Here is a 57,426-nt window from a genome sequence, read left to right as displayed (position 1 = left end):
TAATCTGCTCGATCACTACAAAACCTACAAAGATCCGGAAACGGGCAAAGCCCCGACCAACGAGAAAGAATTTGCGCTCTATTCCCTTAAATATGCCACCCAGAATCTGTGGGATCCGGCCAAATACAAAGGGGGTGACAAATTCAACGGCTGGGAGGATTTTCTCAAAGCCGGCGTCTGGAATTCTAATCCCTATCCGTATCGCAAGCGCTGGAGCAACATGAAAACCAAAACCAAAAAGTTTGAATTTTACAGTGAAACGTTGAAGGCTGCTCTGGAGAAGCATGCGGAAAAGCATAACACCACCGTCGACCATGTTCTGGAAGTTTGCAACTATCTGGCGCGGGGTGAAATGGCGTTTGTGCCGCATTATGAAGAAGCATTTATTGCCGGAGATGAAAAAGATTTTCCATTCATCCATGTGGATTACAAATCTAGGCTCAACCGCGAGGGCCGTTCGGCCAACTGCACCTGGTATTATGATTTTAAGGATCTAGATCCCGGTGATGTGCCCTGGGAAGATGTGGCCAAGATCAACCCCAGAGACGCCAAGCCGCTTGGCATCAAAAATGGCGATAAAGTCAAGCTGACATCTCCAACCGGAAGCCTGACCTGTACGGCAAGTTTATGGGAAGGCGTCCGGCCCGGAACGATTGCCAAGTGTTACGGCCAGGGCCACTGGGCCTATGGGCGGGTGGCGTCCAAAGTATTCGGCAAAGTGCCCCGGGGTGGCAGCAGCAACGACCTCATCCCGGCTCAATACGATCGCTTGAGTGGGAGCACGGCGTTTTATGCGACCACACGAATTAAAATCGAAAAAGTTTAGGAGGTGAACAATGCCTAAATATGCAATGGTAATAGATTTACAGCGATGTGTCGGGTGCGGGGCCTGCAGCATCGCCTGTCGAAATGAGAACAATGTGTCGGAGGGCATCTACTGGTCCAGCAAAATAACTGAGACTTCCGGCACGTTTCCGAATGTACGGTTTCACTATCTGCCAACGCTTTGCAACCACTGTTCAAACGCCCCGTGCGTAACGGGTTGCCCGACAACGGCCATGCACAAATTGGATAACGGCATCACCGTGCATGATCCCGACAAATGCATCGGTTGTCGGTACTGCATGTACAATTGCCCCTATGAGGTCATTTATTTCAACTGGCAGGCCCCCCACAAATTCTGGCGGGATCCCAAGCCGGTCATTGAAGGCGGCACCAGCTCCCCGAAAGAAATGGCCCAGAAGGTCAACAACGGAAACGGAACGCCCTATAGCAATCCGGCCAGGGGAAAAACCCTTCCAGAGAACAGACCCAAGGGCGTGGTTGAAAAGTGCACCTTTTGCGACCACCTAATCAAGGTGGGCGAAATTCCTTACTGTGTGGAGGCCTGTCCCGCCGATGCCCGGATATTTGGCGATCTGGAAAAGCCGGACAGCAAGGTGAACCGGCTGTTGGGGAAATATAAACCGTACCGTCGCAAAGAGCGGCTCGGCACCGAGCCGAACGTCTATTATATTCGCAGCTTTAATCCTGCACACTATCAGAGAACGAAAGGGGGGGTATAGATGAAAACCATTAAAATCCAATTGTGGTATGGCCTGCTTTTGCTGGGAATCCTGCTGGGTCTGCTCACAGCCTACAGAGTGTTAATTGGCACCGGTTTTGTCCTGTACGCCAAGACAGATATACTGGTTTGGACCATGCCCATCGCAGCCTATGTGTTTTTTTCGCTGACTAGCACCGGGCTGGCCTTTGTCTCGTCCATTCCCGTCGTATTTGGTATCAAACGCTACCAGCCCCTTGAAAAACGCACGGCATTTCTGGAAATTGCCGTGTTGATGGCTTCTTTTACCTGTTTGTTTTTACATCTCGGATCGCCGTGGAACGCTGTCTATTATTTAATTTCGCCAAACTTTGCCTCACCCCTCTGGTGGCTGGGTATGCTCTACGGGCTTTATTTGGTTGTGCTGCTCTTATCATTTAGCAAAATGCATAAAGCCGGTGTCAGCAAAGGGCTTGGTGTATTCACCTTCATCGTCGCAATTGCCACCTCCACTGCACTGGGCTGGCTCTTTGGGCTTCCGGATGCAAGGCCGGCGTACAACGCAAACTTTTTGGCCATGTATCTTCCGCTGACCGGATTCGCCAGCGCACTGGCAGCCGTGCTGTTATTCAGCCTGGCCTACCATCATTTTGCGAAAATCCCCTTGAGCGAAGGAGACAAAAACCTTTACGATGACCTTAGCAAGCTCTTTGGCGTTGTTACGATTTTGACGTTAGTCTTTTTCATCTGGCGAACAATCGTTGGCGGCGCGTCAGCCACAGCAGTCGAGTTTGCAGGTTTTCGCCATATGTTGAGCTCGGGTTGGTACCACCTGGCATTATGGGTTGGATTGGTCATCCCGCTTGTGCTGATTGCCATGCCGGCAGTGCGACAAGCCACCTGGGGAAAAGTTACTGCCGCTGTTTTGTTTCTAGTCGGTATGTTTGCCGGCCGACTGGAAATGGTGCTCAGCGGCCTGGTGATGCCCACGGGTCCCAAGGCCGAAGGACAACCCCCGTTTGCCAGTTACTGGCCCACGATCTGGGAGGTGTTTGTTTTTGTGTCGGCACTGGCCGTTTTGCTGTTCGTATACACCCTGGGAGAACGCAACCTGAAATTGTCAGACGTACCGGAGTAGCTTAAAAACACCACAAATGCGATGCCGGCTGCTGTCGGGCCGGCATCGCCAAAATTCAACCGCTTTGAACCTGAATCTTGCACGATTCGGAGGTTTCCATAGGCAAGGCACTTCAGGGTTAAGCGATAGTGAACTATGCTTCGCCCTGAATAACGCAGCATATGGGAGGCTCCGGTTCGCCGCATTGTTCCAAGGGTGAAAATAGATGAGAAATAAAAATGACCATCATCCGATTTATATATGAAATGAAAGGCCCTTTACAGCATTGTTGATGAGATCTGCTGCATTATGATAATTAAAAGGTTCTCATCTATTTTCATGCAAATTCAGGTTTTTGATATTAAGGACAGTTATGAAAACGAAAAACATGTTGAACCAGGAAGCGTCGAGGATGAAAGCGTTTAGGCTGTTGAGTGACTGTTATTTTATTCCTGAGCCGGGCCTATCTGAAAAATTGGAAAATCTTGAATCCAGTATGGCCGAAGTATGTGAAACTGCGGTTCAATCAGTCCAAAATATGCGAAAAGAATTTAAAACCGGTGATCGTCTCGAGTCGATAAGGGTTGATTTTGCTAAACTGTTTGTAGGCCCATATAAGCTGTTGGCTGCGCCTTACGGATCGGTGTATTTAGACACCGAAAGAAAAATGATGGGCGACTCGACACTGGATGTCAGAAGCAGATACCGCGACGCTGGATTGGACACGTCCAAAAATTTTAAAGATGCCCCCGACCACATCTCGGCTGAACTTGAATTCATGTATTATTTAATTTTTAAGGAAATCGAAGCCTTCGCCGACTCAGACACCGAAACAGCAATGGGTTTCATTCAGCAGCAGAAATCATTTCTGGAAGACCACCTCATGGCCTGGGTACCGGAATTTGCTGAAAACATTATCGAAAATGCTGAAAATCCGTTTTACCCGAATCTGGCAAAAGCAACCCAATCGTTTTTACAGGTAAATTATCAGGTGGTATGTTGAATGCTGGATTCCGAACTGCTTGATTAAAAAAACACATTGAAATAAATTCGCTCCAGGTGTAAAGGGGATGCTGATATCACCTCAATATTACACGCAAAATAATGAGCAAAGGAGCGATCATGTATCTTCCCAAAATTTACGAAAAGTTCTCGACTAAATTTCCGGAAGTTTTCAAAGAATTTCAACAGTTGGGCAAGACCTGCCGCGAGTCCGGGCCGCTGGAGAAAAAATATCAGGATCTTGCCAATCTGGGTATTGCCATTGGCGCCAATTCCCGGGGGGCGGTGATGTCGCAGACCCGCAAGGCGCTGGAATCGGGTGCCAGCCAGGACGAAATCGCCCATGTGGTGCTATTGTCATTGACCACCATTGGTTTTCCAAACATGATTGCGGCCATGGGGTGGGTTAATGAAGTCTTAGAAGGCGCCTGATTACCAAAAAGCAATTTTTCAACATCATCAGTAATTTTGATTTAGATCAATGACTCTACTTAAAATGAGCATTAGATTATATTTTGGTGCTCTGTGAATTTTGCATTTTTTTTAACGTTTGTTATGTTAATTTTAACATAAGCATCCCCAGGTCCGGGGTTCCAGGTTCAAAGGTTCAGGGTTTTTGGCTGTTGATCACTTTTTGTTAGATCATGGTCACTGGGTTTAGTCGATTCGTTAATTGGTCGAGTGGTTGATTCGTTAAAATGGATTAGATCCTCTGACAAATTAACCATTCAACCAATCAACTATTTAACTTTAGCCTTTAACCCCTATCATCTGTTAACTGGCACCAAGATGAGAAAGGACGAGACCAACATGGAGCCTTTTGAGGTATTGCTAGAAAGCTCCGCCGACACTCACGGGCACCTCTGCCCGGGGCAGGTGGTCGGTGTGCGATTGGCCATGCTGGGCTGTCGGTTGATCGGCCTCACTGAGCCCAGACGCCGGGATCAGATTAAGAAACTGATCATCTATGTGGAGATGGACCGCTGCACCGCTGATGCGGTGGCGCATGTCACCGGTGTTAAATTGGGGCGGCGTTCACTGAAATTTATGGACTACGGTATTATGGCGGCCACTTTTGTCAACCTGGAAACCGGCAAAGCCTTTCGGGTGGTCTCCACCGAAGAAGCCCGCGACCTGGCCGCTGCCTACGCACCTGAGATCTCGGAAAAATACCTGCAGCAGCTGGCAGCCTACAAACGGATGCCGGATGGCGTACTTTTTCGCGTCCAGCAGGTCAAGGTGAAAATAGATGACTGTGACTTGCCCGGGCCTACTCGCTTCAAGGCTTCCTGCAGCCGCTGCGGCCAGGTTGTGCGCGATCAGCGCGAGGTCATTGAAAATGACCAGGTGCTTTGCAAACCTTGTGCACAGAAATGTTATTTTACAGATGCCCGGGAGATCACCTGGCCGGATATGAATTGGAAACCGGAAAGCGACGTTACACAAATCCGCAAAACTGCGATGACGACCAAAACGATTTCGGGCGGGGATAAACCCCGCCCCTACCTTGGTCAAAATCACGAAATGTAGGGGCGGGATTTATTCCCGCCCGCGCAATTACCATTTGCGTAAATTTGATGCGACCCGATCCATAGGAGCTCAACAATGCTGAAAAAAGTTAAACTAAAAGATGCAATAGGGAGCAAACTGGCTCACGATATGACCGAAATTCGCCCGGGTGAATTCAAAGGCGCTGCCTTTCATAAAGGGCATACGGTCTGCAACGAGGATTTGTGCCGGCTTCAAAAAATGGGCAAAAATCATCTCTATGTCATTGATTTGGAGGATGACGAAATCCATGAGGACCAGGCCGCCGCCATTTTGGCTGATGCCCTGGCAGGTGACGGCATTGTCTGGAAGGACGAGCCGCGGGAGGGCAAGATAAAACTGCTGGCCGAAAAAGACGGTCTATTTAGCGTTGATACGGCTGCTCTGGCGGCCTTTAATATGGTTGATGAGGTGATGTGCGCCACCCTCCACAATCACACCCTGGTCACAAAGGGGCAACAGGTCGCAGCCACCCGCGCCATTCCGCTGATCATGAAAAAAGCGCCCATCGAACGGGCGGCCACCATTGCCCGCCAGAATGGGGCTGTGCTGACCGTCAAGTCTCTACGCAAGGGCAAAGTTGGCCTGGTGATTACCGGTAATGAGGTTTACAACGGCCTGATCGAAGACCGCTTTGAGCCGATACTGGCTGAAAAGGTCAAGGGCCTGGGATCAGAGGTGGCTGCAGTGGCTTTTGCACCGGATGATGCCGACCTGATCCGTGATGCCATTCGCTCCCATCTGGACCGGGGCTGTGATGTGCTGCTGCTCAGCGGTGGCATGAGCGTTGATCCGGATGATGTCACCCGTCTGGGAATCCGTTCCGCCGGAGCTGGTGAGATGCACTATGGCGCTGCAGTGCTGCCCGGTGCCATGTTTTTGGTGGCTTATGTGGGAGATGTGCCGCTACTGGGAGTGCCGGCCTGCGGCCTGTTTCACCGTATCACCGTGCTGGATTTGGTGCTGCCGCGCATTTTGGCCGGTGAGAAAATCGGCAAAAAAGAGCTGGCGTTTCTGGGCCACGGAGGATTATGTCGTGATTGTACTGAATGCACTTATCCCCATTGCCCATTTGGCAAATGAAAGCGGCTTCAAAACCTCATCTCGCGTCCGAATGACTGCGTTACCAGCCGATTTGAAATGCTCGAATACTTCCGTGTATGCTCCACTTTCAAATCGGCTCGCGCCTTGTCCTCGAACCCGAGCCAAGGCTTTCAAACCGCTTTTACCAGGGTGTATTTAAATAATTTACAAATCGAACCGCGGCTTTTGAACATTCGAATTTATGGTTTTTGAATTTGTTTCGGATTTCGAACTTCGTATTTCGGATTTGTTGCACGCTCTAAGAGGATAAGCAGAAATGAAATTAGTGGATGGATACGGACGAAAAATTGACTACCTGCGCATATCGATTACCGATCACTGTAACTTGAAATGCACCTACTGCACACCGTTTTCGGGCCGCGATCATCTGGAGCGCTCAGAAATTTTAACCTACGAGGAGATGCTTAAGGTGGCCCGGGCGGCAACCGCTGCCGGTATAACCAAAATCCGTATCACCGGTGGTGAGCCGCTGGTCCGCAAAGGCGTGGTTGCATTTTGTCGAATGCTATCCCGTCTGGAAGGTTTAAAAAGCCTGGCCCTGACGACCAACGGAGTGTATCTGGCAGAAATGGCCGAACCTTTGTTTAAAGCCGGTGTGCGCAGAATCAACATCAGCCTGGATACCCTTAGGCCGGAACGCTTTGAAAAAATTACCGGATACGACTGGTTGCCCCGTGTGCTGGCCGGTATCGAACGTGCCCAACAAATCGGGATGGACCCCATCAAAATCAATACCGTGGTTATGCGCGGCATCAATGATGATGAAATTGAAGATCTGGCTGCCTTAACCTTGAGCAAACCTTACCATGTGCGCTTTATTGAGCTAATGCCCACCAACAGCACGGCCTACGGCGACTATGAATCACTGTTCGTTCCAGTTGAAAAATTTATGAAAAGGATCCATCAAATTGACTGCGTTCAAATCGAACCGGCCACTGATTCGTACGGGCCGGCTCGGCTTTGCAAGCTTCCGGGGGCAATCGGCAAAGTCGGTTTTATTGCACCCATCAGTTGGCATTTTTGCGGTTCATGTAACCGCCTGCGACTGACCGCGGATGGTAAAATCAAAACCTGTCTGTTTTCGCAAGAGGAAATCGATATTAAAGCGACACTGAGAACCGGGGCCACCCAGAAGGATATCGTCGGCATATTCCGACAATCTGTGGCCGATAAACCAATCGGTCACCACTTAAACACAAAAAACCATAAAAATACCTGCGGGCGGGCCATGCGCGCCATCGGCGGCTAGCCGGCGTCAGATTGCGTGTAGAAAAAAATCAAAACAATTTGCAAGCTTATTGTATATTTTTAACATTATGAAGGAATATTTTAACCACGAAGGGAAAAAGCACACGAAGATATCTTTTCTGTTTTAATTTTTTAACCTTTGTGCCCTTCGTGTTCTTCGTGGTTAAAGCACAGTTCCTTTAATCACAAGCAGGTTTATAATTATGTCAGAATTCAAATTAAGATCCAGCCAGTGGATTGTAGATGCCGACAACAATATCATTATTGGCGAAGGCCGCGCTAAGATATTAGAGCACATTGATCAGACGGGCTCAATGAATCAGACCGCCAAATTGATGAAAATGTCGTATAAAGCCGTCTGGAGCAAGATTAAAGCGACTGAGAAACACATGAATGCCTGCATCGTGCATACCGATCGCAAAGAGGGATCGCGCTTATCTCAGGATGGTAAAAACCTGCTAAAAAAGTACAAACAGTTAAAAGCGCAATGCATGTCGGCCGATGATGAAATTTTCAGCGGTATTTTCAGGCAAACAGGGAGATAACGATATGCGCAGAAAACTTATTCTTTTAATGATCGCCATATTCATGCTGATGGTTTGGCTGCCGGTATCGCTGGCAAAAACATCTTTACCGCCCCAGAAGCAGACCGTCCTCGGCCTTTACGCAACGGCCAAGGAAGCCTATCAAATGTGGCACGCCGGCCAGAACAAAATCAAAATTTTGGACGTCCGGACGCCGGAAGAATACGTTTTTGTCGGTCATCCCGCCATGGCATACAATATTCCCCTTCAATTGTTTAATTATCAGATGGCCGTGCAGAACAAAGGGCCGTTGATGATCGCCAATCAGAACTTTATGGCTGAAGTCAGCCAGAAATTCACAACCTCTGATACCATTCTGGTGATCTGCCGTTCCGGCAACCGCAGTGCCGCCGCCGTAAATCTTATGGCTGCGGCCGGTTTTAAGAAGGCCTATTCGGTGACCGATGGCTTCGAGGGCGATCGCGTTAAAGATCCTGCCAGCTCTATGCATGGCAAACGTTTGAAAAACGGCTGGAAAAATTCAGGCCTTCCCTGGACGGATCAGCTAAACGCTCAACTCATATGGATTCCCCAGCGTCCCTAAAACAGCGCATATAGCCTAAAATCAATTCGCATGGAATTTTTAACATTTACATTTCCGATTTCCGGAATTGAAACCTATATATTAATCCCACCGCTGGTGGCCTTCGGCATATCCTTTTTTACCTCCATGGGTGGCATCTCCGGGGCATTTTTGCTGCTGCCCTTTCAAATGAGTGTTCTGGGATTCACCTCTCCTTCGGTCACTTCCACCAACTTTTTGTTCAATGTCACTGGCACCCCTGGCGGCGTTTACCGTTACGCTCGCGAGTGCCGTTTTGTCTGGCCGCTGGCATTGTTGATTGTCGCCGGCATCATCCCCGGTGTTTTCATCGGCTATTACCTGCGCATCACCTATCTGCCGAACCCGATAATTTTCAAATTTTTCGTCGGCTGCGTGTTGCTGTTCATCGCTATAAAACTACTAAAAGAAGCATTTACCGGTGCAACTATTGCGACGGCCCAAAATTGCTCCATCACCGATCGGGTTAAAGCTGCATCGATTGAAATCAAAACCAGCCACTTTGATTTCAAGGGCACCACCTATTCATTTGCCACGACCAAACTGCTCGGTCTGGCCTTAGCAGTGGGCATCATCGGCGGGGTTTATGGTATCGGCGGCGGCTCGATTATTGCGCCGTTTTTAATTACGTTTTTTGGCCTGCCGGTGTATGCCATTGCCGGCGCAGTGTTGCTGGGAACCTTTGTTTCATCATTGGCCGGCGTAACCTTTTACAGCCTGATTCCCATCAATGGGGCGGTAGCGGCTCCAGACTGGTTGTTGGGGATTTTATTTGGTGTGGGCGGTTTACTGGGGATGTACCTGGGAGCCCGCTTACAAAAATATGTGCCTGCCCGCTGGATAAAGCTGCTGCTCGGAGGCGTGATTGCAGCTGTCGCCTTCAAATATATTCTACAGTTTTTAAATATCTAAGATGATTGTCGCGCTGATGCACCTGTAATGCATCGGATCAATACGATCACCACCTCGTATGTCTTTGAACGATCATCTCCTACACGCCCCGTCTAATTCATAGCGTTTTAGTATGAAATACTTGACTTAAGTCAATTTTTTTTCTGGGTGAGGCTGTTACAAATCGATAAAGCTCAGAAATAGGCTCTTTTTTCTCAATCTGCCATAACGCTCACATTATCATAAAACGATACAACTAACTGATATTAAATACTTTAATTTCAAATAAATAGTCGAATACGCGTTTAAAACACCCCTATGGGTGAATCGTTTTGTTGATCAATCCACCTGCCAGCATGAATCGGGTCTTGATGAAGACCCCCATCACACATTCTAATTAAGGAGCATGTATGCCGGTCTTCAGCTATCTGGCATATCCTGTATCGGGTTCGAAAGAACAACTGATCAAAGACCTTGCCGCCCTGGAATTCTGTGAAGTAACTCCGGCCGAAAATGAAGAGGTATTGATTCTGGTCACCGACACACCGGATGAAGACACCGAAAAAAAATTGCAGGAACAGCTTAAAACCATAAAATCGTTGGAATCCCTTGGCATGACCTTTGGTCATTCGGATCAATAGAGGACAACAAAAGGAGCAAGCAAATGGACATTACCAGAAGAGATTTCATAAAATCCGCCGCGTTGCAAAGCGCAGTCGCTTCTGCTGCGGTACTGTTTCCGGGAATCAGTTTCGGCGCCTGGAATACTGTGGGTTCGGGGGGAATTGAATGGAAAAAGACGCCTTGCCGGTTTTGCGGCACCGGGTGCGGCCTTCTGGTCGGTGTTTCCGGAGATCGCGCCGTAGCCGTCAAAGGTGATCCCAACTGTACGGTCAACAAGGGGCTTTGCTGTGTCAAAGGCTATCATTCCGTCCAGATCCTTTATGGCAATGATCGCATCACCAAGGCCCTGGTACGCAAAAACGGCCAGATGGTGGAAACACCCCTCAAAGAAGCCCTTGACCTGGTGGCCAGCAAAATGAAGGAAACCATCAAAGGCCACGGCAAAGATTCGGTGGCCATGTACGGTTCCGGGCAATGGTCGATTACCGACGGCTACGTCTCCGCCAAGCTGTTTAAAGGCTGTATCGGCACCAACAATTTGGAAGCCAATGCCCGTCTATGCATGGCCAGTGCTGTCACCGGATTTATCACCAGCTTCGGAATGGATGAGCCCATGGGCAGCTACGATGACATCGATCACGCCGATGTCTTCATCACCTGGGGCAACAATATGGCCGAGATGCATCCGGTGCTGTTTTCCAGAATGCTTGCCAATCGCAAGGCCAAAAACCACGTCAAGATTATCGATTTTGCCACCCGCACCACCCGCACCAGCCAGGCAGCGGACAAATCCATTCTTTTCAAGCCCCAGACCGATCTGGCGGTGGCCAACGCCATCTGTTATGAAATCGTCCGCAATGACTGGGTCAACTGGGATTTTGTCAACAAACATGTATCTTTTCATAAGGGTAAAACCAACATCGGTTACGGCACCCAGGACCATTTCAAGTTCAAGGACAAAGCCGAAACCGTCGACTGGGAAGCCTACAAAGCCTTCCTGGAAGACTATACACCGGAAAAAGTAGAACAAATATCAGGTGTGCCGGCCAAAGATATCAAATACCTGGCCTCCTTATTCGGAGACCCGGACAAAAAAATTGTTTCCTACTGGTGCATGGGCATGAACCAGCACACCCGGGGCACCTGGATTAACAACCTTGTTTACAACTGCCACTTGCTGGTGGGCAAAATCTCCCTACCGGGCAATGGCCCCTTTTCATTAACCGGGCAACCCAGCGCCTGCGGCACAGTACGTGAAGTCGGCACCCTGACTCATAAGCTGCCCAAGGGTGTGGTCATGAAAGAAGGCGCCCGCAAGCTGGCGGCCAAGATCTGGGATGTGCCGGTGGAAAATATCGATCCCAAGCCCACCTATCATACGGTTGAAATGTTCCGGGCGCTGGATCGCGGCGATATCCGCTTCATGTGGATCCAGGTGACCAACCCCATGGTGACCATGCCCAACCTAAACCGCTACCGGGACGGCGCTAAAAAAGACGAGCGCTTCATCGTGGTATCTGAAATTTATCCTACCCCCACATCCGATGTGGCCGATGTGATCCTGCCGGCCGCCCTGTGGATCGAGCGCGAAGGATTCTTCGGCAATTCAGAGCGGCGCACCCAGCACAACGAGCAGATCATTCCCATGCCAGGAGATTGCATGAGCAATACCTGGCAGATCATCGAGGTGGCCCGTCGCATGGGATTTGAAAAGCAGTTCCCATGGTCAGAAGAAACCTACATTGAAGACATCTGGAATGAATACATCCAGTTCCATGACAACCCCAAACACCGCATGGCGCCGTATAACGACCTTAAAGCCAAATCCGGGATCGTATGGCCGTATGTCAACGGAATCGAGACCAAATGGCGCTATAATGCCAAATACGACCCGGCGGCTGAAGGAGATTCTTTTGATTTTTACGGTAAACCGGATCGACGGGCCTGGATATGGCTCAGGCCATATGAGCCGCCGGCAGAGTCACCTGACAGTGAATACCCCTTCTGGCTTAATACCGGCCGCATCCTGGAGCACTGGCATACGGGCTCGATGACCCGGCGCGTGCCGCTCCTTCATCGAGCGGTCCCTGAGGCCTATGTGGAAATCAACCCCGATGATGCCGACCGCCTGGGGATCACCAACGGCAGCAACGTCAAGGTGTCCTCTCGCCGGGGATCGGTGACCATGAAAGCCAGCATCAATGGGCGCGGGCGTCCGCCCCGTGGAATGGTTTTTGTACCTTTCTTTGACGAAAGCTATTTAATCAACGAGGCCACTTTGGATGCATTTTGCCCCATATCCAAACAGCCGGATTATAAAAAATGTGCGGTTAAATTGGAGAGAGTATAATGGAAAACTCAGACCAGAAAGTGGGAAAGGTTTTTCTGATATTCGCCGGGATCTGCATCTTGGTATTACCGCTGATCGTATTTTCGGCCTTTTCTTCCGAGCCGAAAGGGACGCAAACCACGGTCGCGGAATCTCAGGACATGAACTTTGACGATAGTGGAAAAACCATCTTTGTAAACTACGATCAGGTATCCAAGGACTACTTGGAAGGCACATCCACCGGTCGCACGCTCGAGGAATACTACGCTCTCAGACAGTATCCCGGGTCACCGCCGCTGATTCCCCATAAGGTCGAAGAGCCGGATTTGGCCCCGGTCGAGTGCCTCACCTGCCACCTCCAAGGCGGCTGGACGGAAGAGCTCAAAAAGAATACGCCCGTTACGCCGCACCCCGAACAGGAGGCCTGCCGACAGTGCCATGTTACCGTTACCGAGGCCAATCTGTTTATTGAAACTGACTGGATGAGCGTGGCGCCACCCCGTTTGGGACGTGCGTCCCTTCCGGGTGCACCGCTGCCGATTCCGCATGATATTCAAAACCGAGGGAATTGTATCGCCTGTCATGTGGGACCGGGAACCGTTGCGACCATACGAGTGGAGCACCCGTCACGGGGCAATTGCCGGCAGTGTCACGTGCCGGAAACCAATGCGCCGCCGTGGCAAAGAAAACCGAAATCTTAACCGATCGGGTTTGATATGAAAACACCAACCTTAAATCATTGGCTCTGTTGGATATGGGTGGCGCTGCTAATCATGATCCCTGCGGGCGCTGCCTTCACTGCTGGCGGGGGCGTCGTTGAGACCTACAAAAATGCAACTGCGCCTTTTGATGAAAAGCAGGTCGATGCGGCGCTGTCACTTCCGATACCTTCTGTTCTGGTGACCGAACGGTACCAGGGCGGGCGTTTTTGGGTCGAAACCCGCAAGGACAAGATGCAGCGTTTCAAATGCAGCCAATGCCACAATAACAAACCGGTCAAGGTGACACGGGCCGCTGAAATCGCCCATGGTGAAATTATTCTCAAGCACGGCAGCGAATCGCGCCCCCTGGCCTGTTATACCTGTCATAAAAAAGATGAACGCGATTTTCTGGTGACCGAACAGGGCACAAAAATCGATATGGATCACAGCTACCAGATGTGCGGCCAGTGCCACTTCCGACAGAAAAAAGACTGGGTGGGTGGCGCCCATGGCAAGCGCATCTCCTACTGGGCCGGCCAACGGGTGGTCAAAAACTGCACCGGTTGTCATGACCCCCATTCACCGCGCTTTAAAAAGCGCTGGCCGGTTATCTATTCACCGCCGTTGAGCAAAAGCAAATAGGGAAACAGCATGAGTCCCCCAAATACTATCTGCCAGAAGACGGACAAACAAAACTGTCAACAGGCCAAACCGCGCAGCCGAAGAGATTTTCTGAAAGGCGCCGCCAAAGCTGCTGCTTTCGGTGGTGCGGCCATGCTGGCCGGATGCGGCGGCAGCAGCATGCTGGGCTCCAAAGAAGAGCTGTCATTGCGCTGGAAGGAATATTTTAAGAAGCACTACCAGCTCATGACCCAGGAGGAAAAAGATGAGACGGTCCGGCGTCTTGAACGCCTGGCCAAGATCCAAAGAGGGGTCAACATCCAGATGAGCTCCACAGCGCCGATTGACGGCGTTCTGTTCGGTTATGCCTTTAACGTCACCCGCTGTGAAGGGTATATGGAATGTGTGGCGGCCTGTGTGAAGGAGAACAACCTCGACCGTAAATCCAACATGCAATATATCCGCATTTTTGAGATGGAGCACGGTCAGATGAGCCCGGAGGCAGGTAATGGCCAATTCTATCACCAGGTGCCGGTCGAAGATCATTTCTACATGGGGGTGCAATGCTACCACTGTCAAAACGCCCCTTGTGTTAAAGCCTGCCCCACCAAGGCCACCTGGCAGGAACCAGATGGCATTGTGGTTGTCGATTATGACTGGTGTATCGGTTGCCGCTACTGCATTGCCGCCTGCCCTTATTACGGGCGGCGGTTCAACTGGAACGATCCGGTTGTGCCCAAGGAGGAAATGACCAAAAAGCAACACTATCTGGGCAACCGTGTGCGCGGCCGGGGGCAGATGGAAAAATGCACCTTTTGCGTGCAAAGAAGCCGATCCGGACGGCTACCCGCCTGTGTTGAAGCTTGCCCGACCGGTGCCCGGGTGTTTGGAAATCTGTTAGATCCAGACAGTGAAATCAGATTTGTCCTTAAAAACAAGAAGGTTTTCCGATGGAAAGAGGATCTGGGAACGGACCCCAAATTCTGGTATTTTGTCGATTAAACCAGCAGAGGCCCTATGGAAACGACCCAAGAAAAGTTAGTGACGCATAAATTATCCATTATCAATGAGGTCATCGCATTTTTTAAAGATGTGATCACCTGGAGCCTATCCGGCGGTCTGATCTATCAGATCTATCTGTGTATTCTGATGGCTTTGATGGTGCTGGGTGTCTATGCATATTTTGTTCAAATCAATGTCGGATTGGCTGTTACCAATATGTCGGATATTGTCAGCTGGGGCTTTTACATCGCCAATTTTACCTTTCTGGTGGGCGTGGCTGCCGCCGCCGTAATGATCATATTGCCGTCTTACATCTTCAAAGACAAAGATCTGCACAAGGTGGTCATTGTTGGAGAGGTTGTTGCCATCGGCGCTCTGGTGATGTGTTTGATGTTTGTTTTTGTGGATCTGGGCGCCCCCTGGAATGCTTGGCACATGATACCCATCATCGGGTTGTTTAACTGGCCGACCTCTTTGCTGACCTGGGACGTGCTGGTGTTAAACGGCTACCTGGTGTTGAACCTGCTGGTACCGGCCTATATCCTGTTTTGCCATTATTACCACCGCGAGCCCATAAAAAAATTATATCTGCCGCTGATTTTTCTCTCTATCTTCTGGGCCTTTGGCATCCACCTGGTAACCGCCTTTTTGTACCAGGGGCTGCCGGCCCGGCCGTTCTGGAACAATCCGTTAATGGGCCCCCGCTTTCTGGCGTCCGCCTTTGCAGCCGGACCGGCCTTGATCATCATCGTGCTGGTGATCATTCAATCCACGACATCATTCCGGGTCGAAGATCAGGTCTTTAACAAAATCAGGCGCATCAGCGTGGTAGCGGCTATTATTAACCTGATCATGCTCTTTTCCGAGGTCTTTAAAGAATTTTACCTGCCCACCCATCACAGCCAGCCGGCCATTTATCTGTATTTTGGCCTCCAGGGCCATTCAGCTCTGGTCCCTTGGATCTGGACAGCCATTGTCATGAATGTCATCGGCACCCTGACAATGGCCTTTAACCCGGGAAAAAATAACCCTAAAGTACTGGTGCCGGCCTGTGCGTTGTTGTTTTTAGGCATCTGGATCGAAAAGGGCATCGGTTTGATCGTACCCGGCCTGGTGCCGTCACCACTGGGGGAAGTCGTCAATTACGCACCCAGCTGGGTGGAGGTCAGCATTACGCTCGGGATTCTGGCCCTGGGAATTTTTGTGGTCTCGCTGCTGCTCAAACCGGCGCTTATCATTGAACAGCGCTACGAAAAGGGGCAATAGTATAGACGGTACAGCCGTTTCCAATCGGTGAAATAAAAAAGCCCCTGATTTCAAAAGATCGTTTTTAATCAGGGGCTTTTTTGTTTATGACAATAAATTTCTAAACAGCTATTTAAAAGGAAATCATCTCATAGCTGGCGGATTTGTAACCGATGATCTTTTGAATGTGAAAGATGAAAATACGGCTTTCGTAATTTTCAATAAATTGCCTCAAACCGTGTTTGGCTTTCTGAAACTTCTCACTCCTGAGATTGCTGATCAAAGTGGCTGTATCGGTATCCTGAGCCCGACCCTCGCATAAGATGTGCGGCCCTTCTCCAATAAAGACTTCCCATTCGCCGGCCACTTTAATCCCCAGCTCTTCCAGGCATGGATAATAGGTCTGGATGACATAGTCTTCGTATTGATCTTTGGTTTTACTGATAATATTCCAGGCCTGGTTAAATTTAACCGTATTGGCCTTAACATCCTTGGAATAATCATCTTTTTTTCCGGTCCCTACCAGAACTTTTGTTCTGTAATTGCGAACGTAATTTTGCAGGTCGGCATTTAACTCCCTGTATTTTTTATCTCGCAGCGCGTTTTCAAGTTTATCCAAATCGGTGCTGATTCCTTCAAGAAAGAGTTCACTTTTGCCACCAACCAAAACTGTCCAACCGGCAACGATATGAAGCCCGAGTTTATTCATTCCGGGGATGAATTTTCGAATGATATATTTTTCATAATCCTCGGTTTTATCAAAGTCGACTGACCAATATTGATTAAATTTGACTGGCATAATTTGGTCCCCCCCTCTTCAAAGTTTGCGAGTTAGCCAATAATTTTGGGTGGCAATGAGGTTATAGCGTAGAAAAACGTCTTCAAGCACTGAGAGGATTCGGCAAGGAGCAAGAATTAAAACACAGCGCAAGTTAGCGGACATATTGTATTCCAGGTCATGATTAGCCCACGGTGACATACTACAGAAAGAGATAAAATCTTGTCAACTGCTTATTTAATTGATTGATAACCTGTTGAGCAGCAAAAAATCAGGGTTATATTTAGCTGTCAGCGTTTTTTTGTGAATGTCTGCTCCAGATCTGTGTGGGCGACCATGGGGGCATACAGATTGTATTCAGTTTTCTCACCTGTCAGCGCCTCAATTTTTTGCTCAATTTCGGTTCTTTGCGAGCTTTGCCGCCAGCGGTTCCAATCGTCAATCGACTCCCATCGGCTAACCACCAGGCATTCATCTGGGTGTTCTAAATTGCTTAATGTTGTACCGGAGATGTACCCGGGTTGATATGTTGCAAGGGCTCTTAGATGCAGGATAAGCGGCACAAGCTCCTTGGCCTGACGGCCGGGTTTCACCTTTCTTTTAATCATAACATCGATCGCCATCTTGACCTCCTGCTTGTGTTTTCATTTAAATGAATATAATACACATTAGGATCAAGGGAAATATCCAACATTTTTATTTTAAAATGGATGGTAAATGTAAAAGGAGAGCTTGTCATGGGAATAAGCGCCAATACCAAGATCGATGATTTGCTGAAACAATACCCTTTTCTGGAAGAGTTTCTGGTGACAATGTCACCCAAATTCAAGGGCCTTAAAAATCCGATTATGCGCAAAACCATCGGCAAAGTCGCCACCCTCGGCAAAGTCGCCGGTATTGGCGGGCTTGACCTGGACGATTTTTTAGCAGCGCTGACCAAAGAAATCGACCGGCAGGCGGGCACACCCACCGAAGACGCTGAACCAGCACCTGACGGGACCGACAGCGGTATCAGCGACCCTGTGGAAAAGCAGATGGCACTCAAGGAAATTATCAAGTCCTTGCATGATGGTGAAGACTTTGAAGCGGTCAAAGAGAGATTCAACCAGCTGATCAAAGGGGTGGAAGCAACTGAAATCGCCAAAATGGAACAGGCCCTGATGGATGAGGGCCTGCCCGCTGAAGAAATCAAGCGCTTGTGCGATGTTCATGTGGAAATCTTTAAAGAGGCCCTTGAGGAGAAGGACCGACCGGATCCTCCGATGGGGCATCCGATTCACACCTTTATGAAGGAAAACCGTGCATCGGAAAAGATCATGTCTGAGACCAGCATGCTCCTGGGTCGCATCGGCCATCCGCCCAAACCGGAAGCCTTCTCAGAAAACAGTCAGGCGCTGGGGGCCCAGATTGAACGGCTATCGGAAATCGATACCCACTACACCCGCAAGGAAAACCAGCTTTTCCCGATGCTCGAAGCGCATCATTTTACAGGCCCCTCTCAGGTGATGTGGTCGATCCACGACGATATTCGCGCCAGCCTCAAGCAGGCCCGGGAGGCATTTGCCCAGTCGGAACCGGAGGGCACCATCGCACCGCTCAAAGAAGCCATCCAGGCCATCCGGGATATGATCTACAAAGAAGAGCACATTCTTTATCCGGCCAGCTTGGATATGCTTTCCGATCAGGAATGGATCAAGGTCAAAGAAGGTGAAGCCGATATCGGTTTTGCCTGGGTAGTGCCGGATACGGGCTGGCCCGAAGATATCATCAAGGAAACCGAAGCGCCTGTACCCGAGCCGGAAGCGGTTGTTGAGGATGTCGCCGGAGCGCTGGGGCTGGATACCGGACACATGACCCTGGAGCAGATCAATTTGATGCTCACCCACCTGCCGGTGGACTTAACTTTTGTCGATGAAAACGACCGGGTGGCCTATTATTCGGAAGGGCCGGAGCGCATATTCCCACGCAGCCCGGCCATCATCGGCCGCGAGGTCCGCAACTGCCACCCGCCTAAAAGCGTTCATCTGGTCAATCAGATCCTGGATGCCTTTAAATCCGGCGCACGGGACACGGCCGAATTCTGGATTGAGTTGGGCGGCAAATTCATTTATATCCGCTATTTTGCCGTGCGGGATAACAACGGGTATTATCGGGGATGTCTGGAGGTCAGCCAGAACCTGACCGAAATCCGCAAACTGGAAGGCCAACAGCGGCTGCTGGACTGGGAATAGGCGCTCATAATCTGTCGTATTCCGGCCAGAATGGTCCTACCGGGGTCCTGAAGGGTCGTTTTCCGGCTTGACCTGGCAGGTGCTGCTACTTATCACGAAATAGTTAAACTTTGCTGTCTGCTGCATCTTTCAACCGTTCAAACAGCTGCATCCCCAGCATGGCCAGGCATTCCATGTCCAGGTAAGTTTCAGCGCGTCTTTCAAACAGCACCGCGCAGCGGGCGCCAAACTCTTCATCGGCATCATTGAAAAGCATCAATAGCGGCACTTTTGGCAGGGCCGGAAACTGCACGCTTAGATCATAAGGGAATTCTGCGTCTGGTGGCTGGCCATTAAGCTTCCGGGCAGCAGCTTCAAGCCGCGCAAGGTCTCCTGCAAAATGGTCGGCCAGCGGTGTCTCGGTATAATTGATGAATGCACCGGCAAAAGGTGCTGCGTCCTTAAAATCCTTGAACGTCACCCAGTCATCTTCAATGGAATCATGGTTCGGGCACAGCAGCAGGTATTTGAACAGTACAACACAGGCCGAAAAATCAGGCCGGTTGCTGGAGACGTCGCTGAGACCCTGTTTGGATATCCGGTAAGGCTTTCCGAAAAAAGGAATAACCAGCTCCTCACCAGCCATTTCAGCCCCCAGCTGCCCGGAAATTTCGGCAAAATCCAGCTTGGCAATCCGGGCCAGATAGTTTGAGTACGTTTCTTCAAATACGGTCGATTTTTCGTTCATAGCGACATTCTGATGGCCTCACGCAAAGACGCAAAGGCGTTTTTTCGCCACAGACCCACACAGACTTACACAGACAAATCTTTTCTCCCGACGACATTGTCGGGAGACAAACTGTCAGCCCATCGGCAGAAAGTTAATTTCTTTTGGCATCAAGAGAAATGATACAATAAGCTACTCTCAGTGTACACGGACTCTAAAGATAAATAATTTATTTCCGCGAAGCGGATTGAATTTCGGCACTTTCATCCGGAAAGTGCCGAAACAAAAAAATCCAATTAATCCTGTAAATCCTGTCTAAAATTATTCCACAATTGCAAAAGCTCGTACCGGAAACGACCCCATGCCTTTAATCGGGGCCGGTACCGCGAAAAACTTAAATCCTTGATCCGGCAATCGATCCAAGTGGCACATGTGCTCAACTATCGGTATGCCGGCCTCTAGCAAAATTGAATGCGCCGGTCGGGTCCCATCTGTGTTGTCGTCGATGTTGAGCGAGTCGATGCCGACAAGTGCGGCACCAGTGGATTTCAGGTGTTCAGCCGCGTCACGGGTGAGGAAAGGATGGTTCTCAAAATATGTATCGGTTCGCCAGTGCTGATCCCAACCCGTATTTACAAGGACGGCCTTGCCCTTGAGGTTATCGTTTGCAAAAACATCTTTACCAATTGAGCGCAGCCCTTGATCGACTCGAAACACAATACCCTCAAGATTGGCGATCGAGGTTATTTTAAGCCCGGCTAAATCCATGCTCTCGGCATAACGGTGGAAGGGCGCGTCGATGTAGGTGCCTGTATTGGCCACCATTTCGATCTTTCCAATCTGAAACGTGGTGCCTTCAGCATAATGGGGTCTGGATTCCTCACGTCCCAGGTAGTCACTGATTACCGGGCCGGGCAACCCGGTGTATGTCACCATGCCATCTTCGATCGTATGGCTTAAATCTATGTATTGGGTCATTAAGAATGTCCTTTTTATATTCACCGCAGAGACGCAGAGAGCGCAGAGAAAGTATTTTTTTCATTTGTCGCTGAGACGCCGACAAATGAAAACCACTCAGCCGCTTCGCGGCAAAAACAATAAGGCTATACTATAGAGCTTGGTAAACCATCAGAGCCCTTTTTTCTTGCCGCAGGCAGATTGTTTGGCCTGATTTTCCCTCTCAGGAAATCAGGCCAAGAAAAAATTATCTCTGCGATCTCTGCGTCTCTGCGGTGAGCTTAGACCTCAATGGCAGCACCGATTTTTTTCAGATGCTGCCGGAAACTGTAGGCTGGGTCTTTGCCGCGCTTTTTCAGGTATTCATCAAATTTAAATTGCTCGGACAGGGTTTTACCGTTTTGGACTTTTTGAGCCTGTTTTTCTTCAGTTTCTGCTATGGTACGCGCAACAGTGATGATATCTTCAACATCTTGAAGCAACGCAAAAACCACGCCGTCATCATCGCCAAAAACCACATCATCGGCCGTTACTTTAAAATCGCCGAATCGCGCGGTCGTAAGGGCATCCGAACCCCGTGGGTAGGCCCGCTTCGGTCCCACCGGAAAAGAACCGTAACTAAAGACCGGAAAGCCGATTTGAATCAGCTGCGACGTATCGCGATGAAATCCCCAGACCGCGATACCCCCCAGGTCCACGGCTTGCGCCTCTAAGACGGTCAAATCCCCGATACAGCCCTCATGCTTTCGGGCGGCATTGTCGATCGTCAGGACATCTCCGGCGGTCGCATTGCGCATAACTTCCAGAAAAATATCCACACTTCCGGAGTGCCTTACCGGCAGAACACGACCGGCCATTTGCCAGCCCGGCACCAACGGTTGGATTCCGATAGGCGCCACCCGCATAAAAACACCCAGCCGCATACAAGCATCGGTAATTAGAGGGGTGGAAAGTTTTGCAAAGGCTTTTTTTAGGCTCTTGTTATCCATAACTTCCTCCCGAAGCGGCTTCATAACCCCCTATAATGCCCGTTAGCTGCGTTACAAGCCGATTCAAAATGCTCGAATACTAATCCGCCGGAGGCGGACTCCACTTTTGAATCGCCTTGCGCCTTGCTAGCGAACATTATTTGAGGTTCTGAAACCGCTTCAACATATTAAAATTTAGCTGTAACAACTGATGGGCATATTGGAATGCTGCTATATATGGAACAATAAAAAAAAACACAAGGATTTATGTGATCGACTCAGTACCTATTTCAGGGTCGAATTGGAAATTGCTTACAGAGGACCTGTACCTCCTGGGCAACCTGGTTCAGGATCTGTGGATCTGCTCTATTGGACATCGCGGTGTCCATCATACGGGCAATCTGGCGCACTTCAGGTTCTTGCATGCCTCTGGATGTAATTGCCGGGCTGCCAATTCGAATGCCGCTGCTGACCTCAGGTCTTTCAGGATCGGCGGGAATCACGTTGCGATTGACGATGATTCCCACTGATTCTAAAGTTGTTTCAGCATGCGCCCCTGTCAGGCCCTTGGGGCGCAAGTCAATAAGCACCAGGTGGTTTTCGGTTCCGCCGGAAACATTTCGATATCCCAGACGCTCAAATTCAGCGGCGAAACAGTTCGCATTAGTTAAGGTTTTCCTTTGCAGTTGAACAAAATCCTCGGTCATCGCTAATTGAAAGCAAACCGCTTTGGCAGCAATTAAATTGAGTGACGGTGTCCCCTGACCTCCGGGGAATATGGCCCGGTTAATCCGGTCAGCATGTTTCTGCGTGCATAAAATAACACCGCCTCGTCCGGCACGTAAGGTTTTGTAGGTGGTAAAGGTCACAAAATCGGCATGCGGAACCGGACTGGGGATGACTTTGGCAGCCACCAAACCTGCAATATGGGCCATATCAACCAGTAACAGGGCCTCAACCGATCGGGCAATTTCAGCAACTCTTTCATAATCGATCAATCGTGGATAGGAGCTGGCACCGGCGACAATCATGCGGGGCCTTAAACGTTGCGCAAGATGATCTATTTCATCATAATCAAGTTGTTCGGTTTTAAGATTGAGCCCGTAATGCTCAAAGTCAAAACAGCGGCTGGTCATCGAGGCCGCATCACCATGGGACAAGTGACCGCCGTGTGAAAGCTTCATTGACAGGATGCGATCACCCACCTTCAACATGGCAAAATAAACCGCCAGGTTGGCGGATACCCCACTGTGCGGCTGTACATTGGCATGGTCGGCTCCATACAGATCTTTGGCCCTGGAGACAGCAAGTCTTTCCAGCGTGTCGGCATGCCGGCAGCCGGCATGAAAGCGATTACCCGGAAATCCTTCGGCCGCTTTGAGGCTGAAAATAGACCCCTGAGCCTCTAAAACAGATCGGGGCGCATGGTTTTCAGCCGCGATTAGGTTCAGCGTGTTTTCAACCCTGGATTCTTCGTCCTGGATAATCTGGGCCACCGCCGGATCATCTTCCATCAAATAGCGCATGAGGACTCCTATTATTTAGCGCCTGCTTTGGTCTTCGCTTTCAGCTACGCCCCAACAAGCTGCTCGAGATGCAATGCGTGGGGAGAGAAATATTCATTTATGACCTCAGGACAAATATTATCATTACGCCACTACTCCATCACTCCAGTATTAATTTCGTCCATAGCCCATCTCCTTTACCCAACTCTGCTTGTCTATTAATTTTTCTATTAGTTTTCTCTCCAGTTTTTCGAAACGCATACCCGTCAACAAAAAAAGCACGAACATTAGGATTTCGCATTAATTTTCATACAAGATTCAGGACCAAATGGTTTAAAGGTGATGATCAACTGCGGCAACAGTGTCAGAGCCGCCAGCAGGGCAATCAGCATGGCCAGGGCCGTCAGCAAACCGAAATAGATGCTGGGGATGAAGTTTGAAAGGGTCAGTATCAAAAACCCGCTGATGATTGTTAGCGAGGTGTAATACATGGCCCTACCAATGCTGCCGTGACAGAGGTGAACTGTCTTCAAGTAGCCATTTTCAGGCAGGAATTCGTGTCTGAAGCGGTAAATATAGTGAATCGTATTGTCAACCGCAATTCCGATGCTGATGGCCGCAATGGTGATGGTCATCATATCCAGAGGAATTTTCAACCACCCCATAATGCCGAGCACTGTTGAAATCGCCAGCAAATTGGGTAAAAGGGCGATCAGGGCCAGTTTCAACGACCGAAATAGAATTAGAAACATACCTAAAAGCACCAGCACCACCACACCCAGCGTAAGAATCTGGGATTTAAACAAACTCTGCAGCATATTGTTATACAGCACCAGCAAACCGGTCACATGGAGGTTGTCTTCTTTTATCTCCAGTTCGTCGACCAGGTCATGTCGAATCTTTTGTAAAAAGGCATCGCGTCTCAAAGATTTATCGGAATCTTTGACCCGGATGGAATAGCGCAGCTGATGATGTTGCGGAGATACGTATGGTTCTAATATGATGCGTTTGAATTTTTCAGGCAGTTCGCTGTACACCAGGGCCAGCTGAAAGTTATCCAACGGCTGACCATTGTTTAACTTCATCGCTATTTTCAGCATCGTTGCCAACGACAGCACTTTGCCCGTTTCAGGCAGGCTGTCAAGATAATCATGGATCTTCATCGCCAACGCCATGCGGTCTGCAGTAAACCAATATTTTTCATCATTGGCTTCTTCAAATTCAGCAAACGAATCGAAATCTGCGTCGCCCTGTTCCTCGGTTTTACCCACTGTAGCGACAGCCGGCGCCTTGGGTGCCTCGAGTTCGACGATCACATCCAATGGGGTCGTACCCCCCAGGTTGTCGTCAATGACTTTCAAACCCTGGTAAATTTCGGTGTCTTCTTTAAAGTAATTAATAAAGCTGTTTTCAACAATGAGTCTGGTGAAGCCGACGACACTCATAATTAAGATGAGGTAGCTCCCAAGGATTATCAGGGTGCCGCGTAATTCCGTAAACCTGGCCAGAGCAGCCGTAAAAGAAAACCGTTTTGCCTTTAAGGTCTGCGGCGCTTCTTTGCTCAGCAGCATCAGTCCGGCCGGAAAAAATAGAAATGTTGTGGCCAGCGAAACTGCGATGCCGGTACTCATCATCCAGCCAAATGTTCTGACGGGCAGAATATCGCTCAGCAGCAGCGAACCGAATCCCACGATTGTCGTAAGAGCGGCATACAGGCAGGGTGTCAGCATTAAACTCACCGTATCAAGGATAAGTTGACGCTGTTCAGCTTCAGGATTACGCAACAATAAATCCCTGTAGCGCACGATCAAATGAATCGCAATCGCCATGGTAATGATCAGCTGTAACGATATAAAATTGGAGGATATAACCGTGACCTTCCAGCCGAACATTCCCAGAAGACCCATCATGGCAATGGTGGAAAAAACACAGCAGAGCATTGGTAACACGACCCAACGAACTTTGCCAAAAATAATGCTTAAGGTAAGGATCAGAAAAAATGCGACTCCGATTCCGAATATTTTCAAGTCCTGTTTAACAAAGCGGATTAAATCGTCTGATATCACGTCAATTCCGCCCAGGAAGAGCTGCCCATCTTCACGGTAGTTATCCATAATGGCCCGGATGGCGGCAATGTCCCCATGTCGGATTTGCCGCTGTATTTCTCGGCGCCTTTGGATTTGGCCTTTGAGGTCTTTGAATTCGAAAATTTCAGCGCTTGTTAGAGAGTTCCTGGCTGCTTTTTCTCGAAAATGGTCGCAACGGGCCAATAATTCCTGATAAACCTCGTCGACCGGGAAGTTGACTTGCAGGCCGGTGGTCTTCATATCGGGGCTGACAAGCAGATTTTGGTACAGAGGACTGTTTTTGAACTCAATTTGTGCCCGTTTGCGATCTACGGTTGGCGATTCAAGAGTTTGTATGCCGGTGGTTAGCTCCTTGATCGGCACGGGAGGACTTTCCAGCAAGGGGGCATCCAGTATGGAAACTACCGAAGTGACCCGCTTCGTCTGCTTTAAGTCATCGCGCAGTCGGGCAAGTTTTTCCAAGGACTCATTTGAAAACAAATCGGCTTTGGGGGAATATGTTATCAGCAAATAATCATATCCACCATATCGCGCCTCAATCAGTCGTGAGTATCGCAAGTCTTCATCGGTCTCAATAATCAGCGTTTCGGTCGAAGCATCAAGTCTGAAATCTGCTGCCTTATAGCCCAGAAAGGAAATCACCATCAGTATGATGAGTATAACGGTTCTCGGGTACTCGAGAACAATGCGATCGTAGAAATGGGTAACCATGGAGTGAAGTTTAACCATACGATTGTTTATTTCAAAAGACAGTGTTTTTAGTTGTTGACCGATTTTTGCATTTTCTGCAGAAGGTCGTCAAAAGTGCCATTCTGCAAAATCTCATTGAATTGAGACCGGTAACTGCGGATAATGCTGACGCCCTGAATCTCAACATCATAAATCTTCCAGGTATTGTTGGATGAATAAAGCTTGTACAGCATGGAAATTTTCTTGCCTTTTGAAATTAGAAGGGTGGGCACATGAACTTTTTTCTTGACCGCTACCGGTGACTCGTAAATGATCTTTTCATTGGTGTAGGCCGTCAATTTATTCAGATAAGATTGCCGCAGGCGTTTAATAAATTGTTCGGTAAATCTCTCCTTTTGGCTAACGGATAGACCCGGCCAGTACTTTTTCCCCAAAGAGAGTTTGGCCATAAGTTCAAAATCGAACATGGGGGAAACGATTTCAATGACTTCACTTTCTTTTGCCTGCTGCGATAGATCTTCTTTTTGCAAAATCGTAAATACGGCATCAAGGTTGCTCTTTATAAATTCTTCAGCAGCACTTTTTTCATGTCCCAGAACCGTCTGGTTTAAAAGCAGCAAACTAAATACAGTATAAAGAAATACTTTCATCATCTATTCCCGCAACCGTATGTTTCAATCTCTTTCTGAATGCCTTTACATGAAGGATTACACACCATTCTGTGGAAGGCAAGCCTTTTTGGCGGAGGGGGTGGTGCCGGATTTAGCTGTCGTTTAGCATATTGAGTATAAACTTACTTTAACCAAAAATCTAAGACCTAAAACAGCGCAAAAATGGCTGAATGCAGCAATATTGGATTGAACAATAAAGAAAAATTATGAAGGAAAGCACTTTGCGAACGCCATCATCAGCTTGGGTGGGCCTTTGATTCGAAGCTTGCGACTGACTAACGCCACTGGCAGATTCTTTTCTTTGGCCAGAAAGTCCAGCCAGGTGCGCGTATCTGCTTGAATGTGAAGATCCGGTGTATCAACATGCCCTTGCTTAATTTCAAGAGATTTATTTTTAATGACGACTGTAGCCTTTAAGTTTTCTTCTCCCGTAAATGTAAAATGATAGGTCACATCCATCCCTTCGGCTTGATCCCTTTGGAATACAACCGGCAAACTATCAAGAAAGTTTTGAGCGGATTTTGGCCGGAGACCATTGCCGACACGTCTGATCGTTTTATGCGGATACCGTCGCGCAACATGCGCTTCCGAATCAGATCCAGGGATAACGTAAACAGACTCTTCTTTGTTTTGCAGCGGTTTCACAACCTCCTGCACGTAAGTTTTGCGATCTGTCACATAAGCCCCAATGCGCTCCTCGCCGGCTGGGCATACCGCCAGGCAATAGGATGACTTGTTACAGATTCCGTAACTCAGACTTTGCCACATAGAAACAGTTTCCGCATCAGCCACCTTCTTGCGATATTCGCGAACCTTTTTACTGGACACGATGTTTTCGACCCAGTCTGAAAAACCGCCCAAGCGGTCACGATAATTATGGGTGAAGCAGTTTGAAAATTGGAAATTACCATCATTTCCAATAGCGCCAACTGGACAAACGGCCGCACATAGTTTGCATTCTATACACGGATTGAAGTCTAAAGGTTTGTCATAGGCTGTGGCCTCGCGATCAATTAAAACGGTGTTTAACAAAACAAAATTTCCGAACCGAGGGTGCAATAAATTGCGGTTGTGTCCCAAATGCCCCATACCTGCTGCCACTGCAATCGGCTTATGTGCAACCGGCCACATCTTGCCAGGCCATTTATCCAAGTCCATTGGAAATCCACAGGCAAAATTTGATGCGCCAATGCCTTGTTGAGATAGAGCCCGAGTCAGCTTCCGTGCGATTCCATCAGCTTCTTTCTGTGTGATTATAAATTCAAGATCCCGCACAGCCTGGGATAGGCAACGAATATTTTTCGGATTTAGTCGCGAAACGAAGCTTACCAGCGTTTTGGCCCATGGAAATAGGTCCAGGGTATCGGCCCGATAATCGCTGAGTTCGGGACGATTGATGTCAACGAGCCCGACATCATCAGCACCGGCATCCAGCACCTTCTGTTTTAACCATTCTGCATCGACGATATCCGGTGCTTGGGACGCAGGGATCGTGTCAATTTTTTCTCGGTATCGTTTAACGGTTGGATGGTCTTCAAGATTCATCGGAGGACCTCCTTGGGATAAATTGGGGTTAATGGTTCAACTTATACTATAATTATCTGTATTTAAACCATAAAGACATTCTCCGGTCGAACGCTTGTGCTTGATCTGATTTTACTGCCCCAAAGATAAGGGTCATCGCCATTCACCCCGGCATTGACATGCAGTCCTGAATCTCCAAAATATAAAACAATCATAATTACTTAAATCCTATTGAAAAGATACGATTTCATTAAAGTTTTTGGCTCGAGAGCCGATTAAAAAACTATCGGAAGCAGGTCCGTTGATAAACCAAAAATAGAAAGTTAATTCTATTTTGAATGTAGATCAGTGCTCAGGTGACAACGGTTCGCCCATTTTCCTGCCACTTGTTATTTAAAACCTGGGGGGATTGGATGCCTCCCACAATTCAAGCTGCATTAACAATAACATAGGTGGTTATTTGCCGGCACTATGCGTCGCGTTTTAAACCGTTTAGATTGGAATTTACGTTAATTTAATATGGATATCGCTACCATCATTGGCCTGATAGGCGGCACAATATTAGTTCTCATATCCATCCTTATGGGTGGTCAGGCCGTTATCTTTCTGAATATACCCGGAATACTGATAGTTGTGGGTGGCACGCTGGCCACCTGTTTCATCAAATTTTCGATGAAAGAGGTCATCAACTCTGTAAGGGTCGTAATGAAGGCTTTCAGGGCTAAAATTCAGTCACCCGAAGAAATCATGGAAAAAATGGTATCGCTTGCCAGAATCGCCAAGGAAAGTGGACTGATTGCCCTGGAAAATGAAAAACCCGATGATGAATTTACCGCCAAGGCTTTTCAGTTTTTAGCAGACGGCTTTAACGAAGAGCGGGTTGAAGAGCTTCTAAAACAGGATTTAAGATCGACCATATCACGCCACACAACCGGCCAAAAAGTGTTTAAAGGTATGGGGGCATCGGCACCGGCCTTTGGGATGATTGGAACCTTGATCGGATTGGTGCAGATGCTGGCCAACATGTCCAACCCCAATAACATCGGACCGGCCATGGCAATCGCCCTGCTCACCACTTTGTATGGTGCCTTGCTTTCCAATCTCGTCTTTCTGCCCCTGGCAGATAAATTGGCCCTTCGAACCCAACAGGAGCAGGAGACGAAAAGCCTTATCATTGATGGCGCGCTGGGTATCTGTCGCGGTTTATCCGGGATGGTGCTCGAGGAAACGCTAAAGGTTCATCTTTCGCCAAAAGAGCGCTTGAAGGTAGTGCCGTCTAAAGCCAAAAAAGCTCAGGCATCTTAATGGCAGAGGACATCCAGATAAATAATCAGGAAGAAGAGGGGGCACCGGCCTGGGTCGTCACCTTTGGCGATCTGATGAGCCTGCTGCTGTGTTTTTTCGTCCTGATGCTGTCTTTTTCGGAGATGGATCGTAAAAAGTATCGCGTTATCTCCGGTTCTATGAAAGAGGCCTTTGGTATTCAGCGTAAGATTCCGGTCTTTGAATCGCCCAAAGGGCAGAAAATGATATCCCGCGAGTTTGATCAGGCCATTGCACTGGCTCGCATCGAAGAAGAAATCGTTGATCCTTTAAGAATGGAGCTCAAGGGCAAATTCAAGGACCTGGAAGATAAGGTCAAAATAGTTATGACCGAAAAACTAGTCAAAATCCTTTTGATGGGAGAAACCACGTTTGATACCGGCAAAGCTGACATTCGCCCCGAGTACAAGCCCCTGCTGAAAAAAATTGGATCGCTGATTGAAAAAACAGAAGGTGATATCATCGTGGCCGGTCATACCGACAACGTGCCGCTGAAAGGCGGGCGCTTCTACTCCAACCTCGGGCTTTCGGGCGCAAGAGCCGGTTCGGTGGCGGAGTTTTTGCTCACCAACAGTTCGATTAAATCTGAACGGGTGTCTACCATGGGCTTTGGTGAATTTCGTCCCCTGGCACCCAACGGCACCTCCGAGGGCCGACAAAAAAATCGGCGCGTTGAAATTATCCTCAGCATATAACTACGAATGGTTGTCTTTATGGAAAATGGGATTAAAATGATCAGCCGGCTTGTTTTCGCTACCATCATATTGATGCTGCTGTCGCCGCTGTCTTTGGCTGATACGATTGTCTTAAAAAACGGTCAGTCCATTGTTACCGACAAAATAGATCAGCACGAAGAAGATATTATTTTTTATTTGCAGGGGTTAAAAATGCGGGTTTCCAAGTCGATGGTAGTGCGCATCGACAAAACCAATGCAGCCTCAGTTGCCCCACCGGCCAGGGTAAAAAGAAAAGCGGCTACACCTAAACCACCGTCTAGTAAGATTGTGAAGGCTGAAAAAGCAATCAAAACCAATCCACAGCCGACTCAAACGCTATCCGGCAAAAATGCCAAGCAGAAAAAGGCTTTACACCGAAGCACGCGGGTTGAAAAAAAGATAAAGATCGATCCTCAGCCATCCGAAAAACAAACCCTTACGCAAACGGAGAAAATTCAGTCTGAAACCCGCTCTTGCGGCCTGCTGAATTTACGCTGGGGCATCAACCGGTCGGCCATAGGGATGATGCAGGAAATCGACACCGGAAGCGACCAGATGGACCTCAAAGAATACGTCCGCAAAAACGAAGACCTGAAATTGGGTGACGCCCAGTTGGATTCGATCGTTTATGCATTCTGGCGTTATCGGTTGTATGCGGTGACAATCTGGGTCTCCGGGCACGACAATTATCTGGCACTCCGCAGTGAGATATTTAACCGGTTTGGCGTCGGCCTCAAAAGCGAGAATCATCCCGATCGCTACTTGTGGTCCGACATCCACAGCGACCGAATGCTTAAGTATGTTGAAGCGAATCAAACCGGTTTGTTCTGGATGCGATCAAAAGATCTAAACCGCAAATATCAATTATCTCAGCTTAAGGCACCCTCTACGGTTTTAAAAGCCATGGAAGCAAAAGCGTTAAGGGCAAATTAATCTGTCTATCCACACACCCAGCAACCGCACATCAGCACATTCTCTTCTAATCAAGTTACCCAAACCCGCATTCAATTATACATATATTGCACGGCAAGAGTTTTGAACTTAAGGTTTACAAACGCCCCTGCCTTGCTTAGATTTATTTACAATTGTTCATTTCATTTGAGTGACGCACATGCATATCCATACACTGCAAAAATGGCAGCACCACCACCGCTATAACATTGATGATGACCGCGGCGAGCGCAATACCCGCCGGGTAATTATGCTGACCCTGTCGATGATGGTCATCGAAATCGCGGCAGGCTATATGTTTGGCTCTATGGCACTGCTGGCGGATGGCTGGCACATGGGAACCCATGCGGTGGCGCTGAGCATTACCGCCTTTGCGTACTATTTTGCGCGTAAAAATTCAGATAATCCCAATTACAGTTTTGGCACCGGTAAAGTCGGCGTCTTGGGCGGTTTTTCCAGCGCGGTGGTGTTGGCTGTGATAGCCCTGCTCATCGGCGTTGAATCTGTTCAGCGGCTGGTTTCTCCCCAGCCCATCCGCTTCAATGAGGCCATTTTAGTGGCATTTGTCGGTCTGGTGGTCAATGTCATCAGCGCCTTTTTATTGCAGGAAAAACATCATCATCACCATGGCCATTCTGACCATGATCATAGCCACCAACAAAAATTTCGCGATCACAACCTCAGGGCTGCCTACTTTCACGTGCTCGCCGACGCCCTCACCTCGCTGCTGGCCATCATTGCACTGTTTACCGGCAAGGCATTCGGCTGGGTCTGGATGGATCCTATTATGGGCATTGTGGGCGCAATCATCATCAGCCGCTGGTCTTACAGATTGCTGGTAGACAGCGGCAAGGTGCTGCTCGATCGCGATGTCAACCCGGAAGCCGTAGCGGAAATTCGATCCCTGATAGAGTCGGATGCGGATAATCGCGTGTCGGATCTGCATGTGTGGCGCGTGGGCACCCATCATCTGGCAGCGATTGTGTCCATCGTTACCCATTTTCCCAAGTCACCGGATCACTACAAAAACTTGTTGAAAGACTACGACGAAATTGTGCATGTCACCGTAGAGGTGAATCCAGCCGAAAGCGATCCGTGCCTTGCTGGACAGGAGCAACCCTCTTAGATTCCATTTTGTTGAATTTTTATCCCACCGGGTTCAAAAGTGCTGCTCAAAAGTTTAGAATTCTCCCCGGACCTGTGACCTTAATTTCCTTTGACATATAAAAATCAAGCCAAAACCCTTGACATTTAAATAGGTTAATATTAATTTAATATTAAACTATTTAACATAGAGGTATTATGGCAGCAAAATACAACGGACATAAAAATGAGCGCCGGGCGCTGAACACTTACGTCAAACTTATGCGGGCGGCCGAATCGGTGACCCAGCGCACCCACCAGCATCTATCGTCAAAAGGACTGACGTTAAGTCAGTTTGCCGTGCTGGAGGCGCTGTACCACCTGGGCCCCCTATCCCAGAAACAAATCGGACAAAAAATTCTTAGGAGCAGCGGCAACATTACCATGGTGGCCGACAATCTTGAAAAAAGTGGACTCGTCAAACGTAACCGCTCTGAAGTTGACAGGCGCTATTTCATTATCCATCTTACGAATCAGGGACATAAACTTATCAGCAGCATTTTCCCACGGCATGCCGCTGTGATTGCAGCAGAAATGAGCGTTTTGAGTGAAAAAGAACAGAATACGCTTAGCAGGTTGTGTAAAAAGATAGGACTTGGCAATAAAGCACACAGAACGAGCAAAAGGAGTGAACCATGAAAGTACTGATTGTTTTTTATTCCACATACGGACACGTTTATCAAATGGCAGAGGCGGTTGCTGAAGGCGTCAAAAAAGTGGCCGGCGCTGAAGTCGATATTCGGCGGGTACCGGAGACCTTGACGCCGGAAGTTCTCGAGAAAATGGGCGCGGTCGAGGCCCAAAAAACGTTTTCTCACATACCCGAATGCACGGTAGACGAGCTGGCCCAGGCCGATGCCGTTATCTTCGGCACACCGACCCGATTTGGCAATATGTGCGGACAGATGCGTCAATTTTTGGATGCTACCGGACAACTGTGGGCCAACGGTTCTCTGGTCGGCAAAGTCGGCAGCGTCTTTACCTGCAGCGCCACCCAGCATGGCGGTCAGGAGTCGACCATTCTGAGTTTTCATATCACCCTGCTGCATCACGGTTTCGTAGTGGTCGGCTTGCCCTATGCCTTTCAGGGCCAGATGCGCGTCGATGAGATTACCGGCGGTTCCCCCTATGGTGCCGCAACCATTGCCGGGGGAGATGGTTCGCGCATGCCTACCGAAAATGAGTTAGAGGGTGCACGCTTCCAGGGCAAACATGTGGCTGAAATCGCGTCAAAATTGAGCGTTTAGTCAGCGACTTTGATGATAAATATCGGAAGGGGAAAAATATGACATATCATGTGAGAAAAATGGCGCGTATCATCGAGCCTCGACCGGTGCTTGAAGGCGCCGGCGTGCGATTGATCAGAAGTATTGCCACCGCTGAGCTGGATCATGTCGATCCATTTTTGCTGTTTGATCATTTTGGATCCAGCAATCCTGATGATTACATGAAGGGATTTCCCATGCATCCGCATCGTGGGATTGAAACCGTGACGTACATGATACGAGGGCGTGTTAACCATAAAGACAGCATCGGCAATTCAGGCAGCATCACCGACGGCGATGTCCAGTGGATGACGTCTGGTCGGGGTATTTTGCATGAGGAAATGCCCCAACAGATTGAAGGTGAAATGAAAGGCTTTCAGCTATGGGTTAACCTTCCGGCAAATCTCAAAATGACCGCCCCGCGCTATCAGAATATTACCTCAGAGCAAATACCGGAAGTTCAGCAAGATAATGGCGTCATCATCCGGGTAATCGCCGGTGAAGTCAATGGTGTCAGCGGACCGGTAAAAGAAATCTATGCAGAACCGATCTATCAAGATGTATCCGTACCCCCGGACAACTCATATTCACAGGCAGTTGCCAGCGACCACGCCGCCATTGCTTATGTATTCGAAGGTGAAGGCGATTTTGGTAAAAATGGTGGTGGCCAGGAATCGGTAGTTGGGCACCCACGTCTGATTGTCTTTGGAGATGGGGATCTGGTATCGGTGCAGTCAGGAAATCAAGGCGTAAGGTTCCTGCTGATTGCCGGCAAACCTTTAAACGAACCCATCGTGCGCTATGGGCCGTTTGTGATGAATACTCAGGCAGAGATTCAACAAACATTAAATGAAATTAGGAACGGCACATTTATAAAGACAGATTAGCTGGCGGGCCCGTTTGCAGGTAGATCTATTAGCACGCCGCTTGAACGCCTTAATGTATAAAATCAAGATGTGAAATCCCGCATTATGCGGGGACCCTCGGACAAGACCTGAAGTCTTGAAGTCAATTCCAATAAAACTCCAGATCATTAACAAATTGATCTAAGGATTTGTAAATGATTTACGGTAAAACAATAAAAGAGATTATCATTCTGGTGGGTGTTTCGGTGTTGTTGGCGCTGGTGGTCAATCATCTGTCGCCGAGGGGTATTGCCCTGGTGGGCCAATGGGACACCGCCACAGGGGTGATTACCGCCCAGGCCGCAGATCAAAATAAATATCGCATTGCGGAAATTGACCAGGTAACCGAGGCCGCCAAAATATTTTATACCGGTGATACGCTTTTTGTAGATGCCCGCTCGGCGGAAGACTATGAAAAAGGACATATCCCGGAAGCCATATCATTGCCAGTGGGACGATTTGATCAACGAATTGAATTGTTTATGAATCAGTTCCCGCCGGATCAACCCATCGTTACCTATTGTTCAGGCCGAACCTGCGAGGACAGCCATCAACTGGCCGAGTTACTTTTGGAGGCCGGGTTCACAGAGGTGCGCGTTTTTATCGACGGCTTTCCGGGTTGGGAAGCAGAGGGCTACCCGATTGAATAATTTTACGCTATCCATCATCAATAATAGCTGGATCGAACTGGCGGCCCGCTGGATTTTGGGATTGACCTTTATCTATGCCAGTATTCACAAGATCATCTCGCCGGCGGAGTTTGCCAAAATTGTATATGGTTATGACCTTTTTCCACATGCGTTCATTAATCTGATTGCCATCATCATACCGTTTCTGGAGTTGGTTGCTGGCTTGGCATTGATTGGCGGTATTTACCCGCGCTCGGCTGCCTTTGTCATTGTGGGTTTGCTGCTCGCCTTTATGACGGTTTTAACAATTAATTTGATTCGCGGTCATGAATTTGATTGCGGCTGTTTTGCAGTCAGCCAGAACGAAAATTCCGGTTCTGCCAGAGTAACCCTGGTCCGCGACATCATCTACTTTATCCTGGGTCTGCAAATTGTTCTATTTGATGGTCACCGTAGAACCAGCTTTGGCCGTCTGAGCTCTCAAAAATAACCAAAGATGCCTGCCTGGCGTCCGCCCAGTGGTAGATGAGATAAAATAATTTTACTAGGACAAGCGGCTTCTAAATTTCTTTAATAGCAGGCAGTGGAAATACATGGTTTCCGCTGCCTTTTTTTATTGACAAAAGTATAAGATATCTTTTATATTCAATTAATCAATTGAATACTTAAGGAGTGCATCATGAAAAATCCGAATCGGGCTTTCAAGGATGCGATTTATGAGCAGTTTGCACGTATCGGCAAATCGGTTTCCAGTCCGAAACGGCTGGAACTTTTGGATCTACTATGCCAAAGCCCGCGCACCGTAGAGGCCTTGGCCAAAGAATCCGGCTTAACGGTTGCCAATGCCTCTCAACATCTACAGATTCTGCGCGCTGCTCGCCTCGTGGAGACCGAAAAAAAAGGCTTGTACGTTATCTACCGTCTTGCCGACCAGACGGTTTGTGAATTTTTCCGCGTTATGCGTGTACTTGCTGAGAGCCGGCTGGCGGAGGTGGAACAAATCAAGCGTCGCTTTCTGGAAGGAAAAGAAGGAATGGAGCCGGTAAACCGTGAGGCGCTTCTCGAGCTTGTCCGTAAGGAGGCAGTGACAGTCTTGGATGTACGTCCTGTAGAAGAATACAACGCCGGGCATATTCCCGGGGCCTTATCCATCCCCATTCAGGATTTAAAAGCAAGCCTGTCCAAGTTGCCGCACGATCAGGATATTGTAGCCTATTGCCGAGGGCCTTATTGCGTCCTCTCGATACAGGCTGTTGAGATGCTGCGCGCCAAAGGCTTTCAAGCCATACGACTCGAGGAGGGAATCCAGGATTTGAAAGCCCTTGGATTTCTAATTGAAACGGCCGAAAGATTGACCGATGAAAGACGTTAAAAAATTAATAATCTCACTGATGGCTGTCGCCATCACGATGGGTGTTATCTGGAACGCAAACCGGACTGTTCCTCCAAAAGAGGCCACCTGGGATGATGTTAAGAGCGAGGCCACTCAAGGTGGCTACCAACTGATAACCACGGATGAATTATTCAGGCAGTATAAGGAGGATCCGGAATCTCTGCTTCTGGTGGACACTCGTCAGGAATGGGAATACCGCACCGGACATATAAAAGGCGCCGTCAATTTCCCGATGGAGCCGACCTGGCTGTCCCGCTGGCGTAAAAAAGGCGCTCTTGAAAAATTGCTCGACCCGGACAAATCTCGTTTCACCATATTTTACTGAGCGGGGCTGGCATGAGCCCGTAGCGACTCGGCGGCCCGGGTGGCCGTAAAACTGGGTTATCAAAACGTCTTTCGCGATCCCATGGGCTATCCGGAATGGCATTCCCGGAAGTTTCCGGTTGAAAGCTCCCCGGCCGGTCTGTCTGAAACATCGCTGACCCCCCAACAATCCAAACCCTTACACGGCTGGGCCATTATCTGGACGCTACTGGGCATCTTTGCCGGCGGAATCGCACTGAATCTGACACCGTGTATCTATCCGCTGATTCCGATTACGGTTTCTTATTTCGGCGGCCAGCGCTCTGAGAGTCAGGGAAAGCTGGTCATCCATGGCGCCTGCTATATCGGGGGGCTGGCAACAACCAACTCTGTGCTCGGAGTAGTAGCCGCTCTGACCGGCGGCATGTTCGGCAGTTCACTGCAGCATCCCATCGTTCTCATTCTGGTGGCGTCTGTCCTGATCTTTTTTGCCACCAGCCTCTTTGGGCTCTGGGAAATCCGTCTGCCATATGCTTTATCGCAGGCAGCATCAAAGACATATACCGGCTACTTGGGCAGCCTCTTCATGGGGCTGACATTGGGGGTGGTTGCCTCTGCTTGTATCGGACCGTTTATTTTAGGCCTGCTGACATGGGTGGCGACGATTGGAAACCTATGGATCGCTTTTTCAATCTTTTTTACGTTAAGCCTGGGCCTGGGCCTTCCCCTCTTTTTTCTGGCTCTGTTTTCCGGACAGCTGAGCAAACTGCCTCGTTCGGGTGAATGGATGCTATGGGTCAAAAAGCTGCTCGGCTGGATTTTGGTGGGTATGGCGGCTTATTTTCTTCAGCCGTTATTATCTGAAACCGCAAGAATCTTTTTGCTGGCAGCGGTGGCGCTGGCAGCGGCATTGCACCTGGGGTGGATTGACAGGACCCGGGCCGGATTTCGCGCGTTCGAGTGGCTGCGGGTCGCTGCGGTAACAGTGGGGCTGGTGATGGCCACGATTCTAATCGGTTCATGGTTGCTACGCGGCCCCGGCGTGAGTTGGCAGCCCTATACGGAATCATTGCTGCTGGAAGCCCGGCAGTTAAAAAAGCCGGTGATCCTTGATTTTTATGCCGACTGGTGCGCCCCCTGCCGTGAGCTGGACAACGTCACTTTTCATGATTCTGAAATTGTCAAGCAGGCAGAAAACAATTTTATCATGATCAAGGTTGACCTCACACGCAAAGGTAACCCTGTTTATGAAGACCTTTTACGGCAATATAACGTTAAAGGTGTTCCCACGATTGTGTTTTTGGATCGGCAGGGCAATGAACGAAGCGGATTGCGCCTGGTGGATTTTGTGCCATCCGATCAATTTTTGGTGCACATGGCAGAAATTAGAAACTAGAACTTGAATTTGCACGAGCCCTGTTGAATCCCCTATGGGGGCCGCGAAGCAGCATTCAACAGGGCGAGTCGGAGGTTTTGGTGTGACTTGATCGTTAATTGGTCTAATTATCCGACTTACTTAATCTGCTGCTATTATAAATACTAAAACGTCTCATTAGTTTTAATGCAAGATTCAAGTCATAAAGGGAGGATTTTATGTTAAAGGTCATATTTTTCATGAACCTGCCCAATGGTAAACCCTGAAAGCACTTCAAAAAAATGATGCCCAGGTTGGGCGCAAAATACGATATCGAGATTGAAACAATAGAAAAACCAAAAGACGAATTTATGACCGACGAATATTTTGAGCTCGATCTGCCGGTGGCGCCAGCAGTGATGGTGGGTGATGAAATTATTGTTGAGGGAACCGATATTCGCAAAAGAAAATTGGAACAAGCGATCAACCGTCATCTGGAGCGCTTGCCATAAGCGGTGATGGTCGGCGCGTCAACCCGGCTCGCATCATGCGACTGACCACCAGATGGTGAAAGGGGCGAATCAAGTTAAAATACAGCGGGCCGGTCCAGTGTTTGTAGTGTACAATGGTGGCCACATGAAAGCGTTTGCGGTTTTCGGCTATAGGTTCGACGACAACGCCCAAAAAAGCTTTTAAGTGTTTATCTTGCGGTGTCTCGCTGACCCAATAATGTTCCTCTTTTGCCAATCGCACGGTAAAGAAGGTGACCACATCACCCACCACAAAGGACACATCATCCGGCTGCAGGCTCGGCAAAACTTCCGGTGCTTCGTGCGCCACTAATCCCAGGATCTTCACCAGAGCGCTCCGAATACGATAAAGCAACACAATCCACCAAGGATAGTAAGACAGCATTGACGCCACAAACCGACGCAATGATGTTTTGCCTTCGATGGTCTTAATATCGATATAGTTTGATCCCTCAAACAGCGGGGCTATTTCCGGGATGTCAACAGTGAAATTCATTTGGGCGGCAGGGTGTTGACAAAATCTTTGGCCTTGTTCAGCCAGGCTCTGAGTTGATCTTCGCTTTTAAAGCCCCGATCTTCAAGCATCACCCAACCTTTCATGGGTTTGCCGGTGATATCAAACGGTCGCGAATACGTCTTTTTTAACGCTTTGACAGACGCCTCTTCACCCAGCCGCAGGATGAGATAATCTTTATAAACCCCGCAAACCATGTTTCCATTCAGCAGGTGGCAGACCCCGCCGAACATTTTTTTGGCATCGGCATTTTTCCAGCGGCTGACAATCTTTCTGATCCGAGCATTGATCTCTTCATTATATGGCATCTGTTTTTCCTTTTTTGCAACCTTGATAAGCTAAGATGTACAAAAACTCATCAATCTCGCGAAGAATCGATGGCGATGTCAGAATATAGCTCGGTTTTTGCGTCGATCAAGGTCATGTTGTTTTCTGTAAGGCGCTATGCAAAGAGATTACCCGCATGGCAGATTGTGGCCTGATATTTGGGATGACCAGCAACCCATCCTTAGAATTTACTGACTTTGTATATGTAATCCCTAATACCAGGCCACAGGCAACTTGTAAATCATGGCGCCTGTACAAAAATTACATGGCCGCCTCATCGATTATTAGTCAAACCTTTGGTTCTTGCCTGCCTCAGACGGGTTAGATACATTTTTGATAAAGGTTCTGGTTACCAGATGGTAATTTAAGTTTCAACCCAGTAACCCCAGCTCACACCACGTGTTCTCTTCCAGAAATTTCAAACTATTCGTATCTCAGCCTAAGTTTTTAATAATTCATTAAATCTGATCCTGATTTTTAGAACCCGCCGTCTGCAACGCTGCCATGGCTTAAATCTTGCTCTTTTTCGCTCCGGGGAAATTTTCATTTTCAATTGTTTCTACATAATCAGACCGGCAGGGCAAAGCAAGACCAATTGGGCTGCCCAAGCCAAAGGAGGGGAATGGTTATGTTGCACAGCAATTTATTGAAATCCAAATTTATTCCACTAAAGATCTTTTTATTTGCAGTAGTTACATTATTTTTTTTGGCAAGCGCCGCTACAGTCTTTTGTGCCGAAATCCTTTTGATTACCGGCACAAGACCTTATGCTGGCGACGCTGCCATATTGGAAAATCTTGAAAGCCGAGGTTTCTCAGTTAGTGTCGTCTCAGACCGTGATGCCAGCATCAGCGATGCCCTTGAAAAAGACCTGGTGGTTATTTCTGAATCAGTTTACTCCAAAAGAATCAATACCACCTTTCGAAACCTCCCTGTTCCCATTATTGTATCCGAGCCCTGGCTATTTCATTACATGGGTATGGCCGGATCAACATATGGCACTGATTTCGGTAATGCCCGGCGTCGTTCCGCGATTACCTTAACCGAATTTCCGCACCAAATGACCGCCGAAATGACGGGTAGCGTCTCCATAACCTATCGGCGCCGGGCTTTGGCCTGGGGTTTGGCAGGCAAAGGGGCTATTAAAATTGCGACCTTGATCGATGATACCAACCGCTGTCCCATTTTTGCATATGATAAAGGAGCGCAGATGCCCGGTATGGTTGCGCCCGACAAGCGGGTCGGCTTTTTTTTGCACCGCAATACCGCAGCCTATCTGACACCCGAAGGCTGGGCATTGTTCGAGGCGGCGGTGGATTGGTGTTTGATGCCGGTTCCGCCGGTGCCGGTTACGTTCACCATTGTCAGTGATCAGAGCTGGAAAGCCTGTGCAGGTGAGGGATGTAACAACGTCAAGATATGGCCGGCAACCCCTGAAGCCCCTTCCCACTGGAAGCAGGCGGCGACCGGATTTGCGCATCTAAAGCATCCCTCAGAAATGCGCCCGGACACCGAAGCCGAAAAGATGTGGTTCTGCCCACCGGGGGTTGATCCGCAAAGCAGCAGTATTCCGTCGATGGCCTACTTTCATAAAACCTTTAATCTCCCCTGTAACCCACAACAGATTACCAAAGCGTTAGCATATGTGGCCAACCCGGGAAAATTGAGTTTGTATATTAACGGCCATCCCATTCTGGTGGAGGGCCCCACACTCGGTGAGGGCGGTAAGCCGCGCGTGTTCAACATTCGCCATGCTTTGCAAGAAGATCATAATGTCATTGCCATCGTCGCTCAATGCGGTGAGGCTGCTAAAAAGTATGTTTTCTTGGATATGGCCATCGAAGCGATGATGCAAGCCACAAATGATACGGCCTCCATGGATAAGACACTTCTGGTGGTGGGGCGTACACTGCCAAACTATAGCGACCGTCAAATCAAAATGCGCCTGGAACGTTCAGGCCACCTGGTTGAGGTTATCGATGACAATCAACTTGAACAGGCCGAAATGGCAGACCTGAAATTGATAGTCATTTCTGAATCGGTATGGTCGCAGTTGGTGGGTGAACGGTTTACGTCCATCGATATACCGGTGATTTGTTTTGAGTCCTATTTATATGATGATCTGAAAATGACCGCAGCACAGCCAAAGAAAGATTACGGGAATTGGCGGCGCCAGGACACGATTTATCTTAACACCGTGGATGAACCCATTGCGGCAGATCACCAGGGCCAGGTACGGGTGACTTCTCGCAGCAGAAGCGTCGGTTGGGGTATCCCGGCTAAATCGGCAACCATCATCGCTTTCCTGAACCGTTTTTCAGACAAGGCAACCATCTTCACCTATGATAAGAATGCCCAATTGGTGGACGGAATGCCTGCCCCGGCTCGACGCGTGGGCATGTTTCCGCATAAAAATTCAGCCAAATGGTTTACCGATAGCGGTTGGGCGCTGTTTGATGCAGCGGTTGTCTGGGCAACACAGGAATAACAGCCTCGTGTTCAAATTAAACTGCCGCAGCGGCAGCCCATCTGCTGTTGCGGCATTTAATTCAATGCTAGCGGGTCTGTTAAATCGCAGACCCGCCTGTGGGAGCGCTTGACGTCATTTGCATGCCCGGTGCATCAACCGGCCGTTCCAAAAAACCAAACTTTTTGTAAAAAGCACTTTTGCCTTTGGCGGCAAACAGCCAGATGACCCGGATATCCTGCGCACGGCAGTATTCGATTAACTTATTCAACAGGGTGCTGCCGATGCCCTGCCCCTGGCAGGCGGGGTTGACAATCAGATCACAGATCAGGGCATATAAAACCCCATCGGATATAATGCGCCCGAAGCCAACCAGCTGATTGTTCTCATAGGCAGAGAGCACATACCAGCTGTCGGAGATGGCGCGGTGCAGCTGCTGCGGGCTGGCTTTATAGGATTTGTTCCAGCCGGTGGTTTCAAACAGTTGATCGTAATCGTCGGCCGGTGGCGGTTGTTCATGATAGGCAATCACAGAATCGCTCATGATGACACCCCTATTGATGATCTCAAATCATTAAAACAACATTATGGCGAAAAAACATTTGATGTTCATAGGGCAGGTTGGCAGACACCATAATAAACTACACCATTATTTTCAATACCATTGAGATGTCTGGTATGGAACCCGTTACAGGGTGACATTAAGGCAGGTCAAATGCGCACATCAATCGATATAGGCTTGACAAAATGGCACATTACGATTGGGTTAAATCAAATGCTCCGTGACAAAATCAGGACCGGTCGTGACGGCTAGCTATCTTTTTTTTCCGATTGCTTGTCAGAAAGATATTCATTTAATTTCTGTAATTCTTTGTCTTCTGGATTGCTGAAGCTGGCGCCCACATGAATCTCTTCCCCGGTATCGCGCATGTGCTTGGCATTGCAATCGAAGTGCAACAAATCCGTCCGGCCGGGTACCTGCAGCTCAAGGCCGAATTCAGGCAATTTACCAACCGATGAAAACCGAACATCGGAACTCTTCGGGTAGGTGATTAAAGCACCGCCCAGAGACAGATCCAGCACAACCCCGGGCACTGCTTTTTGGGTTTGGCCTTCCGTGAAGGTTGTCTCTGTGGGTACCGTAATTTTTTTGCGATTAAACTGACGTCGCTCGACCCCGTAATCCGCGTCACTGAGAAATCCTTCCCGGGTCAAATAATCCATGATGATTTTGTCCATTAATGAGGCCACAGAGCGCTGCTCTTTGTTCGATGCCCGTTGAAGCGCCTCGCGGACTTTGCTGTTCATTCGCAGAGAATAGATTTTATCTTTTTTCATTGACTGGTTACCTCCCAACAAAAATAGCCGGACCACCGAAAATCTGGCAACCCGGCTATCCGCCTCCGACGGACCCGTGGCTTTCCGTCCCCATCTTGCGAAGGGTTTGGCTTTTTCAGGAAAGAAGGATTAAATTTAGACCAATTATATATCATATGCATTACAATGTCAATACATAAAATGGGGTTTTTATATCAGCTAGTCGACGGCAACCAACTATTGGTATAACCAGCATTTCACTATTATTTAATCCTTGGCGCACCTGTGATCATAGCCCAACAGGATCAGTTGACATTTTAAATAAGCAACTTAACTTAACGTCACCTAATTTTAATAAGATTAACAGTTGCGTTCAAAGAACGCTCAGAAATGGAGTATGCACGATGGCGTTTGAAACCAAAGAACAGGTTCTGGAACGGATAATGTCTCGCGAAAAGCCCTTATGTCCGCATTGCAGTGAAGAGATGAACCTATGGGAGGTCCCTCCGGTGTCTGTAGGCGATGGCCTCGGCTGGGGAACGCCTTATCTGTATATCTGCTTTAATGACAGCTGTTCTTGTTACGAGTCCGGCTGGGATCACATGAAGGAAAACTATGCTCAGAACGCTTCCTATCGCTGCATGAACTACCCAGGGACCGAAACATTTGAAATCATGCCGGTTTTCAGCAGCATGGGAGGCCGCGGCCAGGTCATCGATGACCAGGTAATAGCTGAGCAGGAAGCCCTTAAAGAAGCGACCAAAAAAGGATTTTCAATCCTGGCGGATTGCTATGTGAGCAAAGACGGGCCCCAGATTCTCAAAATCCTGCTCGATGTCACCGAGCCGGTTCGCGTCAGGGTTAAGGCCGCAGAGATGATCGGAGACATCGGTGAACTGGAAGCCATCGAGCCTATCCAGAATGTCAATTTCGGCAATCAAATTCTGCAGGAAACAGTCGAAAACGCTATTTCAAGTATTCACAAAAAATTCTATACCCGCGAATGCCCCTTTTGCGCCGAGATTATCAAGAAAAGGGCCAAAGTCTGCAAGCATTGTAGCAAGGATGTCGCCGGCCTCTAAATTGGCTTTAAAACCTCATCTTTTGCTCGATAACTGTGTTGCAAAAGGGCTAAAAATGCTCGCGTACTATCGTGTACGCTCCGCTTTTGACCCCTTTCGCGCCTTGTTATCAATCAAAATCTGATATTTTAAAGCCAATTTCATTTATTTTTTCATATCATTTTAATATATCTTTCCAGTAATATCTTATTGCCCTGAGCCAAGGGTAGGTTCTAAAAAAAGTAAGAAATTGAGAAAAAAAGTTTAAGGTTCTTGTTAAATTACCGATATTTATAGCATGAAGAAATTAGACCGCAGAAAATTCCCCAGGATAAAAGTCTGTAATCCGGTTGCCTACGATTGTTTGGACAAAGATGGTGTTCTGTGCGAGCAAAATATGGGAATTGCCCTGGACATCAGCCAAAACGGCATTCTGCTGGAAACTGCCCAGATGATTCAGCAAAAGAATATCTATCTGGTATTTGTTGACCTGGAAGATAACATGACCCGGATCATCGGAAGGGTGGTTTTTTCCGTCAAGAACAAAGACGGAAATTACAAAAGCGGAATCAATTTTCAGGGCGAATCCGATGAAAACATCGCCTTTGCAACTCGTTTATTTCAAGCCTATCAGCAATTTGAATCAGAGCCCATTGTGATCAATGGCGCCCGAGTTTAATTTCCAACCTATTTTTGAAACCGTTCGCCTTGCGCCCTACGTCAAATTTCGGCTCACATTAACGTTCATGCTGTCATAGGTTCGAAAAATTAAGCCTTCGCGCTCCCGTTTTGCTTCAGGAAAGGGCTGCAGGTTCAGCTTGTTAAGCTGCTCGTGAGCCTGTTCTTTTGAAGGAATGGCTTCCAGCCCCTCTGCCAGCTTACGGCCGGAAACCGTATCCAGCACAATTGCGGTTTTCCCGTCAGATACGACACTCAGCGGAATTTGAGCATCCCCCACAAGCCGGGCAGCCGCTAAAATTTCTCTTTCCCGTGAGCCTAAAGAAGCCGCGGCACATTTTATGGCCATAAATCGGCTGGCGCCGCCATCGAGGCTGACCACAAGGTCTATTTGCGAGCGGTAGGTTTCACCTGCAACGCTGATTTCAAGGTCAACATCGACTTCGATATCTGCTTTGGCATACCCTTTTTCATTGACCAAGAATTTTTCCACCTTCTGCCTGTTTTCCTCAGCCCCGACATTGGGAATTTCCTTACCGGTCACAAAATCGGTTATCATGGAGTAGGGTTTTAGCGGTTTTATCATCTCAACATTTCACCACAGAGCTCACAGAGAACACAGAGAATTAAGTTTAAATTAATGCGTTCACCACGGGCTCCCCGATATAAGTGCATTTTCTTATTTGTTTGAGTTTTGCAGCTTTTTCAGAATCGGGGTTTCAACTCGTTTGGCATCCACCCACAGGCCCTCGAGGTCGAAGAACTCACGCACCGGCTCGTAGAATATATGAATGACCACATCTCCGTAGTCCATTAGCACCCAGTGGCCCTCGCCGGTGCCTTCAACGCTGAGGGGTTTGATTTTATGCTTTTTTAAATGGTCAATCGCCGCGTCTGCAATTGCGTTTACCTGGCGGTTGGATTGTCCGCTGCAGATGATAAAAACATCGGCGATGGAGGTCAGGTTCTGGACATCCAAAACCACTAAATTCAATGCTTTCTTTTTCGTTACTGCTTCTATGAACACATCAAGCGCAACAGCCGCGTCTCTGCTCATGTATAGAGTCCTTTTTGATGTATATATTCTGCTACCGGGGCGGGAACCCAATTGTCGATGCTTTGATTTTGTTTAACAGCTTGCCGGATTTGTGTCGATGAAATATCCAGCGCCTGGACATCACAGACGTAAACAGTCTGCCTGCCTTCTGAAATGAAGGCCTTTTGAGTTTTTGAAAACCGGTATTCCGCCGCTATTTTAAAGGTAAGGTATTCCTGCAGGATTTTCCAGCCCTGCTGTATATTTTGATTCGGATGTTGGGGACGCCCCATGATGATCATGGGAATCTGCTCGAGTAATTCCCGGTAAGATTTCCAGGTATCAATTTCAAGGAAAGCATCCAGTCCCATAACCAGAAATATGCTGGCATCATCAGACTGGGTGCCTTTAAAATGGTAAACCGTATCAATTGTGTAGGATGGCCCGCTGCGCTGCAATTCGACATCCGAAACGGTTATACCGCCATTGTCGCCGATTGCCAGGCGGATCATCGCAAGACGGTCATCGGCACTGGCCACCGCTACGGGTGTTTTATGCGGCGGCAATGCGGCTGGAATCAAAAAGATATGATCCAGGCTATAAATGTTTTTAACCTCTGATGCAGCCCGCAGGTGCCCCCGATGAATGGGGTTAAACGTGCCGCCGAATAATCCAATGCGCATAGTTTTTCAATACCATATCCATTGAGTCCGAATCAAACAATTGCTTATACAGTTGTTATATGCCTGGCTCAGACCGCTCTTGTCCCATCACCTTTCGTCCGATTTATCCAGTAGCTCAATGGTTTGTGACATCAGGCGCTTGACGCCCTGGTTTTCTTTAGCCGAAATCAAAAAGACCGGTTCCGGATCCAGTGCGGCAACAAAAGCTTCTGCCGCCTCAGGGGCACCCGGCAAATCCATTTTGTTGAGGGCCACAATTTGCGGCTTTTCGGTCAATTGCGGATTAAAGGAAGCCAATTCCCTATTCACCGTTTTAAGGTGATTGCGCGGATGTCGCGGATCAATGGCTGCGGCATCGATCAGATGAATTAAGATGCGGGTGCGCTCAATATGCCGCAGAAATTGAGTACCCAGACCGGCCCCCTGATGGGCGCCTTCAATCAAACCGGGAATATCGGCAACCACAAACGGGTCGCCCCATTCGGTTTCGACAACACCCAGTGTGGGAGTTAGCGTAGTAAACGGGTAATTGGCAATCTTAGGGGAAGCGGATGAAATCACGCTGATCAAAGTTGATTTGCCGGCGTTGGGCAGGCCGATGATGCCAACGTCAGCCAAGAGTTTGAGCTCCAGTTTCAGATGGCGGATTTGTCCGGCTTCACCGGGTTGAGCAAAACGGGGTGTTCGATGGGTGGATGTTTTAAAGCGCGCATTGCCCTGGCCGCCCCGGCCGCCTTTTACGACCGTATAAGATTCACCGGCAGAAATAAAATCCTTAAGAACTTCGCCGGTAGCGGCGTCTTTGACAAGGGTGCCGGGTGGAATTTCGATGATCAGGTCCGGGCCGTTTTTCCCGGTCTTTTGCTTGCCCTGACCATGAGCGCCATTTTTGGCTTTAAACTCGCGTTTGAATTGAAAGGGATAGAGGGTGCGGCGGCGCAATGAACTCTTTAAGATTACATCTCCGCCTTTTCCGCCATCACCGCCGTCCGGGCCGCCGCGGGGAACATGTTTTTCACGTCGCAGACTGACGCATCCCCGCCCGCCATCACCGGACTGCAAGGTGATTCGTGCTTCATCAATAAATTTCACTCGGCATATACGCTGACTTTTTTGCGTGAGCGACCGACTCTTTCGTAGGCAACAATGCCGTCGATCTTGGCAAAGAGGGTATAATCCTTGCCGATGCCGACGTTATCCCCCGGATGAATCCGGGTTCCCAATTGGCGTACAAGGATATTACCGGCTTTAACCTTTTGGCCGCCGTAGCGTTTAACACCACGCCGTTGGGCGTTGCTGTCGCGCCCGTTTTTGGAACTTCCTGCTGCTTTTTTATGAGCCATGGCTGCTGCTCCTTACGATATGTGTCAATATTTTTGGATGCTTCGTTAGCTTTTGTCTTTGGGTTTCGTCGCCGCTTTCTTGGGAGCCGCTTTTTTAGCGGCTGCTTTCTTGGGGGCTGCCTTTTTGGCAGCCGCTTTCTTTGGAGCTGCCTTCTTGGGCGCAGCCTTTTTGGCAGCCGCTTTCTTGGGGGCTGCCTTGGCCGCGGGCTTTTTGGTCTCTTTTGGCTTGGCCGCAGCTTCCGGCGCCTCAGCAACCTTTGCTTCAGGCGTCGCTTTCTTCTCCACGGGTTTTACTTTTTCGGCCGCAGGTTTCTTGGCGTCGCCTTCAGGTGCAGCCTTCTTGCCGGCCTTTACCCCTTTGGCTTTGATGCTGACTATTTTAATATCCGTGTATTGCTGCCGATGCCCTTGCTTGCGGCGATAGCGTTTGCGGCGCTTATATTTAAAAACAATAATTTTTTTTGCTTTGCCTTGTTCGACAATTTGACCTTCCACCGTCGCATCAGCCAGAACGGGTTGGCCGATATTGACATCGGTTCCGTCGGAAATCATCAAAACCTGGTCAAATGTCACCGGGCTTCCGACCTTACCTGAAATCTTCTCAACCCGCAGCGTTTCGCCTTCTTTAACTTTATATTGTTTGCCGCCTGAAGTCACTACCGCGTACATTGAATTTGCCTCCTTAAAAATGTCCGACTTTTCCATCATCCTAAAACCACGAATAATTAATCTTTCAGATAAATTTGTCAAGAAAAAGTTGAATTTTGATGCAGAATAAACATATTATCGATGGACGGTTTCAATCGTATAAATCTAAACGGTACAGGAGTATAAAGAAATGTTTATTGCAAGCTTGGGCCAGGCAGAGGATATCGATACACAGCAGGCGGTTGAGGCTGCGGTCAAACAGTGCCGGCAGCATCTAAACGGCCATATGCCGCAGGCCGGAATCGTTTTTGCCGGCATCAATTTTGATCATCGGCTGATGCTTGACCACATCAACAGCAGTTTCCCGGACTTGGCGCTAATCGGCTGTACCACCTCCGGCGAATTTTCATCCAGTTACGGGTTCAGCGACGATTCGATCGCCCTGATGGTCTTCTACTCAGATCAAATTGAAATCAACGCCGGGATCGGCCGTCGTTTATCGGAAAATCCAGATGCTGCGGTTAAAAGCGCCGTCAAACAGGCCAAAAAGGGATTGACCAAACCGGCATCAATGTGTTTGGCGTTGCCTGACGGGTACAACCGCTCATTTGATCCGATTATGAAAAGGCTCAATCAGGAGCTCAGTCATGGCTGCCCGGTTTTTGGCGGTGCTGCCGGCACCCTCTGGCATGAAAAAGATATTATTTATCAATTTTATAAGGATGAAATTTTGCAAGACGCCATCCCGATTATGGTATTCGGCGGACCGCTCGAATATGCATTTTCGATTGCCAACAGCTGGAAACCCGTTGGAAAGCGGGCCAGGGTTACCGCGGCAGAGGACCGTACCGTTAAAAGAATCGAAAATATGACCGCAATCGAATTCTATCAACATTACCTGGGTGATCATACAGAGCCAGCCCGCGAATTCGTTCTGGCGGTGTTCGAGGAAAACAGCGAGCGTTCTTACTTGCGCGCCCCGATAATTTATAACCCGGATGGCAGTATTACCTTCTCGGAATCAATCCCCGAAGGCTCGACTGTTCAGCTGACCGAGGCCATCCGTGAATTTTTAATTGATGATACCAAAACATCTGTAAAAAAACTGATGGCTGACGATTGCGAATTTCAGCCGACCTTCGGATTAGCCTTCTCGTGCGCATTTCGCAAAGATGTTTTGGGCACTCAGGTCGGGGAAGAACTCAAAATTTTGCAGGACCACCTGCCGGCACAGTTGCCGCTGAGTGGATTTTATTCATTTGGTGAGATCGCTCCTCTGGTCAAAGGCCAGGATAGCTTTTTCCATGGGGCCACCCTGGTCACCCTGCTGGTCGGTCAGGGTAATGGAGAAGTTTTAAAACGCGATGAGGCCGAATTTTTGCGGCCACTCGGCATTGAGCCATCAAAAGCGGCCGAAAGTCATCAGGATGAGCAGCAGGAGATTGCGCAGCTAAAGCAAGCCAATGAATTCTTGACGAGAAAACTGAACCGCTCAGAAATCTATCGCCAGCGCTTGGAGGAGATTAAGGATTTCAATTCGCGCATGCACCATACAATCATCCAGGAGGTCGAGGAGGCCCGCCAGGAAATTCAGCAAAAAGAAGCGGCCTTACGAAAAAGCGAGGAAAAATACCGTCGCATTGTTACCACTGCCGGCGAAGGCTTTATTTTAATGAATCAAGATCTGGTCATCACGGATGCCAATCAGGCCTACTGTCAGATGATCGGCTACGCCAAAAATGACATTATCGGCAAAACACCATTAGATCTGGCAACCGACGATTTTAAACAATTTATGCAGATCAACCAGGAAAAAATTCTGTCCAAAGAATACCGCCGGTTCGAATGCTCTCTGGTTGCCAGGGACGGCAGAATCATCCCGGTCCTTGTTCACGGCAATACGTTACGCGACGATAGCAATAACATCATCGGGAACATGGCTTTTGTGACCGACATGACCGAACAAAAAAAGGCGCTGGCGCTGGCGGCCGAGGTTCAAAAAAGTCTTCTTCCCCAGGCAAGCCCCCAGGTTCAAGGCCTCGATGTGGCCGGCAAAAATGTCTCCTGTGAGGAAATCGGTGGGGATTATTTTGACTTTCTGGGAAAAAAAGAATATCCCAACGCGCCGTTTAGCATCGTGGTGGGTGATATTACCGGCCACGGAGTGGATGCCGCGTTGCTGATGACCTCAGCGCGCGCCTTTTTGCGCATGCGCGCCGCACAGTCCGGAGATATTTCTGACATCATCTCTGAAATGAACCGTCATTTAGCCCTGGATGTTTTGGATACGGGACGCTTTATGACCCTATTTTATATGACCATCGACCCGCAAAATGAGCATCTTCAATGGGTGCGTGCCGGCCATGATCCGGCCGTCCTTTTTGATCCGGCCCAAAATACATTTGAGGAATTAGCCGGCACCGGTATTGCCTTGGGGGTCAAAGATGATTTTCGATATGAAGCCTATAATAAGACCGGGCTTTCCGATGGGCAGATCGTTGCCATCGGCACAGATGGGATCTGGGAGGCCTGCAACCCCAATGGGGAAATGTTCGGTAAAAAACGATTTCAGAAAGTGATCCGGGATTGTTCAAAAGAAGACGCCAATCATATACTGGGCGCCGTTTATGATGAGCTGGACCATTTTACCCGGGGGCTCAAATCTGAAGATGATATTACACTTGTAGTCGCAAAAGTCCAAAACTGAATTTTGAATGAAAAGTAATGAGAAATAAAATTTTTTTAGAATAAAAATTATCGTTTAACTCGAAGCTGTTTCAAAAATAGTAGATCACGCTCAAAGGCAAGGCGAAAACCGATTCAAAAGTGGAGCATACACGATAGTATTCGAGCATTTTGAATCGGTTTTTAATCCGCCACAAATATTGGCGGACCATTGGGCGCCTGCCCGCCTCTGGCGGATTATTAAGGCCGGGGCATAGTTCACTATAGCCCCGGCCTTAAGTGCCTTGCATATGAAAGCCTACAACTCGTTCAAAATTCAGTGACAATAAAATTTGAATGAAAAGTAATGATCGCTTCTTTCAGAAGCGATAGGTTTCAGGTGTTCCGCCGCAGGCGGATTCAGGTGTCAGATTCCGATTATCCGAATTTAAGGTGGGTGTTACCTGTACCTGATTTGCCCCGCAGAGGCTGATTGATTTTCGGTTTCCTCCTCCTCAGAGGAAACCGAAAAAATGAAAAATCTCTCTGGGCCCTCTGCGTCTCGAGCGACCAAAGGGAGCGGGTGTGATATAAGGATCAGTTGCGGCGTGTATCGGAAGAACTATCGCATTTCGGACAGCAATCAGACACCACCGGCAGCGGCTCAGCCAACGTTTTCTTCGTCTCAGATAGGGTCTCTTCCTGCTTTGCGGCCGGACTGAAGCGTGCCCGCAGCGCCTTCCAGATGGGTTTAACCGACATTCCCAGTATCATCAGCGCACCGATGACCCCCGCCCAACGGGGCACAATTTCCGACGCCTGGCCCACTACGGCCTGGGCCGATATCCCTAAAGAAACATATACCTGATCAACGATTAAACCAAACACAACCGCGCATACTGCAATGGATGTCAGGTAAATGGCAGTGGCCCGCTTGCCCAGCACACCGGTTAAGACCGTTAAGGAGGCGATGTTGGTGGCCGGCCCGGCTAAAAGAAATACCAGAGCGGCGCCCGGGCTGACGCCTTTTAGAATCAGGGCTGCGGCAATCGGGGTGGAGGCTGTTGCGCAAATATACAACGGAATGCCCACCGCCAGCATGATCAGCATGGCCGGAAGGCCGGCGCCCAGATATTTACCGAACATGTCTGGCGGGATCAGCACCGTAATCAATCCGGCCAATATCATTCCGATCATAAACCAGCCGGCCAGATCATTCCAGAGATCATCGACGGCAAAACGCATGCCGGCAGCAAGTTTTTCCCCGAAGGTGTGATGCAGGCGGTGCTCTTCTGGTGAGCAATTCTCCCCGTCGCAGCAGCCATCCACCGGACAGGTCAGATCCGGTGTGATGCGGGTGGTTTCATTTTTGGGCCCAAAAAGGTTTTCGGTAATGCCGGCCACCGCCGCGGTGATAAAAGCCACCACCGGGCGCGCGACGGTCATGATGGGATCCAGCAAAGCATAGGTGATGGAAATGGAATCCACCCCGGACTCCGGGGTTGAAATTAAAAATGCAGTTGTGGCGCCATTATTGGCACCCTGTTTGCGCAGCGACACGGCTGCGGGCAGCACACCGCATGATCACAATGGGATTGGAATACCAAAAAAGGCTGATTTCAGGACCGATTTAAACCGACCCTGCCCCAGATGCCGGGTGATCGAGCTGGGATTTAAAAATACCCGCAGCAATCCAGCCACCAGCAATCCGAACAAGATGTAAACCGAAGCGTCAACGAGTAGATGCCACGTCGCCAGCAATATTTCAAATATGAAATTCAATTTTCTTCCTTAGTTTTGTTTTTTTTAATGAATGTTTTTTCGATGCATAGATAAGGAATTTTTTCGATAGGCAAGGCCGCACAAGGGTTTACAAAGAGGCGTACTCGTAGTACGTCGAGGAAGTAAACCCGCGGAGAACACAGCATATCGGAAAAAGGCCTATTTAGGCATCGAAAAATTACTCGGAGACATGCTCAAGCCCCACATTCAACAACTCCGCCACATGCTCATCATCCAGCGAATAATAGATCACCTGACCATCACGGCGGCTTTTGACCAGGGCCAGATCGCGAAAACGCCGAAGTTGATGGGACACTGCTGACTCGGTCAGACCCAGAAAGGCCGCCAGGTCACAAACGCACATTTCCACGTTTTTAAGCGCCATGACGATCTTCAGACGACTGGGGTCTCCCAGGATCTTGTAAATCGAGGACAGCCGCTCAATTTCTTTTTCTGATACGGTGTCTCTGCGCGCCTGTTCAACCCTATCAAGGTGGATCACCCTGATTTGACAGTCATCCCCATCCAAGCATTGCGCTTTTACAGTACTCATATCCACTCCTTGAATATATGAACATATATTCATATAACCTCTTTACATCCTTTTGTCAAGGCTTAAAATCTGTTGAGCCGGTTTGCCCGTTGCCGGTTGTGCCGGTTTTAAAAAAGGAACAATACCGAGTTTTACTTTTTAAAAGAGTTAACGGGTAATGGGCTCAATTCCGTTTCACGGGAACCATCACAGCCAACTCAACCGGCCAACCCTTACTATGTGGATGCATTTTTTAACAGGTTCTTAACAGTAACGTAACTTTATGATAACAATATTATAATATTTTCCTTGGCCAGGGACAAATATTAGAATTGTGTTAGCATCACTTCATAACCCAACAGCAAAGGTAAATTAAAAAATGGCAAAGGAAAAAATATTGGTCGTTGATGATGAGGAGGATATTCTCGAACTTGTGCGCTACAATCTCTCCCGCGAGGGATATCAGGTCACCGGGACGCTGACCGGGGAAGATGCGCTGCGCAAAGTTCGTTCAGATCCATTTGATTTGATCGTGCTGGACCTGATGCTGCCGGGCATGGATGGATTGGCGTTTACCAGAACCGTTAAAAATGATGCCCGACTGCGCAGCATCCCCATAGTGATGCTGACCGCCAAAGGCGAAGAAGCCGACATCGTCACCGGACTCGAGCTAGGTGCCGATGATTATATAACCAAGCCCTTCAGCCCCAAAGTCATGATCGCCCGCGTGCGCGCGGCCCTTCGTCGACACAAAGAAGAGCCGCAAGATGAAATGGCCTTGGTGAAAATCTATGACATCGAAATCAATCCCGGCCGGCGCCGTGTTGTGGTCAAAGGAGAGCCCGTTGATTTAACCTACACCGAATTTCAGGTGCTCTTGCTGTTGGCCAAGCGGCCCGGCTGGGTATTTACCCGCTCTCACATCGTCAATTCGATCCGCGGCAACGACTACCCGGTCACCGACCGCAGTGTGGATGTACAGATCGTGGGGCTGCGCAAAAAACTCGGCGCCCATGGAAAATATATCGAAACCGTACGGGGAGTCGGGTATCGGTTTAAGGAGTCTCCATGAAAAAGCGTCAACGCCTGCTGTGGCGGCTTTTTCCTTCATATTTACTGATTACCCTTATTTCATTGCTGGCCGTTAGCTGGTATGCCTCCGAGGCCATGCGCCAATTTTTTCTGGACCAGACCGCCACTGACTTGAAGGCCAGAGCGGCCCTACTTGAAAAGCAGATATCAGGGCTGCTGTCACCATTGGATGCCGCTGCCATCGATTCCATCAGCAAAGAAGCCGGAAGGCTTTCGGCCACTCGCATCACTGTCATCCTGCCGGATGGCAAAGTCATCGGAGATTCGCGAGAAGCACCCCACCTGATGGACAATCATGCCAACCGGCCGGAAATCATGACCGCACTGGCCGGTCAGACCGGAAAGTCCATGCGCTTCAGCAATACGCTCATGCAACAGATGTATTATGTTGCTGTACCGGTCAAAGATCGCCAGAAAATTGTGGCCGTACTGCGCACGGCATTGCCGGCCACTGCGGTCGAAGCTGAAATCCGATCCATTCGACTTAAAATCGCCCTGGGTGGATGCATTATTGCTTTGCTGGCGGCGGGTATCAGCTGGGTCATCTCCCGCCGCATCAGCCAGCCGATCGAGCAGATGAAAAAAAGTGCCGAACATTTTGCCAACGGTGATTTGAGCCATCGCCTGACACCGCCACAGACCGAAGAAATGGGCGGACTGGCTGACGCCATGAATCAGATGGCCGCCCAGCTCAATGATCGAATTGAAACCATCATCCGCCAGCGCAATCAGCTCGAAACCGTGCTGGCCAGCATGTTGGAAGGGGTGATTGCCATCGACACCGAAGAGCGCATTGTGAGCATCAACCAGACGGCTGCCCGGCTTTTTGAAAAAGAACCGGCAGATTGCCAGGGAAAAAGCATTCAGGAAATCATCCGCTCTCCGGCATTGCAGCAGTTTATCCGCGCAGCGATCAGTAACACAAACCCGACTGAAGAAGACATCACGGTATTTCAAAATGAAGAACGCGTGATCGGTGTCAAAGGCTCACCTATTTTCGACGCAAATCAAGATCAAATCGGCACTTTGGTAGTATTTCACGATGTAACCAAGCTGAGGCGCCTGGAAAACATGCGGCGCGATTTTGTGGCCAACGTCTCACATGAAATCAAAACGCCCCTGACCGCCATTAAAGGATTTGTCGAAACCTTGCAGCAGGGCAAAGTTGAAAAGAAACAGGAAAAGGAACGCTTCCTGGGTATTATTCAAAAACACGTAGACCGCTTGGATGCCATTATCGAAGATTTGTTGGCGCTGTCACGAATTGAGCAGGAAGACGATAAGAAAGAAATTCAATTTGAGTCAGTTAAAATTGCGGATGTGTTTCAAGCCGCTATCCAATTGTGCCGACCAAAAGCCGAAAAACAAAATATCCATATTAACCTTGACTGTGAAAAAGACACCACTGCCTTATTGGACCCCGCCTTGATCGAGCAGGCGGTGGTGAATCTGCTTGATAATGCCATTAAATTCAGTGAACCGGGAAGTACGATTCATGTCAAGTCCCATCACCAGGGAAACGAGATGATCCTCAGTGTTCAGGACCAGGGTATCGGCATTGCCCAAAAGCATCTGCCGCGCCTCTTTGAGCGCTTCTATCGGGTCGACAAGGCGCGCAGCCGCAGCATGGGTGGCACCGGCCTGGGGCTGGCCATTGTTAAACATATTGCCCAGGCCCACGGTGGGCATGTTACAGTTGACAGCAAGCTCGGTGAAGGCAGCCACTTTAGCATTCACATTCCTCAAAAAGTTTAGTCACAATTCAAAGTCATTTCAAAGCCGGCTACGCTGCACTTATATTCAGCCCTCATGATTAAATAGCGCGTGTGTAGCAGCCAATCCTATTTTAACCATATAAAATCATTGTATAAATTTTAATTTAGTGATTTTATACCGAGACTGCGGTTTATCATTGATTTACCGCACCCAACATGCTATTGCCTCGCCAACCATTTCAACCATTCAGGAAAATATTGAAAACTGACGAATGGACCTGCCTAAAAGCTGAGATAAATAACCGACATTTCTACTAAAGACAGTGACTCACGTATAGAACAAGAGCATGGGATCTGAATACACCGTACTGATCATCGGATACATTTTCGGATTTTACATGGCCTGGAATATAGGTGCCAATGATGTGGCCAATTCAATGGCATCTGCGGTCGGCGCCAAAGCGATCACGATTCGGCAGGCCATATTCATTGCCGGAATTTTAAATATTGTCGGCGCTGTTTTTATTGGTTCGCATGTCACTAAAACGATCCGCAAAGGAATCGTTTCAACTGATATTCTTACCGACCCACATATGGCGCTGATTGGCGCGTTATCCGCTCTGCTGGCTGCTGCTTTGTGGGTATCTTTTGCCACCTGGAAATCACTACCCGTCTCCACCACCCATTCTATCGTGGGGGCCATGATCGGCTTTGGCATCATGGCCGGCGGATTTTCGGTGATCAACTGGGGCAAACTCGCCGCAGTAGTTCTAAGCTGGGTAATTTCCCCGGTATTTGCCATGGTCATCGGCTTTTT

At 48.8% G+C, this 57,426-nt stretch carries 59 protein-coding genes, 1 pseudogene and 1 riboswitch (1 of these 61 only partly in view); of the genes and pseudogenes, 39 read left to right on the top strand and 21 right to left on the bottom strand.

Annotated elements, in window-relative coordinates; all coding sequences use genetic code 11:
- The 17 genes from QNJ26_11360 to nrfD (QNJ26_11280) form a co-directional block, all read left to right on the top strand.
- Positions 1-826, top strand: partial view of a molybdopterin-dependent oxidoreductase gene (locus QNJ26_11360; protein MDJ0986133.1) — the final stretch only. It extends 1,754 nt beyond the left edge of the window; only the last 826 of its 2,580 coding nucleotides appear in the window; its start codon lies off the left edge, out of view; its stop codon occupies positions 824-826.
- A gap of 10 nt (positions 827-836) precedes the next feature.
- On the top strand, positions 837-1,565 hold the full coding sequence (locus tag QNJ26_11355; protein MDJ0986132.1) for a 4Fe-4S dicluster domain-containing protein: 729 nt from the start codon (positions 837-839) through the stop codon (positions 1,563-1,565).
- Entirely contained in the window at positions 1,566-2,681 is a 1,116-nt protein-coding gene (nrfD, locus tag QNJ26_11350; GenBank protein ID MDJ0986131.1) for a polysulfide reductase NrfD, read from the top strand.
- 391 nt (positions 2,682-3,072) lie between these two features.
- Positions 3,073-3,663, top strand: a complete 591-nt coding sequence (locus tag QNJ26_11345) for a molecular chaperone TorD family protein (protein MDJ0986130.1) — start codon at positions 3,073-3,075, stop codon at positions 3,661-3,663.
- Positions 3,664-3,782: 119 nt separating this feature from the next.
- Positions 3,783-4,094, top strand: coding sequence for a carboxymuconolactone decarboxylase family protein (locus tag QNJ26_11340; protein ID MDJ0986129.1), 312 nt, complete (start codon positions 3,783-3,785; stop codon positions 4,092-4,094).
- 357 nt (positions 4,095-4,451) lie between these two features.
- A complete protein-coding gene (locus QNJ26_11335) occupies positions 4,452-5,192 on the top strand; it encodes an FmdE family protein (protein MDJ0986128.1) in 741 nt (246 codons plus the stop codon).
- Between the two features lie 75 nt (positions 5,193-5,267).
- Entirely contained in the window at positions 5,268-6,293 is a 1,026-nt protein-coding gene (locus tag QNJ26_11330; GenBank protein MDJ0986127.1) for a molybdopterin-binding protein, read from the top strand.
- Between the two features lie 277 nt (positions 6,294-6,570).
- Positions 6,571-7,563 carry a GTP 3',8-cyclase MoaA gene (moaA, locus tag QNJ26_11325; protein ID MDJ0986126.1) on the top strand — a complete coding sequence of 331 codons (993 nt, stop codon included), beginning with the start codon at positions 6,571-6,573 and terminating at the stop codon, positions 7,561-7,563.
- A 202-nt stretch (positions 7,564-7,765) separates the two neighbouring features.
- Positions 7,766-8,107, top strand: coding sequence for a LysR family transcriptional regulator (locus tag QNJ26_11320; protein MDJ0986125.1), 342 nt, complete (start codon positions 7,766-7,768; stop codon positions 8,105-8,107).
- A 4-nt stretch (positions 8,108-8,111) separates the two neighbouring features.
- Positions 8,112-8,690, top strand: coding sequence for a rhodanese-like domain-containing protein (locus tag QNJ26_11315; GenBank protein MDJ0986124.1), 579 nt, complete (start codon positions 8,112-8,114; stop codon positions 8,688-8,690).
- A gap of 30 nt (positions 8,691-8,720) precedes the next feature.
- On the top strand, positions 8,721-9,620 hold the full coding sequence (locus QNJ26_11310; GenBank protein MDJ0986123.1) for a sulfite exporter TauE/SafE family protein: 900 nt from the start codon (positions 8,721-8,723) through the stop codon (positions 9,618-9,620).
- 389 nt (positions 9,621-10,009) lie between these two features.
- Positions 10,010-10,240, top strand: a complete 231-nt coding sequence (locus QNJ26_11305; protein MDJ0986122.1) for a hypothetical protein — start codon at positions 10,010-10,012, stop codon at positions 10,238-10,240.
- A gap of 23 nt (positions 10,241-10,263) precedes the next feature.
- Positions 10,264-12,573 carry a molybdopterin-dependent oxidoreductase gene (locus tag QNJ26_11300; protein ID MDJ0986121.1) on the top strand — a complete coding sequence of 770 codons (2,310 nt, stop codon included), beginning with the start codon at positions 10,264-10,266 and terminating at the stop codon, positions 12,571-12,573.
- Positions 12,573-13,253: a hypothetical protein gene (locus QNJ26_11295; protein ID MDJ0986120.1), complete on the top strand. Its 681-nt coding sequence runs from the start codon at positions 12,573-12,575 to the stop codon at positions 13,251-13,253. Before QNJ26_11300 ends, QNJ26_11295 begins: the two co-directional genes overlap by 1 nt.
- A gap of 72 nt (positions 13,254-13,325) precedes the next feature.
- Entirely contained in the window at positions 13,326-13,895 is a 570-nt protein-coding gene (locus tag QNJ26_11290) for a hypothetical protein (GenBank protein ID MDJ0986119.1), read from the top strand.
- Positions 13,896-13,904: 9 nt separating this feature from the next.
- Positions 13,905-14,876, top strand: a complete 972-nt coding sequence (locus QNJ26_11285) for a 4Fe-4S dicluster domain-containing protein (GenBank protein ID MDJ0986118.1) — start codon at positions 13,905-13,907, stop codon at positions 14,874-14,876.
- 15 nt (positions 14,877-14,891) lie between these two features.
- Positions 14,892-16,142, top strand: a complete 1,251-nt coding sequence (gene nrfD, locus QNJ26_11280; GenBank protein ID MDJ0986117.1) for a polysulfide reductase NrfD — start codon at positions 14,892-14,894, stop codon at positions 16,140-16,142.
- A 112-nt stretch (positions 16,143-16,254) separates the two neighbouring features.
- Here nrfD (QNJ26_11280) and QNJ26_11275 read toward each other — a convergent pair whose 3' ends face one another.
- A complete protein-coding gene (locus tag QNJ26_11275) occupies positions 16,255-16,920 on the bottom strand; it encodes a hypothetical protein (protein ID MDJ0986116.1) in 666 nt (221 codons plus the stop codon).
- 269 nt (positions 16,921-17,189) lie between these two features.
- Complete coding sequence (locus QNJ26_11270; protein ID MDJ0986115.1) at positions 17,190-17,522, bottom strand: antibiotic biosynthesis monooxygenase family protein; 333 nt, start codon at positions 17,520-17,522, stop codon at positions 17,190-17,192.
- A gap of 114 nt (positions 17,523-17,636) precedes the next feature.
- Here QNJ26_11270 and QNJ26_11265 point away from each other — a divergent pair, with 114 nt between their 5' ends.
- Complete coding sequence (locus tag QNJ26_11265) at positions 17,637-19,130, top strand: DUF438 domain-containing protein (GenBank protein ID MDJ0986114.1); 1,494 nt, start codon at positions 17,637-17,639, stop codon at positions 19,128-19,130.
- Between the two features lie 103 nt (positions 19,131-19,233).
- On the opposite strand, the gene QNJ26_11260 is transcribed toward QNJ26_11265, so the two are convergent.
- The 7 genes from QNJ26_11260 to QNJ26_11230 form a co-directional block, all read right to left on the bottom strand.
- On the bottom strand, positions 19,234-19,857 hold the full coding sequence (locus QNJ26_11260) for a DUF3786 domain-containing protein (GenBank protein MDJ0986113.1): 624 nt from the start codon (positions 19,855-19,857) through the stop codon (positions 19,234-19,236).
- Positions 19,858-20,157: 300 nt separating this feature from the next.
- The gene (locus tag QNJ26_11255) at positions 20,158-20,814 is read right to left on the bottom strand and encodes a cyclase family protein (GenBank protein ID MDJ0986112.1); all 657 of its coding nucleotides are present in this window, start codon (positions 20,812-20,814) and stop codon (positions 20,158-20,160) included.
- A 260-nt stretch (positions 20,815-21,074) separates the two neighbouring features.
- Positions 21,075-21,782 (bottom strand): RraA family protein, encoded by a 708-nt coding sequence (locus QNJ26_11250; protein ID MDJ0986111.1) that lies wholly within the window; start codon positions 21,780-21,782, stop codon positions 21,075-21,077.
- Between the two features lie 269 nt (positions 21,783-22,051).
- Entirely contained in the window at positions 22,052-23,287 is a 1,236-nt protein-coding gene (gene glyA, locus QNJ26_11245; GenBank protein ID MDJ0986110.1) for a serine hydroxymethyltransferase, read from the bottom strand.
- Between the two features lie 266 nt (positions 23,288-23,553).
- Complete coding sequence (locus QNJ26_11240) at positions 23,554-26,082, bottom strand: MMPL family transporter (GenBank protein MDJ0986109.1); 2,529 nt, start codon at positions 26,080-26,082, stop codon at positions 23,554-23,556.
- A gap of 29 nt (positions 26,083-26,111) precedes the next feature.
- Positions 26,112-26,696 carry an ABC transporter substrate-binding protein gene (locus QNJ26_11235; GenBank protein ID MDJ0986108.1) on the bottom strand — a complete coding sequence of 195 codons (585 nt, stop codon included), beginning with the start codon at positions 26,694-26,696 and terminating at the stop codon, positions 26,112-26,114.
- A gap of 222 nt (positions 26,697-26,918) precedes the next feature.
- Complete coding sequence (locus QNJ26_11230) at positions 26,919-28,259, bottom strand: SCP2 sterol-binding domain-containing protein (GenBank protein ID MDJ0986107.1); 1,341 nt, start codon at positions 28,257-28,259, stop codon at positions 26,919-26,921.
- A gap of 498 nt (positions 28,260-28,757) precedes the next feature.
- On the opposite strand from QNJ26_11230, the gene QNJ26_11225 reads away from it, so the two are divergent.
- From QNJ26_11225 to QNJ26_11165, 13 genes are all read left to right on the top strand, one after another.
- Positions 28,758-29,543 (top strand): MotA/TolQ/ExbB proton channel family protein, encoded by a 786-nt coding sequence (locus QNJ26_11225; protein ID MDJ0986106.1) that lies wholly within the window; start codon positions 28,758-28,760, stop codon positions 29,541-29,543.
- Positions 29,543-30,256: a flagellar motor protein MotB gene (locus tag QNJ26_11220; protein ID MDJ0986105.1), complete on the top strand. Its 714-nt coding sequence runs from the start codon at positions 29,543-29,545 to the stop codon at positions 30,254-30,256. The genes QNJ26_11225 and QNJ26_11220 overlap by 1 nt, the downstream gene beginning before the upstream one ends.
- Positions 30,257-30,274: 18 nt before the next feature.
- Positions 30,275-31,210, top strand: coding sequence for a hypothetical protein (locus QNJ26_11215; GenBank protein ID MDJ0986104.1), 936 nt, complete (start codon positions 30,275-30,277; stop codon positions 31,208-31,210).
- 178 nt (positions 31,211-31,388) lie between these two features.
- On the top strand, positions 31,389-32,354 hold the full coding sequence (gene dmeF, locus QNJ26_11210; protein ID MDJ0986103.1) for a CDF family Co(II)/Ni(II) efflux transporter DmeF: 966 nt from the start codon (positions 31,389-31,391) through the stop codon (positions 32,352-32,354).
- A gap of 176 nt (positions 32,355-32,530) precedes the next feature.
- Complete coding sequence (locus tag QNJ26_11205) at positions 32,531-33,010, top strand: MarR family transcriptional regulator (GenBank protein ID MDJ0986102.1); 480 nt, start codon at positions 32,531-32,533, stop codon at positions 33,008-33,010.
- A complete protein-coding gene (gene wrbA / locus QNJ26_11200; protein MDJ0986101.1) occupies positions 33,007-33,618 on the top strand; it encodes an NAD(P)H:quinone oxidoreductase in 612 nt (203 codons plus the stop codon). Before QNJ26_11205 ends, wrbA begins: the two co-directional genes overlap by 4 nt.
- A gap of 38 nt (positions 33,619-33,656) precedes the next feature.
- Entirely contained in the window at positions 33,657-34,523 is an 867-nt protein-coding gene (locus QNJ26_11195; protein ID MDJ0986100.1) for a pirin family protein, read from the top strand.
- A 173-nt stretch (positions 34,524-34,696) separates the two neighbouring features.
- Positions 34,697-35,191 (top strand): rhodanese-like domain-containing protein, encoded by a 495-nt coding sequence (locus tag QNJ26_11190; GenBank protein MDJ0986099.1) that lies wholly within the window; start codon positions 34,697-34,699, stop codon positions 35,189-35,191.
- Positions 35,184-35,660: a MauE/DoxX family redox-associated membrane protein gene (locus tag QNJ26_11185; protein ID MDJ0986098.1), complete on the top strand. Its 477-nt coding sequence runs from the start codon at positions 35,184-35,186 to the stop codon at positions 35,658-35,660. Before QNJ26_11190 ends, QNJ26_11185 begins: the two co-directional genes overlap by 8 nt.
- A 189-nt stretch (positions 35,661-35,849) precedes the next feature.
- Positions 35,850-36,542: a metalloregulator ArsR/SmtB family transcription factor gene (locus QNJ26_11180; protein ID MDJ0986097.1), complete on the top strand. Its 693-nt coding sequence runs from the start codon at positions 35,850-35,852 to the stop codon at positions 36,540-36,542.
- A complete protein-coding gene (locus QNJ26_11175) occupies positions 36,529-36,888 on the top strand; it encodes a rhodanese-like domain-containing protein (GenBank protein MDJ0986096.1) in 360 nt (119 codons plus the stop codon). Before QNJ26_11180 ends, QNJ26_11175 begins: the two co-directional genes overlap by 14 nt.
- 39 nt (positions 36,889-36,927) lie before the next feature.
- Positions 36,928-38,262, top strand: a complete 1,335-nt coding sequence (locus QNJ26_11170; protein MDJ0986095.1) for a cytochrome c biogenesis protein CcdA — start codon at positions 36,928-36,930, stop codon at positions 38,260-38,262.
- Between the two features lie 260 nt (positions 38,263-38,522).
- Complete coding sequence (locus QNJ26_11165; protein MDJ0986094.1) at positions 38,523-38,732, top strand: hypothetical protein; 210 nt, start codon at positions 38,523-38,525, stop codon at positions 38,730-38,732.
- Here QNJ26_11165 and QNJ26_11160 read toward each other — a convergent pair.
- On the bottom strand, positions 38,704-39,246 hold the full coding sequence (locus QNJ26_11160; protein ID MDJ0986093.1) for a DUF2867 domain-containing protein: 543 nt from the start codon (positions 39,244-39,246) through the stop codon (positions 38,704-38,706). The genes QNJ26_11165 and QNJ26_11160 overlap by 29 nt on opposite strands.
- A complete protein-coding gene (locus tag QNJ26_11155; GenBank protein ID MDJ0986092.1) occupies positions 39,243-39,572 on the bottom strand; it encodes a TfoX/Sxy family protein in 330 nt (109 codons plus the stop codon). The genes QNJ26_11160 and QNJ26_11155 overlap by 4 nt, the downstream gene beginning before the upstream one ends.
- Positions 39,573-40,219: 647 nt before the next feature.
- Between QNJ26_11155 and QNJ26_11150 the strand changes: the two genes are divergently transcribed.
- On the top strand, positions 40,220-42,079 hold the full coding sequence (locus QNJ26_11150; GenBank protein MDJ0986091.1) for a hypothetical protein: 1,860 nt from the start codon (positions 40,220-40,222) through the stop codon (positions 42,077-42,079).
- Positions 42,080-42,158: 79 nt separating this feature from the next.
- On the opposite strand, the gene QNJ26_11145 is transcribed toward QNJ26_11150, so the two are convergent.
- Both QNJ26_11145 and QNJ26_11140 read right to left on the bottom strand, forming a co-directional pair.
- Positions 42,159-42,602: a GNAT family N-acetyltransferase gene (locus QNJ26_11145; protein ID MDJ0986090.1), complete on the bottom strand. Its 444-nt coding sequence runs from the start codon at positions 42,600-42,602 to the stop codon at positions 42,159-42,161.
- A 266-nt stretch (positions 42,603-42,868) separates the two neighbouring features.
- Positions 42,869-43,396, bottom strand: coding sequence for a PilZ domain-containing protein (locus QNJ26_11140; protein MDJ0986089.1), 528 nt, complete (start codon positions 43,394-43,396; stop codon positions 42,869-42,871).
- Between the two features lie 42 nt (positions 43,397-43,438).
- A riboswitch (cyclic di-GMP riboswitch) is annotated at positions 43,439-43,517 on the bottom strand.
- 262 nt (positions 43,518-43,779) lie between these two features.
- Here QNJ26_11140 and QNJ26_11135 point away from each other — a divergent pair.
- Both QNJ26_11135 and QNJ26_11130 read left to right on the top strand, forming a co-directional pair.
- On the top strand, positions 43,780-44,457 hold the full coding sequence (locus tag QNJ26_11135) for a zinc ribbon domain-containing protein (protein MDJ0986088.1): 678 nt from the start codon (positions 43,780-43,782) through the stop codon (positions 44,455-44,457).
- A gap of 277 nt (positions 44,458-44,734) precedes the next feature.
- Positions 44,735-45,115, top strand: a complete 381-nt coding sequence (locus QNJ26_11130; protein MDJ0986087.1) for a PilZ domain-containing protein — start codon at positions 44,735-44,737, stop codon at positions 45,113-45,115.
- A 36-nt stretch (positions 45,116-45,151) separates the two neighbouring features.
- Here the strand turns inward: QNJ26_11130 and QNJ26_11125 are convergent, their stop codons facing one another.
- From QNJ26_11125 to rplU, 6 genes and pseudogenes are all read right to left on the bottom strand, one after another.
- Complete coding sequence (locus QNJ26_11125) at positions 45,152-45,700, bottom strand: type I restriction enzyme HsdR N-terminal domain-containing protein (GenBank protein MDJ0986086.1); 549 nt, start codon at positions 45,698-45,700, stop codon at positions 45,152-45,154.
- Between the two features lie 93 nt (positions 45,701-45,793).
- Positions 45,794-46,171, bottom strand: coding sequence for a ribosome silencing factor (rsfS, locus tag QNJ26_11120; GenBank protein MDJ0986085.1), 378 nt, complete (start codon positions 46,169-46,171; stop codon positions 45,794-45,796).
- Entirely contained in the window at positions 46,168-46,833 is a 666-nt protein-coding gene (gene nadD / locus QNJ26_11115; protein ID MDJ0986084.1) for a nicotinate-nucleotide adenylyltransferase, read from the bottom strand. Before nadD ends, rsfS begins: the two co-directional genes overlap by 4 nt.
- A gap of 87 nt (positions 46,834-46,920) precedes the next feature.
- Entirely contained in the window at positions 46,921-47,925 is a 1,005-nt protein-coding gene (obgE, locus tag QNJ26_11110; protein MDJ0986083.1) for a GTPase ObgE, read from the bottom strand.
- Positions 47,922-48,176: a 50S ribosomal protein L27 gene (gene rpmA, locus QNJ26_11105; protein MDJ0986082.1), complete on the bottom strand. Its 255-nt coding sequence runs from the start codon at positions 48,174-48,176 to the stop codon at positions 47,922-47,924. The genes obgE and rpmA overlap by 4 nt, the downstream gene beginning before the upstream one ends.
- Before the next feature lie 375 nt (positions 48,177-48,551).
- Positions 48,552-48,845: pseudogene (gene rplU, locus QNJ26_11100) on the bottom strand (50S ribosomal protein L21).
- A gap of 169 nt (positions 48,846-49,014) precedes the next feature.
- On the opposite strand from rplU, the gene QNJ26_11095 reads away from it, so the two are divergent.
- Entirely contained in the window at positions 49,015-51,531 is a 2,517-nt protein-coding gene (locus QNJ26_11095; GenBank protein ID MDJ0986081.1) for a SpoIIE family protein phosphatase, read from the top strand.
- A 554-nt stretch (positions 51,532-52,085) separates the two neighbouring features.
- On the opposite strand, the gene QNJ26_11090 is transcribed toward QNJ26_11095, so the two are convergent.
- Positions 52,086-53,048, bottom strand: coding sequence for an SO_0444 family Cu/Zn efflux transporter (locus tag QNJ26_11090; GenBank protein ID MDJ0986080.1), 963 nt, complete (start codon positions 53,046-53,048; stop codon positions 52,086-52,088).
- Between QNJ26_11090 and QNJ26_11085 the strand changes: the two genes are divergently transcribed.
- Positions 52,966-53,211: a hypothetical protein gene (locus QNJ26_11085; GenBank protein ID MDJ0986079.1), complete on the top strand. Its 246-nt coding sequence runs from the start codon at positions 52,966-52,968 to the stop codon at positions 53,209-53,211. The genes QNJ26_11090 and QNJ26_11085 overlap by 83 nt on opposite strands.
- 237 nt (positions 53,212-53,448) lie before the next feature.
- Here the strand turns inward: QNJ26_11085 and QNJ26_11080 are convergent, their stop codons facing one another.
- Complete coding sequence (locus QNJ26_11080; protein MDJ0986078.1) at positions 53,449-53,823, bottom strand: metalloregulator ArsR/SmtB family transcription factor; 375 nt, start codon at positions 53,821-53,823, stop codon at positions 53,449-53,451.
- Between the two features lie 358 nt (positions 53,824-54,181).
- On the opposite strand from QNJ26_11080, the gene QNJ26_11075 reads away from it, so the two are divergent.
- From QNJ26_11075 to QNJ26_11065, 3 genes are all read left to right on the top strand, one after another.
- Positions 54,182-54,874: a response regulator transcription factor gene (locus tag QNJ26_11075; GenBank protein MDJ0986077.1), complete on the top strand. Its 693-nt coding sequence runs from the start codon at positions 54,182-54,184 to the stop codon at positions 54,872-54,874.
- Positions 54,871-56,649, top strand: a complete 1,779-nt coding sequence (locus QNJ26_11070; protein ID MDJ0986076.1) for an ATP-binding protein — start codon at positions 54,871-54,873, stop codon at positions 56,647-56,649. Before QNJ26_11075 ends, QNJ26_11070 begins: the two co-directional genes overlap by 4 nt.
- 307 nt (positions 56,650-56,956) lie before the next feature.
- The coding region (locus tag QNJ26_11065) for an inorganic phosphate transporter (protein ID MDJ0986075.1) at positions 56,957-57,426 on the top strand (470 nt) is incomplete at its 3' end.

It is taken from the genome of Desulfobacterales bacterium (assembly GCA_030066985.1).
GTDB lineage: Bacteria > Desulfobacterota > Desulfobacteria > Desulfobacterales > JAHEIW01 > JAHEIW01.
This window is presented reverse-complemented; position numbering and strand designations above follow the sequence as displayed.

Excerpts from the sequence above, each read along its gene's own strand:
- QNJ26_11215 (MDJ0986104.1), top strand. The coding sequence starts at position 30,275 with ATGGAAAATGGGATTAAAATGATCAGCCGGCTTGTTTTCGCTACCATC.
- wrbA (MDJ0986101.1), top strand. The coding sequence starts at position 33,007 with ATGAAAGTACTGATTGTTTTTTATTCCACATACGGACACGTTTATCAA.
- rsfS (MDJ0986085.1), bottom strand. The coding sequence starts at position 46,171 with ATGAGCAGAGACGCGGCTGTTGCGCTTGATGTGTTCATAGAAGCAGTA.
- QNJ26_11345 (MDJ0986130.1), top strand. The coding sequence starts at position 3,073 with ATGAAAGCGTTTAGGCTGTTGAGTGACTGTTATTTTATTCCTGAGCCG.
- QNJ26_11195 (MDJ0986100.1), top strand. The coding sequence starts at position 33,657 with ATGACATATCATGTGAGAAAAATGGCGCGTATCATCGAGCCTCGACCG.
- QNJ26_11355 (MDJ0986132.1), top strand. The coding sequence starts at position 837 with ATGCCTAAATATGCAATGGTAATAGATTTACAGCGATGTGTCGGGTGC.
- QNJ26_11080 (MDJ0986078.1), bottom strand. The coding sequence starts at position 53,823 with ATGAGTACTGTAAAAGCGCAATGCTTGGATGGGGATGACTGTCAAATC.
- QNJ26_11085 (MDJ0986079.1), top strand. The coding sequence starts at position 52,966 with ATGGAATCCACCCCGGACTCCGGGGTTGAAATTAAAAATGCAGTTGTG.
- QNJ26_11290 (MDJ0986119.1), top strand. The coding sequence starts at position 13,326 with ATGATCCCTGCGGGCGCTGCCTTCACTGCTGGCGGGGGCGTCGTTGAG.
- nrfD (MDJ0986131.1), top strand. The coding sequence starts at position 1,566 with ATGAAAACCATTAAAATCCAATTGTGGTATGGCCTGCTTTTGCTGGGA.
- QNJ26_11130 (MDJ0986087.1), top strand. The coding sequence starts at position 44,735 with ATGAAGAAATTAGACCGCAGAAAATTCCCCAGGATAAAAGTCTGTAAT.
- nrfD (MDJ0986117.1), top strand. The coding sequence starts at position 14,892 with ATGGAAACGACCCAAGAAAAGTTAGTGACGCATAAATTATCCATTATC.
- QNJ26_11175 (MDJ0986096.1), top strand. The coding sequence starts at position 36,529 with ATGAAAGACGTTAAAAAATTAATAATCTCACTGATGGCTGTCGCCATC.
- QNJ26_11250 (MDJ0986111.1), bottom strand. The coding sequence starts at position 21,782 with ATGGATAACAAGAGCCTAAAAAAAGCCTTTGCAAAACTTTCCACCCCT.
- QNJ26_11155 (MDJ0986092.1), bottom strand. The coding sequence starts at position 39,572 with ATGCCATATAATGAAGAGATCAATGCTCGGATCAGAAAGATTGTCAGC.
- QNJ26_11315 (MDJ0986124.1), top strand. The coding sequence starts at position 8,112 with ATGCGCAGAAAACTTATTCTTTTAATGATCGCCATATTCATGCTGATG.
- QNJ26_11330 (MDJ0986127.1), top strand. The coding sequence starts at position 5,268 with ATGCTGAAAAAAGTTAAACTAAAAGATGCAATAGGGAGCAAACTGGCT.
- QNJ26_11095 (MDJ0986081.1), top strand. The coding sequence starts at position 49,015 with ATGTTTATTGCAAGCTTGGGCCAGGCAGAGGATATCGATACACAGCAG.
- QNJ26_11190 (MDJ0986099.1), top strand. The coding sequence starts at position 34,697 with ATGATTTACGGTAAAACAATAAAAGAGATTATCATTCTGGTGGGTGTT.
- nadD (MDJ0986084.1), bottom strand. The coding sequence starts at position 46,833 with ATGCGCATTGGATTATTCGGCGGCACGTTTAACCCCATTCATCGGGGG.
- QNJ26_11235 (MDJ0986108.1), bottom strand. The coding sequence starts at position 26,696 with ATGATGAAAGTATTTCTTTATACTGTATTTAGTTTGCTGCTTTTAAAC.
- QNJ26_11225 (MDJ0986106.1), top strand. The coding sequence starts at position 28,758 with ATGGATATCGCTACCATCATTGGCCTGATAGGCGGCACAATATTAGTT.
- rpmA (MDJ0986082.1), bottom strand. The coding sequence starts at position 48,176 with ATGGCTCATAAAAAAGCAGCAGGAAGTTCCAAAAACGGGCGCGACAGC.
- QNJ26_11075 (MDJ0986077.1), top strand. The coding sequence starts at position 54,182 with ATGGCAAAGGAAAAAATATTGGTCGTTGATGATGAGGAGGATATTCTC.
- QNJ26_11305 (MDJ0986122.1), top strand. The coding sequence starts at position 10,010 with ATGCCGGTCTTCAGCTATCTGGCATATCCTGTATCGGGTTCGAAAGAA.
- QNJ26_11070 (MDJ0986076.1), top strand. The coding sequence starts at position 54,871 with ATGAAAAAGCGTCAACGCCTGCTGTGGCGGCTTTTTCCTTCATATTTA.
- QNJ26_11165 (MDJ0986094.1), top strand. The coding sequence starts at position 38,523 with ATGATGCCCAGGTTGGGCGCAAAATACGATATCGAGATTGAAACAATA.
- QNJ26_11295 (MDJ0986120.1), top strand. The coding sequence starts at position 12,573 with ATGGAAAACTCAGACCAGAAAGTGGGAAAGGTTTTTCTGATATTCGCC.
- QNJ26_11260 (MDJ0986113.1), bottom strand. The coding sequence starts at position 19,857 with ATGAACGAAAAATCGACCGTATTTGAAGAAACGTACTCAAACTATCTG.
- QNJ26_11285 (MDJ0986118.1), top strand. The coding sequence starts at position 13,905 with ATGAGTCCCCCAAATACTATCTGCCAGAAGACGGACAAACAAAACTGT.
- QNJ26_11150 (MDJ0986091.1), top strand. The coding sequence starts at position 40,220 with ATGTTGCACAGCAATTTATTGAAATCCAAATTTATTCCACTAAAGATC.
- QNJ26_11205 (MDJ0986102.1), top strand. The coding sequence starts at position 32,531 with ATGGCAGCAAAATACAACGGACATAAAAATGAGCGCCGGGCGCTGAAC.
- QNJ26_11220 (MDJ0986105.1), top strand. The coding sequence starts at position 29,543 with ATGGCAGAGGACATCCAGATAAATAATCAGGAAGAAGAGGGGGCACCG.
- QNJ26_11275 (MDJ0986116.1), bottom strand. The coding sequence starts at position 16,920 with ATGCCAGTCAAATTTAATCAATATTGGTCAGTCGACTTTGATAAAACC.
- moaA (MDJ0986126.1), top strand. The coding sequence starts at position 6,571 with ATGAAATTAGTGGATGGATACGGACGAAAAATTGACTACCTGCGCATA.
- QNJ26_11180 (MDJ0986097.1), top strand. The coding sequence starts at position 35,850 with ATGAAAAATCCGAATCGGGCTTTCAAGGATGCGATTTATGAGCAGTTT.
- QNJ26_11240 (MDJ0986109.1), bottom strand. The coding sequence starts at position 26,082 with ATGGTTAAACTTCACTCCATGGTTACCCATTTCTACGATCGCATTGTT.
- QNJ26_11335 (MDJ0986128.1), top strand. The coding sequence starts at position 4,452 with ATGAGAAAGGACGAGACCAACATGGAGCCTTTTGAGGTATTGCTAGAA.
- QNJ26_11140 (MDJ0986089.1), bottom strand. The coding sequence starts at position 43,396 with ATGAAAAAAGATAAAATCTATTCTCTGCGAATGAACAGCAAAGTCCGC.
- QNJ26_11310 (MDJ0986123.1), top strand. The coding sequence starts at position 8,721 with ATGGAATTTTTAACATTTACATTTCCGATTTCCGGAATTGAAACCTAT.
- QNJ26_11160 (MDJ0986093.1), bottom strand. The coding sequence starts at position 39,246 with ATGAATTTCACTGTTGACATCCCGGAAATAGCCCCGCTGTTTGAGGGA.
- QNJ26_11270 (MDJ0986115.1), bottom strand. The coding sequence starts at position 17,522 with ATGGCGATCGATGTTATGATTAAAAGAAAGGTGAAACCCGGCCGTCAG.
- QNJ26_11255 (MDJ0986112.1), bottom strand. The coding sequence starts at position 20,814 with ATGACCCAATACATAGATTTAAGCCATACGATCGAAGATGGCATGGTG.
- QNJ26_11125 (MDJ0986086.1), bottom strand. The coding sequence starts at position 45,700 with ATGATAAAACCGCTAAAACCCTACTCCATGATAACCGATTTTGTGACC.
- QNJ26_11135 (MDJ0986088.1), top strand. The coding sequence starts at position 43,780 with ATGGCGTTTGAAACCAAAGAACAGGTTCTGGAACGGATAATGTCTCGC.
- QNJ26_11145 (MDJ0986090.1), bottom strand. The coding sequence starts at position 42,602 with ATGAGCGATTCTGTGATTGCCTATCATGAACAACCGCCACCGGCCGAC.
- QNJ26_11300 (MDJ0986121.1), top strand. The coding sequence starts at position 10,264 with ATGGACATTACCAGAAGAGATTTCATAAAATCCGCCGCGTTGCAAAGC.
- QNJ26_11265 (MDJ0986114.1), top strand. The coding sequence starts at position 17,637 with ATGGGAATAAGCGCCAATACCAAGATCGATGATTTGCTGAAACAATAC.
- dmeF (MDJ0986103.1), top strand. The coding sequence starts at position 31,389 with ATGCATATCCATACACTGCAAAAATGGCAGCACCACCACCGCTATAAC.
- QNJ26_11320 (MDJ0986125.1), top strand. The coding sequence starts at position 7,766 with ATGTCAGAATTCAAATTAAGATCCAGCCAGTGGATTGTAGATGCCGAC.
- glyA (MDJ0986110.1), bottom strand. The coding sequence starts at position 23,287 with ATGCGCTATTTGATGGAAGATGATCCGGCGGTGGCCCAGATTATCCAG.
- QNJ26_11230 (MDJ0986107.1), bottom strand. The coding sequence starts at position 28,259 with ATGAATCTTGAAGACCATCCAACCGTTAAACGATACCGAGAAAAAATT.
- QNJ26_11340 (MDJ0986129.1), top strand. The coding sequence starts at position 3,783 with ATGTATCTTCCCAAAATTTACGAAAAGTTCTCGACTAAATTTCCGGAA.